The 57,671-nt window shown below is 53.4% G+C and carries 52 protein-coding genes, 1 tRNA gene, 1 pseudogene and 1 other annotated feature (2 of these 55 only partly in view); of the genes and pseudogenes, 26 read left to right on the forward strand and 28 right to left on the reverse strand.

The genetic code is table 11. The features are described 5' to 3' along the window. Positions 1-522: pseudogene (locus tag N6G83_RS35190) on the reverse strand (LysR family transcriptional regulator); it reaches 409 nt to the left of the window's first position. 153 nt (positions 523-675) lie between these two features. Here N6G83_RS35190 and N6G83_RS35195 point away from each other — a divergent pair. Beyond that, positions 676-963 (forward strand): Arc family DNA-binding protein, encoded by a 288-nt coding sequence (locus N6G83_RS35195; RefSeq protein ID WP_074029387.1) that lies wholly within the window; start codon positions 676-678, stop codon positions 961-963. Between the two features lie 91 nt (positions 964-1,054). Here the strand turns inward: N6G83_RS35195 and lapB are convergent, their stop codons facing one another. The 3 genes from lapB to pgpB all read right to left on the reverse strand — a co-directional run bounded on the left by lapB (position 1,055) and on the right by pgpB (position 3,673). Then, a complete protein-coding gene (gene lapB, locus N6G83_RS35200; protein ID WP_211136048.1) occupies positions 1,055-2,227 on the reverse strand; it encodes a lipopolysaccharide assembly protein LapB in 1,173 nt (390 codons plus the stop codon). Positions 2,228-2,233: 6 nt separating this feature from the next. Beyond that, positions 2,234-2,536 carry a LapA family protein gene (locus N6G83_RS35205; protein ID WP_024486501.1) on the reverse strand — a complete coding sequence of 101 codons (303 nt, stop codon included), beginning with the start codon at positions 2,534-2,536 and terminating at the stop codon, positions 2,234-2,236. A gap of 372 nt (positions 2,537-2,908) precedes the next feature. After that, a complete protein-coding gene (gene pgpB, locus N6G83_RS35210) occupies positions 2,909-3,673 on the reverse strand; it encodes a phosphatidylglycerophosphatase B (protein WP_199061755.1) in 765 nt (254 codons plus the stop codon). Positions 3,674-3,950: 277 nt separating this feature from the next. Here pgpB and ribA point away from each other — a divergent pair, with 277 nt between their 5' ends. Continuing rightward, complete coding sequence (gene ribA, locus N6G83_RS35215) at positions 3,951-4,544, forward strand: GTP cyclohydrolase II (RefSeq protein ID WP_065685705.1); 594 nt, start codon at positions 3,951-3,953, stop codon at positions 4,542-4,544. Between the two features lie 33 nt (positions 4,545-4,577). On the opposite strand, the gene acnA is transcribed toward ribA, so the two are convergent. From acnA to topA, 3 genes are all read right to left on the reverse strand, one after another. Next, positions 4,578-7,250 (reverse strand): aconitate hydratase AcnA, encoded by a 2,673-nt coding sequence (gene acnA / locus N6G83_RS35220; RefSeq protein WP_211136047.1) that lies wholly within the window; start codon positions 7,248-7,250, stop codon positions 4,578-4,580. A gap of 228 nt (positions 7,251-7,478) precedes the next feature. After that, positions 7,479-8,453: an HTH-type transcriptional regulator CysB gene (gene cysB, locus N6G83_RS35225; protein ID WP_021181263.1), complete on the reverse strand. Its 975-nt coding sequence runs from the start codon at positions 8,451-8,453 to the stop codon at positions 7,479-7,481. 362 nt (positions 8,454-8,815) lie between these two features. Further along, the gene (gene topA / locus N6G83_RS35230) at positions 8,816-11,425 is read right to left on the reverse strand and encodes a type I DNA topoisomerase (protein ID WP_211136046.1); all 2,610 of its coding nucleotides are present in this window, start codon (positions 11,423-11,425) and stop codon (positions 8,816-8,818) included. 426 nt (positions 11,426-11,851) lie between these two features. Here topA and N6G83_RS35235 point away from each other — a divergent pair, with 426 nt between their 5' ends. Continuing rightward, positions 11,852-12,103 (forward strand): YciN family protein, encoded by a 252-nt coding sequence (locus N6G83_RS35235; RefSeq protein ID WP_021181261.1) that lies wholly within the window; start codon positions 11,852-11,854, stop codon positions 12,101-12,103. Positions 12,104-12,152: 49 nt separating this feature from the next. Here the strand turns inward: N6G83_RS35235 and sohB are convergent, their stop codons facing one another. Further along, entirely contained in the window at positions 12,153-13,199 is a 1,047-nt protein-coding gene (gene sohB, locus N6G83_RS35240; RefSeq protein ID WP_024529261.1) for a protease SohB, read from the reverse strand. A gap of 394 nt (positions 13,200-13,593) precedes the next feature. On the opposite strand from sohB, the gene N6G83_RS35245 reads away from it, so the two are divergent. Both N6G83_RS35245 and cobO read left to right on the forward strand, forming a co-directional pair. After that, a complete protein-coding gene (locus tag N6G83_RS35245) occupies positions 13,594-14,355 on the forward strand; it encodes a YciK family oxidoreductase (protein WP_059200952.1) in 762 nt (253 codons plus the stop codon). A gap of 13 nt (positions 14,356-14,368) precedes the next feature. After that, positions 14,369-14,959 (forward strand): cob(I)yrinic acid a,c-diamide adenosyltransferase, encoded by a 591-nt coding sequence (cobO, locus tag N6G83_RS35250; RefSeq protein ID WP_024486387.1) that lies wholly within the window; start codon positions 14,369-14,371, stop codon positions 14,957-14,959. A 47-nt stretch (positions 14,960-15,006) separates the two neighbouring features. Here the strand turns inward: cobO and rluB are convergent, their stop codons facing one another. From rluB to rnm, 3 genes are all read right to left on the reverse strand, one after another. Then, complete coding sequence (gene rluB, locus N6G83_RS35255) at positions 15,007-15,915, reverse strand: 23S rRNA pseudouridine(2605) synthase RluB (RefSeq protein ID WP_024486388.1); 909 nt, start codon at positions 15,913-15,915, stop codon at positions 15,007-15,009. 153 nt (positions 15,916-16,068) lie between these two features. Next, positions 16,069-16,689, reverse strand: coding sequence for an L-threonylcarbamoyladenylate synthase (locus tag N6G83_RS35260; protein WP_024529259.1), 621 nt, complete (start codon positions 16,687-16,689; stop codon positions 16,069-16,071). A 48-nt stretch (positions 16,690-16,737) separates the two neighbouring features. Next, on the reverse strand, positions 16,738-17,625 hold the full coding sequence (gene rnm, locus N6G83_RS35265; protein WP_024529258.1) for an RNase RNM: 888 nt from the start codon (positions 17,623-17,625) through the stop codon (positions 16,738-16,740). A 240-nt stretch (positions 17,626-17,865) separates the two neighbouring features. Then, positions 17,866-17,970 (forward strand) — a sequence feature (Trp leader region). A 28-nt stretch (positions 17,971-17,998) separates the two neighbouring features. Between rnm and N6G83_RS35270 the strand changes: the two genes are divergently transcribed. From N6G83_RS35270 to N6G83_RS35300, 7 genes are all read left to right on the forward strand, one after another. Beyond that, the gene (locus N6G83_RS35270) at positions 17,999-19,558 is read left to right on the forward strand and encodes an anthranilate synthase component 1 (protein WP_211136045.1); all 1,560 of its coding nucleotides are present in this window, start codon (positions 17,999-18,001) and stop codon (positions 19,556-19,558) included. Further along, complete coding sequence (locus N6G83_RS35275; protein ID WP_024529256.1) at positions 19,558-20,139, forward strand: glutamine amidotransferase-related protein; 582 nt, start codon at positions 19,558-19,560, stop codon at positions 20,137-20,139. Before N6G83_RS35270 ends, N6G83_RS35275 begins: the two co-directional genes overlap by 1 nt. Before the next feature lie 16 nt (positions 20,140-20,155). Beyond that, entirely contained in the window at positions 20,156-21,154 is a 999-nt protein-coding gene (gene trpD, locus N6G83_RS35280; RefSeq protein ID WP_065685698.1) for an anthranilate phosphoribosyltransferase, read from the forward strand. 3 nt (positions 21,155-21,157) lie between these two features. Continuing rightward, a complete protein-coding gene (trpCF, locus tag N6G83_RS35285; protein WP_193569054.1) occupies positions 21,158-22,519 on the forward strand; it encodes a bifunctional indole-3-glycerol-phosphate synthase TrpC/phosphoribosylanthranilate isomerase TrpF in 1,362 nt (453 codons plus the stop codon). Between the two features lie 38 nt (positions 22,520-22,557). Beyond that, on the forward strand, positions 22,558-23,748 hold the full coding sequence (gene trpB, locus N6G83_RS35290; protein ID WP_024529253.1) for a tryptophan synthase subunit beta: 1,191 nt from the start codon (positions 22,558-22,560) through the stop codon (positions 23,746-23,748). Beyond that, positions 23,748-24,554, forward strand: a complete 807-nt coding sequence (gene trpA, locus N6G83_RS35295) for a tryptophan synthase subunit alpha (protein WP_211136044.1) — start codon at positions 23,748-23,750, stop codon at positions 24,552-24,554. The genes trpB and trpA overlap by 1 nt, the downstream gene beginning before the upstream one ends. Before the next feature lie 225 nt (positions 24,555-24,779). Continuing rightward, the gene (locus tag N6G83_RS35300; RefSeq protein WP_024529251.1) at positions 24,780-25,094 is read left to right on the forward strand and encodes a BON domain-containing protein; all 315 of its coding nucleotides are present in this window, start codon (positions 24,780-24,782) and stop codon (positions 25,092-25,094) included. Between the two features lie 42 nt (positions 25,095-25,136). Here the strand turns inward: N6G83_RS35300 and ompW are convergent, their stop codons facing one another. Further along, positions 25,137-25,778, reverse strand: a complete 642-nt coding sequence (gene ompW / locus N6G83_RS35305) for an outer membrane protein OmpW (RefSeq protein WP_024529250.1) — start codon at positions 25,776-25,778, stop codon at positions 25,137-25,139. 295 nt (positions 25,779-26,073) lie between these two features. On the opposite strand from ompW, the gene N6G83_RS35310 reads away from it, so the two are divergent. After that, positions 26,074-26,514, forward strand: coding sequence for a YkgJ family cysteine cluster protein (locus N6G83_RS35310; RefSeq protein ID WP_024529249.1), 441 nt, complete (start codon positions 26,074-26,076; stop codon positions 26,512-26,514). A 41-nt stretch (positions 26,515-26,555) separates the two neighbouring features. Next, positions 26,556-27,350, forward strand: a complete 795-nt coding sequence (locus tag N6G83_RS35315; RefSeq protein WP_024529248.1) for a YciC family protein — start codon at positions 26,556-26,558, stop codon at positions 27,348-27,350. A 49-nt stretch (positions 27,351-27,399) separates the two neighbouring features. On the opposite strand, the gene N6G83_RS35320 is transcribed toward N6G83_RS35315, so the two are convergent. Then, positions 27,400-29,103 carry a SulP family inorganic anion transporter gene (locus N6G83_RS35320; RefSeq protein WP_024529247.1) on the reverse strand — a complete coding sequence of 568 codons (1,704 nt, stop codon included), beginning with the start codon at positions 29,101-29,103 and terminating at the stop codon, positions 27,400-27,402. Positions 29,104-29,325: 222 nt separating this feature from the next. On the opposite strand from N6G83_RS35320, the gene N6G83_RS35325 reads away from it, so the two are divergent. Next, positions 29,326-29,865, forward strand: a complete 540-nt coding sequence (locus tag N6G83_RS35325) for a septation protein A (protein WP_021181242.1) — start codon at positions 29,326-29,328, stop codon at positions 29,863-29,865. Next, a complete protein-coding gene (gene yciA, locus N6G83_RS35330; RefSeq protein WP_024529246.1) occupies positions 29,865-30,287 on the forward strand; it encodes an acyl-CoA thioester hydrolase YciA in 423 nt (140 codons plus the stop codon). The genes N6G83_RS35325 and yciA overlap by 1 nt, the downstream gene beginning before the upstream one ends. 48 nt (positions 30,288-30,335) lie before the next feature. Here the strand turns inward: yciA and tonB are convergent, their stop codons facing one another. Next, the gene (gene tonB, locus N6G83_RS35335) at positions 30,336-31,082 is read right to left on the reverse strand and encodes a TonB system transport protein TonB (RefSeq protein ID WP_211136043.1); all 747 of its coding nucleotides are present in this window, start codon (positions 31,080-31,082) and stop codon (positions 30,336-30,338) included. A 319-nt stretch (positions 31,083-31,401) separates the two neighbouring features. On the opposite strand from tonB, the gene N6G83_RS35340 reads away from it, so the two are divergent. Then, on the forward strand, positions 31,402-31,698 hold the full coding sequence (locus N6G83_RS35340) for a YciI family protein (RefSeq protein WP_074029221.1): 297 nt from the start codon (positions 31,402-31,404) through the stop codon (positions 31,696-31,698). Positions 31,699-31,813: 115 nt separating this feature from the next. Here the strand turns inward: N6G83_RS35340 and N6G83_RS35345 are convergent, their stop codons facing one another. Then, positions 31,814-32,371 (reverse strand): TetR/AcrR family transcriptional regulator, encoded by a 558-nt coding sequence (locus tag N6G83_RS35345; RefSeq protein ID WP_065685693.1) that lies wholly within the window; start codon positions 32,369-32,371, stop codon positions 31,814-31,816. A gap of 121 nt (positions 32,372-32,492) precedes the next feature. Between N6G83_RS35345 and N6G83_RS35350 the strand changes: the two genes are divergently transcribed. After that, on the forward strand, positions 32,493-33,989 hold the full coding sequence (locus N6G83_RS35350; protein WP_211136042.1) for an MFS transporter: 1,497 nt from the start codon (positions 32,493-32,495) through the stop codon (positions 33,987-33,989). Between the two features lie 240 nt (positions 33,990-34,229). After that, a complete protein-coding gene (locus tag N6G83_RS35355; RefSeq protein WP_021181236.1) occupies positions 34,230-34,721 on the forward strand; it encodes a Dps family protein in 492 nt (163 codons plus the stop codon). A 49-nt stretch (positions 34,722-34,770) separates the two neighbouring features. Here N6G83_RS35355 and N6G83_RS35360 read toward each other — a convergent pair whose 3' ends face one another. Further along, positions 34,771-34,947, reverse strand: coding sequence for a YciY family protein (locus N6G83_RS35360; protein ID WP_004945296.1), 177 nt, complete (start codon positions 34,945-34,947; stop codon positions 34,771-34,773). Positions 34,948-35,183: 236 nt separating this feature from the next. Here N6G83_RS35360 and cls point away from each other — a divergent pair, with 236 nt between their 5' ends. Together cls and N6G83_RS35370 are read left to right on the forward strand one after the other, a co-directional pair. After that, positions 35,184-36,644: a cardiolipin synthase gene (gene cls / locus N6G83_RS35365; protein WP_024529241.1), complete on the forward strand. Its 1,461-nt coding sequence runs from the start codon at positions 35,184-35,186 to the stop codon at positions 36,642-36,644. Positions 36,645-36,700: 56 nt separating this feature from the next. Beyond that, positions 36,701-37,024, forward strand: a complete 324-nt coding sequence (locus N6G83_RS35370) for an HI1450 family dsDNA-mimic protein (protein WP_021181235.1) — start codon at positions 36,701-36,703, stop codon at positions 37,022-37,024. Between the two features lie 60 nt (positions 37,025-37,084). Here N6G83_RS35370 and oppF read toward each other — a convergent pair whose 3' ends face one another. The 7 genes from oppF to N6G83_RS35405 form a co-directional block, all read right to left on the reverse strand. Further along, positions 37,085-38,083, reverse strand: a complete 999-nt coding sequence (gene oppF, locus N6G83_RS35375) for a murein tripeptide/oligopeptide ABC transporter ATP binding protein OppF (protein WP_021181234.1) — start codon at positions 38,081-38,083, stop codon at positions 37,085-37,087. After that, positions 38,080-39,072 (reverse strand): ABC transporter ATP-binding protein, encoded by a 993-nt coding sequence (locus N6G83_RS35380; RefSeq protein ID WP_065685690.1) that lies wholly within the window; start codon positions 39,070-39,072, stop codon positions 38,080-38,082. Before N6G83_RS35380 ends, oppF begins: the two co-directional genes overlap by 4 nt. Before the next feature lie 11 nt (positions 39,073-39,083). Next, the gene (gene oppC / locus N6G83_RS35385) at positions 39,084-39,989 is read right to left on the reverse strand and encodes an oligopeptide ABC transporter permease OppC (RefSeq protein WP_024528795.1); all 906 of its coding nucleotides are present in this window, start codon (positions 39,987-39,989) and stop codon (positions 39,084-39,086) included. A 15-nt stretch (positions 39,990-40,004) separates the two neighbouring features. Further along, positions 40,005-40,925, reverse strand: a complete 921-nt coding sequence (gene oppB, locus N6G83_RS35390) for an oligopeptide ABC transporter permease OppB (RefSeq protein ID WP_024528794.1) — start codon at positions 40,923-40,925, stop codon at positions 40,005-40,007. Between the two features lie 82 nt (positions 40,926-41,007). Then, positions 41,008-42,645 (reverse strand): oligopeptide ABC transporter substrate-binding protein OppA, encoded by a 1,638-nt coding sequence (gene oppA / locus N6G83_RS35395; RefSeq protein WP_074029223.1) that lies wholly within the window; start codon positions 42,643-42,645, stop codon positions 41,008-41,010. 152 nt (positions 42,646-42,797) lie between these two features. Continuing rightward, a complete protein-coding gene (locus N6G83_RS35400) occupies positions 42,798-44,435 on the reverse strand; it encodes an ABC transporter substrate-binding protein (RefSeq protein WP_211136041.1) in 1,638 nt (545 codons plus the stop codon). Between the two features lie 680 nt (positions 44,436-45,115). Next, entirely contained in the window at positions 45,116-45,760 is a 645-nt protein-coding gene (locus N6G83_RS35405; RefSeq protein WP_021181228.1) for a YchE family NAAT transporter, read from the reverse strand. Positions 45,761-46,280: 520 nt separating this feature from the next. Between N6G83_RS35405 and adhE the strand changes: the two genes are divergently transcribed. Beyond that, positions 46,281-48,956 (forward strand): bifunctional acetaldehyde-CoA/alcohol dehydrogenase, encoded by a 2,676-nt coding sequence (gene adhE, locus N6G83_RS35410; RefSeq protein WP_074029227.1) that lies wholly within the window; start codon positions 46,281-46,283, stop codon positions 48,954-48,956. A 163-nt stretch (positions 48,957-49,119) separates the two neighbouring features. Here adhE and N6G83_RS35415 read toward each other — a convergent pair whose 3' ends face one another. Then, positions 49,120-49,704 carry a thymidine kinase gene (locus tag N6G83_RS35415; protein WP_024528791.1) on the reverse strand — a complete coding sequence of 195 codons (585 nt, stop codon included), beginning with the start codon at positions 49,702-49,704 and terminating at the stop codon, positions 49,120-49,122. A gap of 878 nt (positions 49,705-50,582) precedes the next feature. Here N6G83_RS35415 and hns point away from each other — a divergent pair. Continuing rightward, complete coding sequence (hns, locus tag N6G83_RS35420) at positions 50,583-50,990, forward strand: histone-like nucleoid-structuring protein H-NS (protein ID WP_024486694.1); 408 nt, start codon at positions 50,583-50,585, stop codon at positions 50,988-50,990. Between the two features lie 159 nt (positions 50,991-51,149). On the opposite strand, the gene N6G83_RS35425 is transcribed toward hns, so the two are convergent. The 4 genes from N6G83_RS35425 to rssA form a co-directional block, all read right to left on the reverse strand. Beyond that, positions 51,150-52,160, reverse strand: a complete 1,011-nt coding sequence (locus tag N6G83_RS35425; RefSeq protein ID WP_024528790.1) for an NAD-dependent epimerase — start codon at positions 52,158-52,160, stop codon at positions 51,150-51,152. Positions 52,161-52,169: 9 nt separating this feature from the next. After that, positions 52,170-53,513, reverse strand: a complete 1,344-nt coding sequence (locus N6G83_RS35430) for a UDP-glucose dehydrogenase family protein (RefSeq protein ID WP_074029229.1) — start codon at positions 53,511-53,513, stop codon at positions 52,170-52,172. A 379-nt stretch (positions 53,514-53,892) separates the two neighbouring features. Further along, a complete protein-coding gene (rssB, locus tag N6G83_RS35435) occupies positions 53,893-54,906 on the reverse strand; it encodes a two-component system response regulator RssB (protein WP_211136742.1) in 1,014 nt (337 codons plus the stop codon). 105 nt (positions 54,907-55,011) lie between these two features. After that, the gene (gene rssA / locus N6G83_RS35440) at positions 55,012-55,923 is read right to left on the reverse strand and encodes a patatin-like phospholipase RssA (protein WP_024528787.1); all 912 of its coding nucleotides are present in this window, start codon (positions 55,921-55,923) and stop codon (positions 55,012-55,014) included. 146 nt (positions 55,924-56,069) lie between these two features. Here rssA and N6G83_RS35445 point away from each other — a divergent pair, with 146 nt between their 5' ends. The 3 genes from N6G83_RS35445 to N6G83_RS35455 all read left to right on the forward strand — a co-directional run. Beyond that, positions 56,070-56,528, forward strand: coding sequence for a YchJ family protein (locus N6G83_RS35445; RefSeq protein WP_074029231.1), 459 nt, complete (start codon positions 56,070-56,072; stop codon positions 56,526-56,528). A 37-nt stretch (positions 56,529-56,565) separates the two neighbouring features. After that, a complete protein-coding gene (gene purU, locus N6G83_RS35450; RefSeq protein ID WP_021181219.1) occupies positions 56,566-57,414 on the forward strand; it encodes a formyltetrahydrofolate deformylase in 849 nt (282 codons plus the stop codon). 212 nt (positions 57,415-57,626) lie between these two features. Next, a tRNA-Tyr gene (locus N6G83_RS35455) sits at positions 57,627-57,671 on the forward strand; it runs 40 nt beyond the window's last position.

A 57,671-nucleotide genomic window follows, 5' to 3' on the forward strand; every position in this document is an offset into this window, starting at 1 on the left:
CTTACCACGCCAACGAAGCGATCCCTGAACAGCGCCTGCAGGCGTATTTCCGGCCCCATGGTTCCCAAAACACCAATCTCAAGATCGACCAGACCTTCACGCAGATGCTTTGAGGTTTTCTCTGGCTTGGGCGAAAAACGCAGGCGCACTAAAGGCGCTGCCTTCGCCGCGGCCGCAATCAGTGAAGCTCCAAATGCCTCCACAAACCCCTCATTGGCACGAATAATAAAAAGTTCGCTCCAACGTGGCGAGGTTCAATTCTGTGGCTGAAGGACGCAGCACCGAACGCGCCGCAAATACGGCATTTTGCGTGCGTTCACGAAGCTCCTCGGCATATGGCGTCAACACCATGTGCCGCCCGGCGCGCACCAACAAGGGATCTTCGGTAACGGTGCGTAGCCGGGTGAGCGTGCGGCTCATGGCCGAAGCGCTTAAACCAAGACGACGCGCAGCACCAGCCACGCTGACTTCAGCAAGCAACGCATCAAGGGCGATGAGTAAATTGAGATCGGGTTCAGTCATGGCTCATAGTATCTCGACCAGAAAAATGAGGAAAGCGTGGCGCGTTTGTATAGCTCACTTATGTTACAAATTTATTAAATTTTTATTACACACTAGACAGATCTGCACGGCTGACTTAGCTTGATGGTAACCTCCCGCGTAAAAGGCAGCAAAATGAGCGAGATATCGACACTTACCATCAAGATCCCTCTGGCACTGAAAGAGCAAATCAAGGCGATTGCCTTGGAAAACCAGCTTTCATTGAGTGCGGAGGTTTGCCAACGGCTGGAACATAGCTTCGAAGTCCCGGCCAAAGCCAACAAGAAAGTGGCTCCGTTGCATCATGACGATATTGATAATCAAGGTACCGAAGAGGAAGTTGAACAACCTCTTAGCCAGAAAGAGCTGAAGAAGCTGCGCCAACTGCTGAAAGGCGGCGCGAAAGGCAGCAAGAAAAAATAAGGCTAAATGAATTTGTAGGCGATGAGCATTAACTCAGTGCTACCCCTCTCCCACAGGGAGAGGGAACCGACCGAGTTGGGATGAGGCGCAATTATTGCCCATCTAGCCCGCGTATAGGTTTAACCGAAGACCAGGCCCGGCACGAAGGGCAATGCCAGTAAAGTGAATGGGCGGTAAAGCCGCATTTGTGGCAGCGGTAGCGTGGTTTGGTGCGGATCTGCTCGCCCACCATATCCCGCAGCAACAGCAGGCTTTCTTTGGCGCGCCCGTCTTCTGCATCAGCCAGATGATAATCCATCAGGCGATAAAACACGCGCATGGTCGGATGGCGCTGCAACTGGCGATTGATATACACCTGCACCACATCGCTCCCTTCCTTCTGCTCGATCACTTCCGCCAGCATCAATTCCGCCGTGGCACCGGTATTCTCCGCCACACAACGTTTGAGGAAGTCTGCCCAGTCTTGCTCTTGTTGAGGCAAGTGCTGGTAGCATTCCTGCAGCATCGGCAACGCTTCACTGACCAACTCCTTGTCTTGATCCAATACGCGCGTCAGCGTTTCTATCGCCTTGGCATACTCCTCTTGCGCCATGAAGATACGCCCAACCATGATCGACACGCGAGCGCACTGTTTATCCGCCGAGGCCGCGCGCTTGAGCAGGCTCATCGCCTTATCCAGATCGTCGCTGCCCATCGCCTGCAGGGCCAGCTCACAATAAAAATGTGCGATCTCGACGCGCTGCTTTTCCTTACCCAGCTTGACCAGTTTTTCTGCAACTTCGATGGCTTTCTGCCAGTCGCTGGTGGCCTGGTGGATCACCAGTAATTGCTGCAGCGCGGAAACACGGAAGTCTTCTTCATTGATTAACTGGCTGAACATGTCTTCGGCGCGGTCATACAACCCGGCGGCCATATAGTCACGCCCCAGTTGCTGTATCGCCAGCAGACGCTGTTCGAAGGTTAGAGAAGCGCTTTCCATCAAGGCCTGATGGATGCGGATGGCGCGATCGACCTCACCACGAGAACGGAACAGATTGCCCAATGTCAGATGGGCTTCAACGGTATTGCTGTCCTCTTTCAACATGTCGAGAAACAGATCGACCGCTTTGTCCTGCTGGTTGGAAAGCAGGAAGTTAACCCCAGCCACGTATTCACGCGACAGGCGGTTGGCTTCCTGTTGTTTATCCTGCTGAGCACTTCTGCGCCCCATGTACCAACCGTACGCGGCAGCTACAGGCAGCAACAGAAACAGCAGCTCTAACATAACAGGTTATTCCTTGCTGACTGCGGGCAACGGTGCCGGCTCGACAGGTGCTTCGAGTTGCAGTTCCAGCCTTTTGATTTTCCGCTCTGCACGCCCAAGAGCGATACGTGTGCGCAGATAAAATAACCCACAAATAATCCAACCCAGCACAAAGCCAGCACCAAACAGGGTGGCCAACAGGGTTGATACCGGATATTCGCCCTGAGCAACCAAATAGTTAAACGTCACCACCTGGTCGTTATGCGCGCCCAGCGTGACTGAAGCCACGAATATCACCAGAACCAATAAAAAAATCAGTAAATATTTCACATTCTTTCCCGCAATGCCGAGTGAATCGGATGAACTCTACCCTCAAGGCCACAAACCGGAACCCAATACAGGGTTTGCAGCCCACGGGTAATTGCCGCTAAGTGGCGTCCCTATGACTTAAGTTAGCATTTCCCGTCGTAGCAGGGAAACCCTGGCAGACGATAAAACCGTAGATCTGCTGGGATATTCAGCAAGAAATGCAGCGCCTGAGCAAATTAATGAGAAAGCTTCTCAAAAACACGGGTTTGATAAGATATGGGGGCGAAAGAACAGATTGCAATGCAGGGTAAAAACCAGCGTTGACGCGGCCCCGAGTTGGAGCCGCGATTGGTGACAACGTCACGATAAATTTTCATCACCTTCCGTGCGAAATCACTTATCGCGTTCCCGCTCGCCGATTTCCTGCTGCTCCTGCGGGGGAATGGTGAGTGGCCCAAACCAACGCTGAGTCAGCCAACTTGCCAGGGTAACCAGCAGCCAGCTAATGACAATCGCCATCGCCAGATCCCGCGGCCAATGCATGCCGAGCATCAGGCGGCTTCCCATCACGCCAAATGCCCAAACCATCAGTACCGCTACGGTTTTAAAGTGCCTCCGTGGCCACAGTAACCCGACCCCCAGCAATGCCCACGTAGCGGCAAACATCGTGTGGCCTGAAGGGAACGAAAAGCCGGTCTCAAACTGCCAGTGTTTGCTCAGCCATTCAGGCACCAGCGCCTGGCCCTGCAACTGCTCTTTGACCAAGGCGCTACGCTGCTTTCTGTCCAACGAGTAGAAGTATTTTTCATCAATCTGATGGGTCGACTCCAGCCATATGACAAACGGCCGAGGTGCCTGCACCTGCTCTTTGATGGCGGATTTGACCGCCTGACCAATTCCGACTGCCGCAGACAGCAGGATGAACAACCCCACCGCCGCTTTCAGCCGAAAGCGTAAACACCACAGAAACCAGGCCGACAGCATCAGGCTGGTAAGGATCCCCCAGGGCGCAGTGACAGTTTCCGTCACCCAGAACAGCGCTTTTAACAGGCCGTCATTACCGCCGGGTTGCCAGTGCCAGCCAAAAAGCCAGACCGCGAGGGGCAACAACATCAGCACAATCGCTCCGCCCGCCGTGCGTTTTGCTATCTTTAACATCCCATTATCCTTCCGCTGTGGTTAACCCGCAGTGTAACAATCTTGCTAACCCAGCAAAACAAGAGAAATTAGGCAGATAACTCACCTATTGTAGCAATAGGGGCGGTAAAACGCCGGATGCTGCTTTGCTGAGCACCACTCGGCCAGAAGTTATGGCAAAATAGCCACTAATGTATGAAATAGCGATCGTCGCCGTCTGTTTTAATGCTGGTCAGTCCCCTGTTCCAGTCGTAGGATGCACGCAGCGATTTGACAGGTAGTGTTTTTGGAGAGTGACATGCAGCTTAAACGTGTGGCGGAAGCCAAACTGCCAACACCATGGGGTGATTTTCTGATGGTGGGGTTCGAAGAACTGGCCACCGGGCACGATCATCTGGCACTGGTTTTCGGCGATATTACCGGCGAAACACCGGTCCTCTCACGGGTTCATTCCGAATGTCTGACCGGTGATGCGCTGTTCAGCCTGCGCTGTGACTGCGGTTTTCAACTGGAAGCCGCGTTGGAACAGATCGCCGAGGAAGGCCGTGGCATTCTGCTGTACCACCGCCAGGAAGGCCGTAATATCGGTCTGTTGAACAAGATACGCGCCTATGCCTTGCAGGATAAAGGGGCGGACACGGTGGAAGCCAACCATCAGCTAGGCTTTGCCGCCGATGAGCGAGACTTCACACTGTGCTCCGATATGTTCAAACTGCTGGGGGTGGATGCGGTGCGCCTGCTGACCAATAATCCGAAGAAGGTCAAGATCCTGAGCGAAGCGGGCATTAATATCTCCGAGCGCGTGCCATTGATCGTTGGCCGTAACCCGAAGAACGAGCGTTATCTGGCCACCAAGGCCGCTAAAATGGGCCACTTGCTGGACAAAAAATAGCAACAAGGGCGCCTTTTGGCGCCCTTGTTCTCTCTACAGCATTTTACGGATAACGTAGTGCAGAATGCCGTCGTTCTGGTAATAAGTCAGCTCATTGCCGGTATCAATGCGGCAACGGGTATTCACCACCACCTTCCGGCCATCGGCATAGGTGATATTAACCGGAACCGTCTGGCCGGGTTGCAACGCCTGCAAACCACTCACGTCAATCAGTTCCTCCCCCGTCAAACCCAGCGTTTTGCGCGTTATTCCCTGCGGGAATTCCAGCGGCAAGATGCCCATACCGATCAGGTTGGAACGGTGGATACGCTCAAAGGATTCCGCGATCACCACTCGTACCCCCAATAAACGAGGGCCTTTGGCTGCCCAGTCGCGGCTGGAGCCGGAGCCATACTCTTTACCGGCGATCACCGCCAGTGGCACCTGCTCCTGCTGATACTGCATGGCGGCATCATAGATCGCCATCTGATTCTGCGAAGGCAGATGGCGGGTATACCCCCCCTCCACGCCCGGAACCATTTCGTTACGGATACGGATGTTGGCGAAGGTGCCCCGCATCATCACTTCGTGGTTACCGCGGCGCGAACCGTAAGAGTTGAACTCTTTCACCTCGACACCACGCTCGCTCAGATAACGCCCCGCCGGGCTGTCGCGCTTGATGTTACCCGCAGGCGAGATATGGTCAGTGGTCACCGAGTCTGCCAGGATTGCCAGAATACGTGCGCCGTGAATATCCTGCACCGGGTCCGGTTGCGCTTTCATGGTACTGAAGAATGGTGGATGGCGAATATAGGTAGAATCGGCTTGCCATTCGTAGGTCGCGGAACCGGTCACCTGGATCGCTTGCCAACTGGCATCGCCATCAAACACTGCACCATATTCCTTATGGAACATTTCGGTGCTGACTTCTGCTACGGCTTGGGCAATCTCCTGGCTGGTAGGCCAGATATCCTTCAGATAGACCGGTTTGCCGTCGTGGCCTTCGCCCAACGCATCTTTGGTCAGATCAACCTTCATGTTACCTGCCAGCGCATAGGCAACCACCAGTGGCGGCGAAGCAAGCCAGTTGGTTTTTACCAACGGATGGATGCGCCCTTCAAAGTTACGGTTACCGGACAGCACGGCCCCTACGGTGAGATCCCCTTCCTTGATCGCCTGCTCAATCGGTTCAGGCAACGGGCCAGAGTTACCAATACAGGTCGTACAACCGTAGCCAACCAGGTTAAAGCCCAATTGCTCCAGGTATGGCGTCAGTTTGGCGCGATCGAAGTATTCGGTCACCACTTTGGAACCCGGTGCCAGTGAGGTTTTTACCCAAGGTTTAGTCTTCAAGCCCTTTTCAACGGCCTTTTTGGCCAACAGGCCAGCGGCCATCATCACGCTCGGGTTGGAGGTATTGGTACAGGAGGTAATGGCTGCGATCACCACCGCGCCGGTATTTAGCTCCAGGTTTTTGCCACCCAGCGTGAAGCTTTTCACTTCCTGCTTATCTTTCTGACCGCCAATTTCCAACTCGGTCGCGGCGGTGAATGCTGTTGGCACCTGCGGCAGCGCGACGCGGTCCTGCGGGCGTTTCGGCCCTGCCAGGCTTGCCTCAACCGTTGACATATCCAGCGACAGCGTGCTGGTAAACACCGGTTCATCGCCTGGATTACGCCACATCCCCTGAGCCTTGGCATAGGCTTCCACCAATGCGATCTGCTCAGCGCTACGACCACTTAACTGCAGGTAGCCCAGCGTCACGTCATCCACCGGGAAGAAGCCACAGGTTGCCCCGAACTCTGGCGACATGTTGGCAATGGTTGCCCGGTCTGCCAACGGCAAATCAGCCAACCCATCACCATAAAATTCAACAAACTTACCGACGACGCCGTGCTTACGCAGCATTTGGGTAACGGTGAGCACCAAGTCGGTGGCTGTAATACCCTCGGATAACTTACCGCTGAGTTTAAAGCCCACCACATCCGGGATCAGCATGGAGACCGGCTGGCCCAACATGGCAGCTTCGGCCTCAATACCGCCAACGCCCCAGCCCAGAATACCAAGGCCGTTAATCATGGTGGTGTGGGAGTCGGTCCCCACCAGGGTATCGGGGTAAGCGATGCGTTGGCCGTTCTCTTCGGTATGCCAAACGGTTTGCCCCAGATACTCCAGGTTCACCTGATGGCAGATGCCGGTGCCGGGTGGCACCACGCGGAAGCGGTTGAAGGCCTTTTGCCCCCAGCGCAGGAAGGTGTAGCGCTCGTGGTTGCGCTCCATTTCGATGCGCACGTTTTCGCCAAAGGCGTCATCGTCACCAAACTCATCGACGGTAACCGAGTGGTCAATGACCAGATCGACCGGTGACAGCGGATTCACCTGATCGACTTTCCCGCCCAGGCGCAGAACGGCCTCTCGCATTGCCGCCAAATCCACCACGGCAGGCACGCCGGTGAAGTCCTGCATCAGCACCCGCGCCGGGCGATAAGCAATTTCACGATCGGCATGACCGGTTTGCAACCAGCCTACGATCGCCTTCAGATCGTCAACCTGTACCGTATCACCATCCACATGGCGCAACAGGTTTTCCAGTAACACTTTCATCGATTTCGGCAGCCGGTCAATATCCCCTAACTGTCTGGCCGCCAGTGGCAAACTGTAATAGTGATACTCACTACCCAGTGCTACCAGCTTATCCATACTCGTTTTGCGAAGATCGGACGACATAGCTCCTCCATTTTTTATTATGTCAAACCAGGGTGATTTCTGAGGTGTTATTTAAAGATAACACAAACGCCATGTAACGTTTTGATAACAACACGTATTAATCATAACGATAGGCAGGAGTAATCAAAGGCAGGAAGCTACTGGTAGGTCAATGAGTTAGCAGGTATCAGACAATAAAAAACCGCCCGTCGGCGGTTTAAATGGTGTAATGAGGTTCAAGTTAACGGCCTATTTGGTCGGCAGTTTGATGTCCTTGAACATCGCTTCAATCTCGTCATTGGTACGTAAAGCCACGGCGGTATCGACCACGTCGCGCGTCAGATGCGGTGCGAAACGCTGGATAAAGTCGTACATATAGCTGCGCAGGAAGGTGCTGCGGCGGAAACCGATTTTGGTGGTGCTATAGGTGAAGATATCGCGGGCATCCACCATCACCAAATCCGGATCCTGCACCGGATCGACCGCCATGCTGGCGATCACGCCAACACCCAGCCCCAGGCGTACATAAGTTTTGATGACGTCAGCATCGGTAGCGGTAAACACGATACGTGGCGTCAACCCCGCCCGGTTAAACGCGGTATCCAGCTCTGAGCGCCCGGTAAAGCCGAAGGTATAGGTGACGATAGGATACTCGGCCAGCTCTTCAATGGTGATATGGCTCTTGCCCGCCAAAGGATGATCGGGCTTCACTACTACCGCCCGGTTCCAGTGGTAGCACGGCAGCATGATTAAATCGTCATACAGGTGCAGCGCTTCGGTAGCGATGGCAAAGTCTGCCGAGCCTTTGGAAACCGCTTCGGCAATCTGCGTTGGCGAACCCTGGTGCATATGCAGCGACACACGCGGATAACGCTCGATAAAGCCTTTGATCACATTGGGCAAGGCATAGCGTGCCTGGGTATGGGTGGTTGCCACATACAGCGAACCTTTGTCCGGGTAAGTATGTTCCCCCGCAACGGCCTTAATGGCCTCCACTTTGGACAGCACTTCGCGAGCAATGCGGATAATTTCCTGGCCAGCAGGCGTCACCTGGGTAAGGTGCTTGCCGCTACGGGCGAAAATCTGGATACCTAGCTCATCCTCCAGCATCCTCACCTGCTTGCTGATACCCGGTTGCGAGGTATAGAGACCTTCAGCCGTGGAAGAGACGTTGAGGTTATGATTCACCACTTCTACGATGTAACGAAGCTGCTGCAATTTCATATTTGAATACCATCCTAGGTTAAAACACTGCGGCCTGCCGCAGCCAGGTATCTCGGTGTTGTCCCGGTATGCTTAATTCTCACAAGCCTTAAACACAGTGATTTCGCCCAGATGCTGATGAAAACGCCGTTGCTAATAAGCTTTAATCATAAAAAACGTTTTTATATAACCATTATATCATGTCGCGCCACCAAGTATAGAGCCGCTTCACAAGATGATAACGATCTTTTCGCATGATTATCAACGCCGAACCTTGCCGATAAAAATAAGAAAAAGCAGAGAAGAATAGATCCGCCAGCCGATTTTCGCCAATAAAAAACCAGCTCACTGAGCTGGTTTTTTGCTGTTGCCTTGCGCCTGGGTTACTTCTTGCCTTCAACCCATTTGCCATCAACGAAGAATGCGGACCAAGCGGTGGCCTTGCCGTCTTTCTCTGATGAGACATACTGCTGCTTGGTTTTACGGCTGAAGCGCACCATCGTCTTGTTGCCTTCCGGATCGGCCACCGGCGCATCGGCCAGATAGCGCAACTTCTCCGGCAAACGATCTTTGAAGCGCAGCAACTCTTCCACTAACGGCGCACGGGTTTCACGCGATTTAGGGAAGGTGTTGGCCGCAAGGAACACGCCTGCTGCCCCATCACGCAACACAAAGTAGGCGTCCGATTTCTCGCACGGCAACTCTGGCAGCGGGACCGGATCCTCTTTCGGTGGAGCAACTTCACCGCTGCGCAGGATCTTACGGGTGTTCTTGCAGTTTTCGTTGGTACAGCCCATGTACTTTCCAAAGCGCCCCATTTTCAGGTGCATTTCGGAACCACACTTCTCACACTCAACGATCGGGCCGTCGTAACCTTTCAGGCGGAATTCGCCCTGCTCGATTTCGTAGCCGTCACAGGCCGGGTTGTTACCGCACACGTGCAGCTTGCGCTGGTTGTCGATCAGGTAGCTGTCCATCGCGGTGCCGCACTTCTGGCAGCGCTTACGGGCACGCAGGGCGTTGGTTTCTGCATCATCCCCTTCGAGGATGTTCAGCACTTCCGCTTCCGGCACCAGGTTGATGGTGGTTTTACAGCGCTCTTTCGGCGTCAACGCATAACCGGAACAACCAAGGAACACGCCGGTACTGGCAGTGCGGATACCCATTTTGCGGCCACAGGTCGGGCAGTCAATGCTGGTCATCACCATCTGATTTGGGCGCATGCCGCCCTCTTCAGGATCCTTCTCGGCGGTTTCCAACTGCTCGCTGAATTCGGCAAAGAATTCGTCCAACACCGCTTTCCATTCCGCCTGGTTGTTGGCGACCTGGTCCAGGCCATTTTCCATGCGTGCAGTGAAGTCGTAATTCATCAGCTCACGGAAGTTTTCTTCCAGGCGATCGGTGACGATCTCACCCATTTTTTCTGCGTAGAACCGGCGACTCTCTACCCGCACATAACCACGATCCTGAATGGTCGAGATGATCGAGGCATAGGTAGATGGACGGCCGATTCCGCGTTTTTCCAACTCTTTAACCAGCGAAGCTTCACTGTAACGTGCCGGTGGCTTGGTAAAGTGCTGGCTCGGGATCAGCTTTTGCAGATCCAGCTCGCTGCCCACTTCGACAAACGGCAAGGTGCGATCTTCATCACCCTTACGCAGCGCAGGCATCACTTTAGTCCAGCCATCGAAACGCAGCGTACGGCCTTTGGCACGCAGCAGGAAATCGTCGGCTTTCACCGTCAGCGTGGTGGAGTCATATTGCGCCGGTGTCATCTGACAGGCGACGAACTGACGCCAGATCAGCTGATACAGTTTCTGCGCATCCGCTTCCATATCCTTCAGCTGTTCAGCCAATACGCTGACATCGGAAGGACGGATCGCTTCGTGCGCTTCCTGGGAGTTTTCTTTGCTGCTGTATTGGTTAGGCGCCTTCGGCAGGTACTTGTCACCGAAGTTGTCACCGATATAACCACGCACCATGTTGACCGCGTCCTGGCTCAGGTTGGTGGAGTCGGTACGCATGTAGGTGATATGACCGGCTTCATACAGACGCTGCGCCATCATCATGGTTTTCTTCACGCCGAAGCTCAGGCGGGTACTGGCAGCCTGTTGCAGCGTGGAGGTGATGAACGGTGCACCCGGTTTGCTGCTGGTTGGCTTGTCTTCGCGGTCCAGCACCGTATAACGGGCTTTTTCCAGCAGGTTAAGCGCGGCATGAGTCTGCTCACGGTTAACCGGTTTGAACGGCTTATCGTGGGCGTGGGTGACTTCCATCTGCAGCGCAATTTCGCCTTTCGCCAGCAGATCGGCATGCAGTTCCCAGTATTCTTCGGGTACGAATGCCTTGATGTCGCGCTCACGCTCCACCACCAGCCGTACCGCAACGGACTGCACCCGGCCAGCGGACAAGCCACGGGCAATTTTTTTCCACAGCAGTGGCGACACCATATAGCCCACCACGCGGTCCATAAAGCGACGCGCCTGCTGTGCATTGACACGATCGATATTCAGCTCGCCTGGCGCTTGGAACGCCTGCTGGATCGCGTTTTTGGTGATTTCGTTAAACACCACGCGGCTAAAGCGCTTGTCGTCTCCACCGATCACTTCCCGCAGGTGCCAGGCGATGGCTTCCCCTTCGCGGTCAAGGTCGGTTGCGAGGTAAATGTGGTCAGCATTTTCGGCTAACGACTTTAACTCGGCGACCACTTTTTCCTTACCGGGCAAAATCTCATATTGCGCTTCCCACCCGTGGTAAGGATCGACGCCCATGCGATTGACCAGCGCGGTCTTTTCATCTTTCTTGACTTTCTTTTTGGCTTTGTCTTTGGTTTTGTCTTCGGTTGACTCAGCGCTCTTTTTGCTAGCTGAGCCACTGGTCGGCAAATCACGGATATGACCGACGCTGGACTTCACCACGTAGTCATTACCTAAATATTTATTAATAGTTTTGGCTTTTGCCGGGGACTCAACTATTACGAGAGCTTTGCCCATAATTACCTTTACCTGAATTTAATACTTCTAAAAAGAAGCCATTTGTCTCGCCGTACCGCGGCAATTCGTATCTCTTATTTATATTGCGGTACTCTGGCAAGAGATCAACCTGTTTTTTTCTAATGGTTGCCTAACTGGTCAACCTGAACGCATTTAGCCAGCCTAACCTGTTCACGCCGAACCCCAGAGGCCAGGCCAGCTATGACCTGCGTTGAGCGTAAACAAATCCTTCCACCGGAAGCCGCAAAATCCCACACTCTACCTGATAACAAACGCGACGCAACTTAATTAGCGCGGAAAATCTCATTTCGCCATGGCGGGCCAAATCACTGGCCGTCCAGACGGCAATTAAACCTTAGCTGGTTTGCGGACAAACGCGAACCCGCGCTAGAATACGTTCAGAATTTTCGCTTGCAGGAGAAATAAATGCGTAACAATACTCAACCCATCGAACGAGCAGATCTGCTTACTGAAGCAAATAACATCATCCGCCAACACGAAGATTATATGCACGGCATGGTGGCCACCGACGTTGAGCAGAAAGGCAGCGTGTTGGTTTTCCGCGGCGAGTTTTTTTTAGATCCCGAGGGTCTGCCAACCGCAAAAACCACCGCCGTATTTAATATGTTTAAGCACCTGGCCCATGTGCTTTCCGAGAAATATCATCTGGTGGATTAACCATTAAAAACGGGGCCATCTGGCCCCGTGTAAACATAGCCTTGCTGGCTTACAACAGCGGTTTTTCGCCGCGTTGCCACCAGCGCAACAGCAGACGATCGGCGCTCTCTGCCGCACTGCTGGTAAAGCGATCGATGAAGCGTTTACGGCGAGCATAACGCACCCCCACCACCTCATGGTTTTCCATCTCGGCAATCAACAGATCGTCACTGGTGCCGACCGCGTCAACCAGCCCTTTATCTTTCGCCTGAGTGCCATACCAATGCTCACCGGTCGCGACCTCTTCGATAGCCAATGAAGGGCGTTGCTGATGAACAAACTGTTTGAACAACTCGTGAGTTTCGTTCAGATCTTCACGGAATTTTTCCCGCCCTTGTTCGGTATTCTCACCAAACAGGGTCAAGGTGCGTTTGAACTGGCCAGCGGTGTGCAATTCCACATCGATGTTGCTCTTTTGCAGCAGGCGATGGAAGTTGGGGATCTGCGCAACCACGCCGATCGACCCAATGATGGCAAACGGGGCTGCCACAATGCGGTCGGCCACGCAGGCCATCATGTAGCCGCCGCTAGCCGCGACCTTATCCACCGCCACCGTCAGGCGGATACCGCCCTTGCGCAGGCGCTCCAGCTGCGACGCTGCCAGGCCATAGCCGTGTACCACCCCACCAGGGCTCTCCAAACGTAGCAGCACTTCGTCCTTGGCCGTAGCTACCGCCAATACGGCAGAGATCTCTTCGCGCAGTGAGCTGACCTCATGGGCATCCATGCTTCCCTTGAAGTCCAGCACATACAGGCAAGGTTTGACTGCCTCTACCGCACCGGCCTTGGCACGCTGTTTTTTCAGCTTGTCGTCGGCCTTGTTCTGCTTTTTGAATTGCTTGCTCCAGGCCTTCTGCTCTGCCGCCCCCATGCGGGCAAGGCGCATTTCCCGTTGCATTTCACGATATTGCTCACCCAGGTCGGTAAGCTGTAGTTCCCCTTTCTGCTGGCTCTTGCGCTGCCCAAGGCTCACCGCCAGCAACGCCAGCGCGGCAATAGCAATCACCACCGTGGCAACTTTGGCCAGGAAAAGGCCATAAACAGATATAAACTCCACAGATACCGCCTTTATTTACAGTTTGTTAGTTGAGCGGGAGCAGCATGCAGCGCCCCTACCTACTTTTTAGCAAATGGCACCACGGCTGTCGCGCCTAAATGAAAATTCAGATTGGTGATCATGCGGTGCACCTCCGTGCTATGGAGTTACCCGCAGCGGTAACCAAGCCGCTATTGTACCGTTTTTGTTACAAAAGAATGCCGTTTCTGTAGGTTACTCATTGAAAATGCGATCCATTTCAGGCATATAACAGACATTATTCATCAAATTACTGACAAAAATTCGCAGCGGATCGCCATTGTGGTTGAGCAACTCTGCTCCTACCCGCGATCCGCAATCCACCCAAGCTCCCAGCCATAGCGCGGGAGCCGCCAACCAGGCGCGAGGAACTATTGTGCATTACCAACCTAAGCAGGATCTGCTCGAACAACGAATTATTCTGGTGACCGGGGCGGGCGACGGCATTGGCCGTGAAGCGGCGCTGACTTACGCTCGTTACGGCGCACAGTTGGTGCTGCTTGGCCGCACGGAAAGCAAATTGCAGGCCGTTCAGGCTGAAATTGCCGCCATCTCCAGCGCCCCGACGCATATCGTTACGCTGGATTTGTTACACACCACGCCAGAGCAGTGCCAAACCCTGGCGGAGGACTTGGCCACCAAGGTGCCACGCTTGGACGGCGTATTGCAAAACGCCGGTCTGTTGGGCGATATCGCCCCAATGGCCGAGCTTTCGATGACCATGTGGAACGAAGTGATGCAGGTCAACGTGAATGCCACCTTCATGCTTACCCAGGCGCTGCTGCCGTTGCTGCTAAAATCAAATGCGGGCTCGTTGGTATTCACCAGCTCCAGCGTTGGCCGCACCGGCCGTGCCGGCTGGGGGGCCTATGCCGTTTCCAAGTTTGCTACCGAGGGGATGATGCAGGTATTGGCCGATGAGTATAAAAACCGTAACTTGCGGGTAAATTGCATCAATCCTGGCGGAACTCGCACCAAAATGCGTGCATCTGCTTTCCCACAGGAAGATAAAAACAAGCTGAAAACACCGGCCGATATCATGCCACTCTATCTGTATCTGATGGGCGATGACAGCCGCCGTAAAACCGGCATGAGCTTCGATGCTCAGCCCAACCGTAAACCCGGCGCCGCCGAATAAGGAAGCTTTTAACATGGCTGAAGATCGTCACCAGCAACGCCAGCAACGGCTCAAAGAACAGGTGGATGCCCGCATTGCCGCCGCGCAGGAAACGCGTGGCCTATTGCTGGTCTTTACCGGCAATGGCAAAGGCAAGACCACCGCTGCATTTGGCACCGTCACCCGCGCCGTCGGTCACGGTATGAAAGCTGGAGTGATCCAGTTCATCAAAGGCCAGTGGCCCAACGGCGAGAAAAACCTGCTGCAACAGCACGGCGTGGAATTTCAGGTGATGGCAACCGGCTTTACCTGGGAAACTCAGGATCGGGAAAGCGATACCGCCGCCTGTCAGGCCGTCTGGCAACATGGTAAGCGGATGTTGGCCGACAGCAGCCTGGATATGGTGCTGATGGACGAGTTGACCTATATGGTGAGTTACGGCTATTTAGAGCTGGCTGAGCTGCTGGAGGCGCTTGAGCAGCGTCCTGCGCACCAGACGGTGATTATCACCGGTCGTGGCTGTCATCGCGATTTGCTGGAGCTGGCGGATACCGTGACGGAGATGCGGCCAGTGAAGCACGCGTTTGAAGCGGGGATCAAGGCTCAGCAGGGCATTGACTGGTAACTGAATAATCCGTGGCCAAGCCAGAAGGCAAGGCCACGGTGATAAATTTAGCTACGCTTGGAAGACTTGGCCGGTTTACCCGGTTTGCTGCTGCCTGGTGCGCCACGACGGCTACCGGGAGCAACCTGGCTGTGACGTTTTACCGCACGGCGGATCTGGTTAGCCTTCACACGGCGACGATCGCGTTCCACCGGCAGTTTGCTGACGGTTTCCGGTTGCAGCTCCACCAGCTCACGCAGATAGTTGATCGCCTTGAGATCCAGCTCGGTATAGCCGCCACGAGGCAGGCCTTTTGGCAAATCGATATCGCCGTAACGCACGCGGATCAAACGGCTTACCTGCACACCAACGGCTTCCCACAGGCGACGTACTTCACGGTTACGGCCTTCGGTCAGCGTGACGTTGTACCACTGGTTGATGCCTTCACCACCCTGGAAGGTGATGGTACGGAATGCCGCCGGGCCATCTTCCAGTTGGACACCTTTGCTCAGTTGTTTGAGCTTTTCGTCGTCGATCTGGCCGAACACGCGCACGGCGTATTCGCGTTCAACTTCGCGGCTTGGGTGCATCAGGCGGTTAGCCAGTTCACCGTCTGTGGTAAACAGCAGCAAGCCTGAGGTATTCACGTCCAAACGCCCTACCGCTACCCAGCGAGAGCCTCGCAGTTTTGGCAGGCGATCGAAGACCGTTGGGCGACCTTCCGGATCGCTACGGGTACAGAGTTCGCCTTCCGGCTTGTAATACGCCAGCACGCGGCAAACCGCTTCTTCGGATTCTTTGATCGAGACAACATGACCGTCCAGACGAATTTTCATCCCGGCGACCACTTCAACTCGGTCGCCCAGTTTGGCGATCTTGCCGTCGACGCTGATGCGACCCGCCTCAATCATGGTTTCTATTTCACGACGCGAGCCATGGCCAGCATTCGCTAATACTTTCTGTAACTTTTCGCTCATTGAGCAACCTCTAATGTCGCCTTCACAGGCGTCGGGGGGACTTTGCCGCCACTCTCAGCAAGGAGAGGCGGCCGCAAAGATTAGCACTTGGTCAAAACCAACCGCTTATTATACAGGCTTTATCCCTCCTTGGCACTGACTTCGTCCGGCTGTTTAGCGGAAAGGCGCTGGATCGCCAGCCCCTTCACGGATCACTTCCGGAGAGGATTCAGTCAGATCGATAACCGTGGTCGGCTGCTGGCCCAGGAAACCGCCGTGGATCACCAGATCCACCTGCTTGCCAAGGTGTTCGCTGATCTCTTCCGGATCGGATTCGGCAAAATCATTGCCCGGCAACATCAGCGTAGTCGACATCATTGGCTCATTGAGCACTTCCAGCAATGCCAGAGCGATCGGGTTAGATGGCACACGCAGGCCGATGGTTTTACGCTTGTCATTCATCAGGCGACGAGGCACTTCTTTGGTCGCTTTCAGGATGAAGGTGTAATTGCCCGGCGTATTGTTCTTGATCAGGCGAAACGACGAATTGTCCACATAGGCATAGGTCGACAGCTCGGACAGATCGCGGCACATCAGCGTAAAGTTGTGGTTGCCGTCCAACTGGCGAATACGGCAAATACGCTCCAAAGCCGCCTTCTCTTCAAGTTTGCAGCCCAGCGCGTAGCCAGAGTCTGTTGGATAGACGATCACACCGCCCTTGCGCAGCACCTCTACGGCCTGATTGATCAGGCGCGGCTGCGGGTTGTCCGGGTGAATATAAAATAGCTGGCTCATCTCTAACTCCTGAAAATGATGCACGCGCAAAACAACGCCCGCGTTAAATCAATCTACTAGGTTCTGTTGGGGCAGTGGCCAATCGCGCCACACCGGTTCAACACCGCCGGGTAACCACAGTTTGCGACCCAACTCAATCCACGAACAGGGCTGATGAAAATCCGAACCCTGAGACGCCAATAATTGATAGTCCTGCGCATATTTAGCCAACACCGTACGCTCATGGGGGGCTTGCTGACACTGCGCCACCTCCATCGCATCGCCGCCATGTTCGGCAAAATAGGCCAGCAGACGCTTCAGCCATTTGGCCGTCAGATCGTAACGGCCCGGATGCGCCATCACCGCTTGACCACCGGATTGATGAATGACATCAATGGCTTGTTCTATTGTACACCACTGTGGCGGAACATAGCCGATTTTCCCTTTGGCGAGATACTTCTTGAACACCTGCGCCATGTTGGCGGCCATGCCCTGCTGCACCAGAAAACGGGCAAAATGCCCTCTGGTGACCGCTCCGTCCCCTGCCAGTTGTTGTGCTCCGGCATAGGCATCGGGAATACGCGCTTTCGCTAACCGAACGCCGATTTCTTGCGCCCGCAGATTACGGCGCTCGGTCTGTTCGATCAGCAGCTGTAACAGTGCCGGATGGGCGATATCGAGCCCCAGCCCGACAATGTGGATCTCATGGTTTTCCCACAGGGTAGAAATCTCGACGCCGTTAACCAGCTGCAAGGGCAAGGCAAGATCGGCTATCGCGGCCGCAGCCTCTGCCAATCCGTTGGTGGTGTCGTGATCGGTAATAGCCAGCACGCCAACGCGCATCTCAACGGCTCGCTGCACCAGTTGAGTCGGCGTTAAGTAACCGTCCGAAGCGGTGGTGTGGCTGTGGAGATCGTACAGGGTAAAAGCGGAGGATTGTGGGCTGCTGTCTGTCAAAAGGGATATCCTGCGATGGCTTGGCTTTCTATCATAACCGTTATGGATGGCCGGACGGAAATCTATTCTGCCGATGGCGTTCCCGCCAGATTAACGATTTCACGCTAGCCGCTAACATATTGTGCAAAAAGAGAGTTGACATTGCCTCGTCGTTCCAGTTATCTAGTACACAAGTTCACGGCAATAACCGTGTTGGATGAAAATACAGAGAGCAACATGATGACTAAGCACACTTCTCTTCTTCGCTGGTGGCGTACTTCCCAATCAAGGGTCGAGTAATCACGCATACCTGTCATCTGACACTGCAGATTCCCTAGGCCCGCTCATTACAGCGGGCTTTTTTATGGACAAGATTTGACTGGAACTACCGAAGATGAACATCAAACCACAGCTCAAACTACTCACGGCACAGGCCGGTTACCGTAGCGACCCGACGGCGATTTTTCATCAGTTGTGCGGCGCCCGCCCTGCCACCCTGTTGCTGGACTCGGCGGAAATCAACAGCAAGCAAAACCTGAAAAGCCTGCTGATTGTCGACAGTGCCCTGCGCATTACCGCCTTGGGCCGTAAGGTCAGCCTTCAGGCGCTAACCGCTAACGGCGCAGCCCTGCTGCCACTGTTGGATGAGGCCTTGCCTGCCGACGTACAAATCCAGGTTCGCCTTAATGGCCGTGAGTTGACCTTCCCGGCAATTGATACGGTACAAGACGAAGATGCCCGCCTGCGTTCATTGTCGGTGTTTGATGCGTTGCGCACGATGCTGACTTTGGTCGATGCGCCAGCCGATGAGCGTGAAGCCATGCTGCTCGGCGGTCTGTTTGCCTATGATCTGGTTGCTGGCTTTGAAGACCTACCAGAGCTACGCCAAGACCAACGTTGCCCGGACTTCTGTTTTTATCTGGCGGAAACGCTGCTGGTGCTGGATCACCAACGCGGCGTAGCTCGTTTACAAGCCAGCGCATTCACCGGTGACAACGCTGAAACACTGCGTTTGCAGCAGCGTCTCGAACAGCTTCAGGTGCAATTGCAACAGACTCCGATCGCCATTCCTCATCAGAAACTGGAAGACATGCAGTTAAGCTGCAATCAGAGCGATGAAGAGTACGGCGCAGTAGTCAGCCAGTTGCAGCAGGCCATCCGCCACGGTGAGATTTTCCAGGTGGTGCCTTCTCGTCGCTTCTCTCTGCCTTGTCCTAACCCGCTGGCGGCTTACCAAACGCTGAAGGAAAACAATCCAAGCCCTTACATGTTCTTTATGCAGGACAACGAGTTCACGCTGTTCGGTGCCTCGCCAGAAAGCGCGCTGAAATATGAAGCCACCAGCCGCCAGATTGAGATTTACCCAATTGCCGGTACTCGTCCACGCGGACGCCGCGCTGATGGTTCACTGGATCTGGATCTCGACAGCCGCATCGAACTGGAAATGCGTACCGACCATAAAGAGCTGGCGGAACACCTGATGCTGGTCGACCTGGCCCGCAACGATCTGGCCCGCATCTGTGAAGCGGGTAGCCGCTACGTGGCCGACCTGACCAAGGTAGACCGTTACTCATTCGTGATGCACCTGGTTTCCCGCGTGGTCGGCAAGCTGCGTAGCGATCTCGACGTGCTGCATGCCTATCAGGCCTGTATGAATATGGGCACGCTGAGCGGTGCACCGAAAGTGCGCGCCATGCAACTGATTGCCGCCTCTGAAGGCACCCGTCGTGGCAGCTACGGCGGCGCGGTGGGCTACTTTACCGCTCATGGCGATCTCGATACCTGTATTGTCATTCGTTCCGCGTATGTTGAGGACGGCGTTGCCACCGTGCAGGCCGGTGCCGGTGTGGTGCTGGACTCCGTTCCGCAGGCGGAAGCCGATGAAACCCGTAACAAGGCACGTGCCGTGCTGCGTGCCATCGCCAGCGCGCACCAGGCCAAGGAGATTTTCTAATGGCCGATATCTTACTGCTCGATAACGTCGACTCCTTTACCTACAACCTGGTCGATCAGCTGCGTGCCAGCGGCCATCAGGTCGTGATTTACCGTAACCAGATTGCTGCCGAGGTCATCATCGCGCGCCTGCAACAGATGAAGCAGCCTATTTTGATGCTGTCCCCTGGCCCAGGTACTCCAGCCGACGCTGGCTGTATGCCCGAACTGTTGCAACGCCTGCGCGGCCAGATGCCAATCATCGGTATCTGTCTCGGCCATCAGGCGATTGTGGAAGCTTATGGCGGCCACGTTGGCCAGGCCGGTGAGATCTTGCACGGCAAGGCTTCTTCCATTACTCACGATAACCAGGGGATGTTTGCCGGTATGGCTAACCCGCTGCCGGTCGCCCGCTATCATTCGCTGGTCGGCAGCAATATCCCTGAAGGACTGACCGTCAATGCTCGCTTCGGCGACATGGTGATGGCAGTGCGTCACGATGAACACCGCGTATGTGGTTTCCAATTCCATCCAGAATCCATTCTGACCACCCAGGGCGCGCGTTTGCTTGAGCAGACGTTGGCCTGGGCGCTGGCGAAATAATCAAGGGGAACCGACTATGCAACCTATTCTTGAAAAACTGTATCGCTCGGAGTCGATGAGCCAGGAAGAAAGCCAGCAGTTATTCAGCGCTATCGTGCGCGGTGAGCTGGAACCTAGCCAACTGGCGGCAGCATTGATCAGCATGAAGATCCGCGGTGAGCACCCGGAAGAAATCGCCGGAGCAGCCAAGGCGCTCTTGGCTGATGCTTTACCGTTCCCACGCCCGGACTATGCCTTCGCGGATATCGTCGGCACCGGCGGTGACGGTACCAACAGCATCAATATCTCCACGGCCAGCGCCTTTGTCGCCGCAGCCTGTGGGGTCAAGGTGGCCAAGCACGGCAACCGCAGTGTCTCCAGCCGTTCCGGTTCATCCGATCTGTTGGCCGCCTTCGGGATCCGCCTGGATCTGCCTGCGGAAGAATCCCGCAAAGCATTGGACGAACTGGGCGTGTGTTTCCTGTTTGCGCCGCAGTATCACACCGGTTTTCGCCATGCGATGCCGGTACGCCAACAGCTGAAGACCCGCACGGTGTTCAACGTCCTCGGGCCGTTGATTAACCCGGCTCGCCCACCATTGGCGCTGATTGGGGTCTACAGCCCGGAGCTGGTGCTGCCAATCGCCCAAACCCTGCGCGTATTGGGTTATCAGCGCGCTGCAGTCGTACACGGTGGCGGTATGGATGAAGTGGCGATCCACACCACCACTCACGTAGCCGAACTGAATGACGGCGAAATTGAAAGCTATCAGCTGACACCTAAATCCTTTGGGTTGGAAAGCCACCCGCTGGGCTCCCTGCTAGGCGGGTCGCCGGAAGAAAATCGTGACATTCTGGCAAGGTTGTTACAAGGTAAAGGCGAGCCAGCGCACGCCGCGGCGGTCGCCGCCAACGTCGCACTGTTGCTGAAACTATTCGGACAGGAAGACCTGCGCCAGAACGCGCAGCAGGCATTGGAAATGATCCACAGTGGGCAGGCTTACCAGCGTGTCACTGCTTTGGCAGCAAGAGGATAAATGATGCAGGAAACCGTGCTCAACAAGATTGTTCGTGACAAGGCGCAGTGGGTCGCGGCACGTAAGCAACAACAGCCATTAGCCAGCTTTCAAAACGAAATCGTGCCAAGCGAGCGTAGCTTTTATCATGCGCTACAAGGCGCCAGAACGGCATTTATTCTCGAATGCAAGAAAGCCTCTCCTTCCAAGGGGCTGATCCGCGAGAATTTTGACCCGGTAGAAATCGCCTCGGTGTATAAGGACTTCGCCTCAGCGATCTCGGTATTGACCGATGAGCAATACTTCCAGGGCAGCTTCGATTTTCTGCCTCTGGTGAGTAAAACCGTGTCCCAGCCGGTGCTGTGTAAGGACTTTATGATCGACCCTTACCAGATCTATCTGGCACGTCACTACCAGGCCGACGCCATTCTGTTGATGCTGTCGGTGCTCGATGACGAACAGTACCGCCAACTTGCCGCGGTGGCACACAGCCTGAATATGGGCGTGCTGACCGAGGTGATTAGCGAAGAGGAATTACAGCGCGCGGTACAGCTCGAAGCCAAAGTGATCGGCATTAACAACCGCGATCTGCGCGATCTGTCTATCGATCTGGATCGCACCCGCACTCTGGCTCCTAAAGTGCCACATGGCGTGACGGTGATCAGCGAGTCCGGCATCAACAACTATCGCCAGATCCGCGAACTCAGCCGCTATGCCAACGGTTTTCTGATCGGCAGCGCGTTGATGTCGGAAACCAACCTGCGCAGCGCGGTACGCCGCGTGATCCTGGGCGACAACAAAGTCTGCGGCCTGACCCGGCCGCAAGATGCCGCAGCCGCTTATCAGGCAGGTGCCAACTACGGCGGTCTGATCTTCGTTGGCCGTTCCCCGCGTAACGTGGACATTGCCCGCGCCAGGGAAGTGATCGCCGGAGCACCGTTGAAATACGTGGGCGTTTTCTGTGATGCGCCGACCGCTACGGTCGCGCAAACTGCCGAGCGCCTTGGTCTGCATGCGGTGCAACTGCACGGCGCGGAAGACCAGGCTTATATCAACGCTCTGCGTGCCGAGCTGCCAGCCACCTGTCAGATCTGGAAAGCCTTGAGCGTGAAGGACAGCCTGCCCGCTCGCGATCTGCAACAGGTCGATCGTTACCTGCTGGATAATGGTGCTGGCGGTACCGGAGTTCGCTTTGACTGGTCGGTGTTGCAGGGGCAAACGCTGGACAACGTGATGCTGGCAGGAGGCCTGAGTGCGGACAACTGCGTAGATGCGGCCCAACTGGGCTGTGCGGGCCTCGATTTCAACTCTGGCGTAGAGAGCCAACCCGGCATCAAAGATGCCGAGCGTCTGGCGGCGGTGTTCCAAACCCTGCGCGCCTACTGATTGCGAACCTCATTTAACGGATAATAACGGGAAAAATAATGACGCTGCTTAACCCTTACTTCGGCGAATTTGGCGGTCAGTACGTGCCGCAAATTTTGATGCCAGCCCTGAAACAACTGGAAGAGGCCTTCGTCAGCGCCCAGCGTGACCCAGAGTTCCAGGCAGAGTTTATCGATCTGCTGAAAAACTACGCGGGCCGCCCAACGGCACTGACGCTGTGCAAAAACCTGACTGCCGGTAGTAAAACCAAACTCTACCTGAAACGTGAAGATCTGCTGCACGGCGGTGCCCATAAGACCAACCAGGTATTGGGCCAGGCACTGCTTGCCAAACGCATGGGCAAGACCGAGATCATCGCGGAAACCGGCGCTGGCCAACACGGTGTGGCCTCTGCGCTTGCCTGCGCCCTGCTCGGTCTGAAGTGCCGTATCTACATGGGCGCCAAGGACATCGAACGCCAGTCACCGAACGTATTCCGTATGCGTCTGATGGGCGCAGAAGTGATCCCGGTGCATAGCGGCTCTTCCACGCTGAAAGATGCCTGTAACGAAGCGCTGCGCGACTGGTCTGGCTCTTACGAGAAGGCCCACTACATGCTCGGCACTGCCGCAGGCCCGCACCCGTTCCCGACCATCGTGCGTGAGTTCCAACGCATGATCGGCGAAGAAACCAAAGCTCAGGTGCTGGAGCGTGAAGGCCGTCTACCGGATGCCGTATTGGCCTGCGTTGGCGGTGGTTCCAACGCCATCGGCATGTTTGCCGACTTTATCGATGAGGTCAGCGTTGGCCTGATCGGCGTTGAACCTGCCGGCCTGGGGATCGAAACCGGCCAGCATGGTGCGCCGCTGAAACACGGCAAAGTGGGGATCTACTTCGGTATGAAATCACCGATGATGCAAACCTCTGAAGGCCAGATCGAGGAGTCTTACTCGATTTCCGCCGGTTTGGACTTCCCCTCCGTTGGCCCGCAGCACGCCTATCTCAACAGCATCGGCCGCGCAGAATACGTGTCGATCACCGATGATGAAGCACTGGAGGCTTTCAAGGAGCTTTCCCGCCACGAAGGGATTATCCCGGCGTTAGAGTCTTCCCATGCCCTCGCACACGCGCTGAAAATGATCCGTGAAGAGCCGCAGAAAGAACAGATCCTGGTGGTTAACCTGTCCGGCCGCGGCGACAAAGACATATTTACCGTTCACGACATTCTGAAAGCACGGGGAGAAATCTGATGGAACGTTATCAGCAACTGTTCAAGCGGTTGGAAAATAATAAAGAAGGCGCTTTCGTGCCGTTTGTCACCCTCGGCGACCCAAACCCGACGCTATCGTTACAGATTATCGATACGCTGGTGGAGAACGGTGCAGATGCCTTGGAGTTGGGGATCCCCTTCTCGGATCCGTTGGCCGATGGCCCAACCATTCAAAGTGCAGCGCTGCGTGCTTTCGCTTCCGGCGTTACGCCAACGCACTGTTTTGAAATGCTGGCGGCGATCCGTCAGAAACACCCTGATATTCCGATTGGCCTGCTGATGTACGCCAACCTGGTGTTCCACGGCGGCATTGACGCATTTTATCAGCGCTGCGCGCAAGCCGGTGTAGATTCAGTGTTGATCGCGGACGTACCTTTCGAAGAGTCCGCGCCTTTCCGCGCGGCGGCAGCTCGCCACGGTATTGCGCCAATCTATATTTGCCCGCCAAATGCGGATGAAGATTTACTGCGTGAAATCTCGTCCCACGGCAGGGGTTACACTTACCTGCTGTCACGCGCCGGAGTAACCGGAACGGAAAGCCGGGCGCAGTTACCGCTGCACCATCTGGTCAATAAGCTGCGCGAATATCATGCGGCACCGCCGCTGCAAGGCTTTGGTATCTCTGAACCTTCACAGGTCAAGGATGCGTTGCAAGCCGGAGCAGCCGGGGCAATCTCTGGCTCGGCAATTGTTAAAATCATCGAACAGAATCAGGCACAACCGGCAGAAATGCTGGCCAAACTTGGCAAGTTTGTACGTGAAATGAAAGCCGCTACCCGCGTTTAATCTCCCCGCCCTCAACCACCGGATACTACGAAAGTATCCGGTGATAACACTTTGTTTACCCTCAATCTTGCCAAAGATATTTTCGCAAACAATTTGAACAAACCAGCAACCTGCCCCACAATCATATTTGCCGCTAAATATTCAGTGGTTCAGTGCATACGATTTCGTTAGCTGATTGAAATCAGCCTTTAATTTCAACAATAACATATGCAAGGAGAGTCATTTATGAAGCTATTTAAAACCCTTTCGGCGCTGTGCATGGCGGCTATTTTGGCTATGGCAGTTTCTGCCTGTGCTCCAACGGCAAAATCAGAAGGGACTGGCGGCTATATTGACGATACGGTCGTCACTACCAAAGTGAAGTCAGCACTGCTGGCGGATAAAACCATCAAATCCACCGAGATTAGCGTTGAAACCTTTAAGGGCCGGGTACAGTTGAGCGGTTTTGTCAGCTCCAGTGCCGATGCTAACCGTGCCATTCAGGTGACACGCGGCGTGGCAGGAGTTAAATCCGTCGAAAACGATATGCGCATTAAATAACTGAAGAGGGAGGCGCCGAACAGCGCCTCCTTTATTGCTGGCTTAGAAGCGGTAACCCGCACCAAACATAAACACCCACGGATCCAGACGCGTATCAATGCTCTGATGTTGATCACCCGCATCAAAGCGCACCTTGGTCTCGATATTCATCCACCAGACCGACATATTCAGCATCCAGTGCTCATCCAGGTTGTAATCCAGACCTGCCTGCCCGGCAACACCCCAGGAATTTTTCAGATCCAGATTGCTTAAACCCGCATCCTTGCCGTTGTCGTTGAATTTCTCGTCGAAGAACATGGTGTAGTTCACACCAATACCCAGGTATGGACGCAGCTTGTCCTGCTTTTCGCCAAAGTAGTACTGCGCCATCAGCGTTGGTGGCAGTTGACGAACGGTTGCAATATCCCCGTTGACCGCTGGGCCACCCAGAGAAACTTTATGGCGGAACGGCGTTGCAGCCAGTAATTCGACGCCGATATTGTCCGTCACCATATAGCCAAAAGTCAGACCCAACTGGGTGTTGTTATTGGCGTTGAAAGATCCTTGGCCTAAAACGTTGTCCGAACCTGCATTGGGACGAACAGTTGCAGTCCCTGCACGGAACAGGAAATCACCCGCTTGATGCGCGCTTGCTACCATAGGAGCCATCAGAGCCCCTAACACCACCAGAGTTGTCTTTTTCATTATCCATTCCATTTGTGTGGTTTACAGTCCCGATGAATATACCTATTAACAGGTATTTATGATCCCATCGAGATCACATCTTAAGTGTAAAAATTTAAATTCCCACCAAAAACAAAGCCACCTAAGGTGTTAATAAATCGATAATTGATCTGAATCAATAAACGCCTTTTGTTGCAAATTTTATGCATGTTTACATTTCTGTTACCAAAAAAAGTTGCTAAAAAAAATGCCTCTGCGTAATTTCATCATTCCTGTTGGTTTTGGTTGGGCCGGTAAGGAGTCGGTGGCAATCAAGATGAGCGAAATTCAAAATCCCTGCACCAGCTGCGGCGCCTGCTGCGGTTATTTCCGAGTATCATTTTATTGGGCCGAAGCGGAAGATGGCGGCGGCGTGGTACCTATATCCTTAACTGAACCCTTGAGCCCCTTTCTGCGCTGCATGCAGGGGACCAACAGCAAGTCCCCGCGCTGCACCTCGCTGGTGGGTGAGATTGGTCAGGCGGTGTCCTGTTCGATCTACCCCAATCGCCCTAGCCCCTGCCGCGAATTCGATCAATCCGGGGAAAACGGCCTGCGCAATGAGGCCTGCGATCGGGCCCGTGAGCGCTACGGCCTGCCGCCCTTGCCGGTTCCCCTGCCATTATCATTGTCAGAGACCATAATCGCCCAAGAAATCAGCACAGTGCCATTCGCGGGGTGCCACAGCGGCGCGGAACAGGGTACAATCGCCCACTGATTTAACTACGTTCCCGACGCCAAGGAGTCTGCATGCCAAGCATGCCAATTACGGCCAACACGTTGTACCGTGACAGTTTTAACTTTTTCCGTAATCAGGTTGCCAGCATTGTGCTGTTGGCACTGCTGACCGCATTCATTTCTGTGCTGCTTAATCAGGCGTTTAGCCCCGATATCGAGCAGTTGAAGATCCTGACCGCGACGGAAAGTGATTTGGCCTCCAACGCCGGTGCCGGCATGGGGATCCAGGAAATTATTCAGCAAATGACGCCTGAACAGCAGATGGTGCTGTTGAAAGTGTCCGCCGCCGCCACGATTTCCGCTTTAGTGGGTAACGTGCTACTGGTGGGGGGCATGTTGACGCTGATCCGCCTGGTTTCCGAAGGCCAGCGTACCAGTGCGCTGCGGGCTATCGGGATATCTGCCCCGCTATTGCCGCGTTTACTGTTGCTGTTGTTTGTCTGCACCTTGCTGACTCAGCTTGGCCTGACGCTGTTCGTCGTGCCCGGGGTAATCATGGCGATCTCGTTCTCGTTGGCCCCGGTGATTTCTGTGGCCGATGGGAAAGGCATGTTTGCCTCACTGAAGCTGAGCTGCAAGCTGGCCTTTGCCAACGCGCGGGTGATCGTACCGGCGATGATGCTGTGGTTGGCGGCCAAGCTGCTGGTGCTGTTTATGGTCAGTCATTTGTCTGTGTTGACGCCACACGTTGCCAGCATAGTGCTGACGGCTTTAAGCAATCTGGTTTCTGCCCTACTGCTGATTTATCTGTTCCGGCTGTATATGCTACTGCGGGACACTGCGCCCGCTTCTGGCGTGTCCTTGGATAAAAGATAAACCGGGTCAGTTGACGTTTAATGGCACGCTTTTAGCGTGCCCTTTTTATTTACTGTGCCGTACCCGGTTCGGCCTGTTCCTTACTTTGTATCAGCTTGAGTGCCAGATAAAGGTCGGGCACCAGGATCAGATCCTTATCACGCCCCACCTGATTGATACGGAACCAGCGTGTTAACTCAGTGCGCCGTCCGGCCAGCACCAGCTTTACGTTACGCTGTAACAAATCACGTTTTAGCTCATCAATGGCCGCCAGTACGCTGATATCCGCATGGGTAAAGCTGGCCACCGCATCAACCACCACCCATCGCGGCTGGAACGGCGTACTGTCGACCAGATTGAGGATGCGCCGTTTGAAGTAGGCCACGTTAAAATAGGTCAGCGGGGAGTTAAAGCGGTACATCATCACGCCCTGCACCGCCTTCACCCCGTTGTTGTTGCCCATTGAGTGGATCATGCCTTCCTCATTGACTCCCAGCAATTGCTCCGTAGGGCGGAACACGGTGCGGAGAAACTGCATCAGGCCAAGCAATACCGCCAAGCCAATGCCGCTGATCACCCCCACCAGCAGCACGCTGACGAAGGTGAAAGCCGCCAACCTGAACGCCTGGGCGTTACGCTTGCGCAGGATCCAGATGCCGCGAATGTCGATCAACGACCAGGCGGCGTACATCAGCACCACACCTAATCCGGCCACCGGAATAAATTGCAGCGGCGAAGTCAGGAACAGCAGCACAATGCCAATGACAATGGCAGCAATAATTGATACCAGCTGGCTCTTGCCGCCATTGGCATCGTTTACCGCCGTACGCGAATCGGCCCCGCTGATGGCAAACCCTTGCGACAGCGCGGAAACAATGTTTACCAGCCCCAGCGCACGGAACTCCGCATCAGCATTAACCTCGTAGCCATTTTTCGCCGCAAAGCTGCGCGCCGTGAGCATCATGCTGACAAAGCTGACCACCGCCAGGTTGAGCGCCGGTATCACCATGTCACGCAGTAAGCCCGGCTGAAAATCCGGCCACTGGACGATAGGCAGCATGCCGCTGAAGCCCCCTACGGTAATAATACCGTGCTGCTGCAAATTACCCGCCCAGGTGATAAAGGCGACCAACACGATGGCAAACAACGGCGCAGGCCAGTTAGGCCGCAACTTTTTAACCCCCACCAGCATCGTCAGCGTAAGCAATGAAATGCCCATCGTCGGCCAATCGCTGTGCAGAATGTTGCCGGGCAAGGCATAAATACGCTCAATCAGCTGCGCCGGTGGCGTACCGAACCCCAGCACTTTACCGATCTGATCGACGATGATGGTGACCGCCACGCCGTTCAGCAATCCGCTGAGGATCGGGCGCGAAAGCAGGTCTGCCAAGGCCCCGAGCCGGAAGCGGCTGGCCAGCAAACACCACCCCCCCGTCATGGCGGTCATCATGATGGTGAGCTGCCAGTGCAGCTCCATACTTCCTGCGGCAAGCGGAGTCACCACGGCAGCAATCACCGCACAGGTTGCCGCATCCGGCCCGACAATCAACTGCCGCGACGAGCCAAAAATGGCATAGGCGATCATCGGTAAAATACAGGAGTAAAGCCCGACCACCGGGCTGACACCGGCCAATTCGGCATAGGCAATCGCTACCGGTAAAGCTACCGCGGCGACCGATAACCCCGCACGAATATCCGGTTTCAACCAACTGCGTTCATATCCTAACAAATGCGTCAAACCGGGCGTCCACGCCCGCAGAGACTTCCACTGCATAGCTATTTTCCATGGTAAATTATGCGGCTATTATTATGCTTAATATGCGTCGTACACCCTGCGCTTGCAAATAACCGACGGTAACAATCGTAAGTTTATGCAAATTCTGGTGTTTACAGCAGCAATCTAGCGGACGAACACCGATAATCTGCCCTTTAGTGCGATACACAGAACGGGCCAAATCCGGTATAGTCGCCCGATGAACCTTTGATGGATTGATTTATGAAGCAGTTTCTTGATTTTCTACCCCTGATTGTCTTTTTTGCCTTTTATAAGCTTTACGATATCTACGTCGCCTCGGGTGCCTTGATCGTCGCCACCGCCCTGGCACTGGTCTTTACCTGGCTGAAATATCGCAAGGTAGAGAAGATGACGCTGATCACCTTTGCCATGGTCGCCGTATTCGGCACCTTGACCCTGGTGTTTCACAACGACCTGTTTATCAAATGGAAGGTCACGGTCATCTACACCCTGTTTGCCCTGGCGCTGCTGATCAGCCAGCTGATACTGAAAAAGCCGCTGATCCAACGCATGCTCGGTAAAGAGCTGACCCTGCCGGACAGCGTCTGGAACCACCTTAACATTGCCTGGGCCCTGTTCTTCCTGGCCTGCGGCTTGGCCAATATCTATGTGGCATTCTGGATGCCGCAGGACGTTTGGGTTAACTTCAAGGTATTTGGCCTGACCGTGCTGACGCTGGTCTTCACCCTGTTGAGCGGGATCTATATTTACCGTCATATGCCTGAAGAGCAGAAGAAATAATGGCCGAACAACGACCTTTGCCTAGCGGTGAGCTGGTGCTGCGTACGCTGGCCATGCCGGCAGATACCAATGCCAACGGCGATATCTTTGGCGGCTGGCTGATGTCGCAAATGGACATCGGCGGCGCGATCCTGGCCAAAGAGATAGCCGAAGGGCGCGTGGTAACCGTGCGGGTAGACGGCATGACCTTTCTCAAACCGGTCGCTGTAGGTGACGTGGTGTGCTGCTATGCCAACTGTATCCGCAGTGGCCGCAGCTCGATTACCATCAATGTGGAAGTTTGGGTCAAGAAAGTGTCTTCTGCCCCAATCGGCCAACGCTACCGTGCCACGGAAGCGGTCTTTACCTATGTAGCGGTAGATGACGGCGGTAGCCCTCGTGCCCTGCCAGACGGCAAGATGAACTTCCGCGTTGGCGAGTAAGCCTACGCCAGATAGCAAAAAGGTCGCAAACGCGACCTTTTTTATTGCTTACTCGACCGTTGAACCTTCCATTTTGAAGACGATGGTCTTCGTCAGGTTCTGCGCGGTTTTGGCTTCATAGCGCCATTTACGCATTGCCTGCTTCACCTCACGCTCGAACATATTACGTGGTTCCGCAGACAGAATACGCACGTTAGTCACACGCCCGTCACTATCGACATCGAACTGAACCTTGACCTTGCCTTCAATCTGCAACGCCTGGGCGCGAGGTGGATACATCGGTTTGCCGATGCTCAGAGCTTTCGGCCCCAACTCACGGGAAGTCCCCGGCGCGGGTGCTGATGGTGCCTGTTTAACCGGTGCCTTATCGATCGGCTTGGCTTCGGATTGATTGTCGAACGGCGAAGGTTCACGCGGTTCGGTCTTTTTCACTTCACGCTTGACCGGCTTCTCTACCTTCGGCTTCGGTTTTGACTTCGGCTTGGGTTTCTCCGGCTCCGGTTTAGGAATGGCTACCGGTACTGGCGGTGGCGGCTCGGGCTCCGGGATCGGTTCTGGTTCTGGCTCAGGTTCTACCTGCGGCTCCGGTTCCGCCGCAGCCGGCGGTGGCGGTTCTGCCAACGCGGTCATATTCACCATCATGACGCTGATAGGGGCATCTTCCTGCTTAGGCAGCTCCAACACTTCGTTGACGGAAGCGTAGAGCAAGGCGGCCACCAGGGCACTGTGCAAACCAACGGAGAGGACAATTGGCACGGAAATTCGGCGAATAAGGAACATTTTGTTTAGCGGCATAATGATTCTGTTTCCTCTGGTGCGCCAAGTTTAAATGCAAATAGCAATCATATTCAATAACGAAAGACAAACTATCGCTTTAATCGGCATCATTAGGCGCTAAAACCAGCAAACTCATAGGGATATTAACGTTTAATTAGCCTTTTATTGAGCTTTTCATACGGATTGTTAACCACTATGTCCCCTCACTCGTCATTCCCAGCACACGCCGTTATCCTCAGCACGGTAATGAATTTTTATCTGGATTGGCATTCCCTTGTCACAGGTTTTGCGCTACTTTGTGATTACCGTTGTATGGCAATGATTTTAAAGGTGAAATATGCTTTATCTGATCTACGCACAAGACGTACCTGGCACGCTGGAACAGCGCATGGCCGTTCGCCCCACCCATCTGGCTCGCCTGCAAGCGCTGCGTGATGAAGGCCGGTTGGTGGTCGCTGGCCCTAACCCGGCTATCGATAGCAACGATCCAGGCCAGGCTGGATTTACCGGTTCTACCGTGATCGCCGAGTTCCCTTCGCTGGAGGCGGCAAAATCCTGGGCATCACAAGACCCGTACGTAGACGCTGGCGTATACGGCGAAGTCACGGTGAAACCGTTCAAGCAGGTATTTTAAGCAAAAAAAAGCCAGCACGGAGGTGGCTGGCTAAAAGTGGGTTCTTCGAGGGAATATCTTTATTCGCTAAACATACTCGCCAAGCGGAGCGATCGCCATCTATCAGTGTGATAGGTCAACCATTGCGAGCCGTATCGGTAAGAACCCACTTTTGTAGATCGGCAAACATCGCCTCCCATTCCTGCTGAGTAATATCCATGAAGCCGAAGAAGCGCAGCATGAAGGCTCCCTCGGTAGCCAAGAAGGCCAGGCGCGCCTTTCTCCCCGCTTCGGTGGTCAGATCCAAACCTGCTATGCGGCTGCGATACCATTCTCGCGTACTGTCCAGATGTTCTGGCGTCTGAATTAACGTCGCCATCAACCCGGCCGCCTTGGCGCTGGAAGCCTGATCCGAACTACGGGTAGCCTGCATATGCGCCTGGACGATGGTTAACGGGTCCGGATCGCTGCCCGCGATATCGTCAAAAACCTGCTCATAAACCTTGCCCCAACGGTCAAACATCGCATCGATAAGCGCATCTTTGCTACCAAAGCAATATTGCACTCCCCCCTTGGAGATCCCCATGGCTTTAGCCACCGAATCGATGGTTAACCCTGCTGCACCTTGGGTCGCCACAATCTCTTCTGCGGTATCCAGCACCTTGTCACGATCGATACTCCGTTGACGCCCCATTGAGAAAGCCCCTTTTCAATACGTACGTATGGATTTATATTATAGCAGTATACCACCGGTGCTACCGGGTGGTTACCGTAAGGTGACGCAGCCGCGTCATCGGTTTACTAGGATACTCTTTATGCACGCCCAAAACCGCTGGCTGATCCTGGCAATGATCTCCAGTGCGCTATTTTTAATCATTACTGATATGACGGTGCTTTACACCGCGTTGCCGCGCCTGACCCAGGCATTGGATGCCACAGCTTCGCAAAAACTGTGGATCGTTAACGCCTACCCGTTGGTGGTTGCTGGCCTGCTGCCCGGAGCTGGCATGTTAAGCGACCGTCTTGGCCACAAGAAAATGTTTATCGCCGGTTTGCCGGTCTTTGCCTTGGCCTCACTGTGCGCCGCGTTCTCCCCCAGTGCCGAGCTGCTGATTGCGTCACGGGCTTTCCTGGCCATCGGGGCCGCGATGATGATGCCTGCCACGCTATCCATCGTGCGCCACGTCTTTACCGATGAGCGTGAGCGTGCGCTGGCAATTGGCATCTGGGCCGCAGTGGCCTCCGGTGCCGCCGCGCTTGGCCCGGTGGTAGGCGGCGTTCTGCTGTCCTATTTCTGGTGGGGCTCGGTATTTCTGATCAACGTGCCGGTGGTGATGCTGGTCCTGCCGCTGGCGGTCTATCTGATCCCTCGTTGCGGTGGAGACAGCCAACGCCCCTGCGACTTTATTAGCTCGCTACAGATCATGTTCGGCCTGGTGGCGTCGATCTATGCGCTGAAAGAGCTGAGCAAACCCGCGTTCTCCCTGAGTGACTTCGCCATTGCGGCGGCGCTCGGTACGCTGTTCCTGACCCTGTTTGTCCGCCGTCAGCAACGGGCGCAATACCCCATGATCGATTTCTCACTGTTCCGTAATCGCCTGTTTGCCAGCGGTGTCGGTGTAGCGATCGTTTCAATGATCGCGCTGATCGGGGTCGAACTGGTGTTAAGCCAACGGTTACAGTTGGTGCTAGGCATGACGCCGCTGCTGGCCGCGTTGTTTATTTTACCCATTCCGGTAGCCTCTGCTCTGGCTGGCCCGTTGGCCGGGGCCTTGCTACCGCGTTACGGCGAACGCTCCATGTTGGTAGGCGGCTTTATTCTCACCGCCTTAGGTATTGCGGGTGTCGCCCTGTGGTATCAAGGCAACGTCATTATGCAGTTGGTCTGCCTGTTTGTGGTGGGCTTTGGCCTCGGCGGTGCCATCACCGCTGCCTCAACGGCCATTATGCTCAATGCCCCCGAAGACAAGGCGGGCATGGTCGCCGCCATTGAAGATGTCTCGTGGGAGTTGGGTGGCGTGTTAGGCGTCACGCTACTGGGCGGGTTGATGACGGCGGTCTATAGCCACAGCCTGGTATTGCCTGCCAATCTTCCAGCAGGCGATCTCGCTTATGACAGCATTGATGAGGCGTTACGGTTAGCCGGAAACATGGGGGCGGATAGCGCAGAAAGGCTGACCCAGCTGGCTAGAGGTGCCTTTGATCAGGCCTTTATTGCCGTACTGATCGCGGCAGCGCTGCTGACTACCCTGAGTGCCGGGGTATTAAAGTTTGCTTTGCGCAAAAAGTCACCACATTATTTTAATCGCTAACGTTAAGTGGGCGCTGTATGCAGCGCCCACTCAAGCCGGTTGAGGAATATCGGTTGTCTTCTTATACTTTTGTGGCTTGCTCAAGTAACAACGCTGCGGCTTGAAAGACGACGGGTAAATTGGTTTGAGCGATTGAATTGATGCTTAGTAGCAACTTTAACCTTATGATAGATCCGGTTAACCTGTTTTGTATGGATATCAATCTAGATAATCGAAACAAAAAATCAGGAGAAGATTATTATGGCAACGGCAAAGAAAGCGACCAAGACTCATATCGGCCTGGACACCAAACAATCAGCAAAACTCTCTGAAGCACTGAACGCCCTACTGGCTAACTACCAGGTGCTGTACATGAACGTGCGCGGTTACCATTGGAATATTTCCGGCCCGCACTTCTTTGAACTGCACGTCAAGTTTGAAGAAACCTACAATGACCTGCTGACCAAGGTGGATGAGCTGGCAGAGCGTATTCTGACTCTGGGTTCACAGCCTCGCCACGCCTTCAGTGACTATCTGAAAACGGCGGATATCAAGGAAGACACCAATGTGACCGACGATAAAGGCACCCTGCGCGGCTTGCTGGAAGGTTACGCCATTTTGTTGCAACAACAGCGCGAACTACTGACGCTGGCCGCAGAGGCCGGTGACGAAGGTACCTCTTCACTGATGAGCGATTACATCAAAGAGCAGGAAAAACAGGTGTGGATGTTGAACGCCTATCTGGGTAAATAATCCAGGTCCAGCAAATAGCAGAACAGCCCGTTACGGGCTGTTCTTTTTTTTACCACTCATAAGCCACAACGAACAATAATGCTCTGCGATGTTGATCGTCTAAACGACGGCGAACACGAATGATATGCCGATTGCTGCACGACTGGCGCTCCAGCCAACGGTGCCTGCGCCGCTGGCTCTGCCGTAACATCCTCCAGCGGCCCACTTCATTTCTACTGCGTCTCATTTTACGTTACCCATCAATGCCAACCGCCGGCATTATAGCCCTTTCAACGCGCGATCCAAGTCGAGCGTTGACCACCGTCACCCTCCCACAGACGACAAAAAGTATGGTTTTTATTTTCAGCAAGTCCCTTTAGTCAATCATTTTTATGTAACTTAACTACCGAGAAAAGGTTTCACCTTTGTTGTTCTGTGCGTACACTCATTATTGGTGGCTTACGAACGGAAATTTTTGCCTTTATGACAACCTTTTATACCGTAATTAGTTGGCTCTTGGTGTTTGGCTACTGGCTGCTTATCGCCGGGGTCACATTGCGTATTCTGATGAAACGACGCACCGTGCCTTCGGCCATGGCCTGGCTGCTGGTGATCTATATTCTGCCATTGGTCGGTATCGTTGCTTATTTATCCTTTGGCGAACTGCACCTTGGCAAGCGCCGCGCAGAGAGAGCCAAGGCCATGTGGCCCTCAACCGCTCGCTGGTTGAATGAGCTTAAAGGAAGCAGCCGGATTTTTGCTACCGAATATAGTGAAGTGGCCCGCCCGCTGTTCCAGCTTTGCCACCACCGCCAGGGTATTGATGGCGTCAAAGGCAATCAGCTACAGCTGCTGACGACCACCGATTCAACGATGAATGCCCTGGTGCGGGATATCGAGCTGGCACGTCATAATATCGAGATGGTGTTTTACATCTGGCAGCCCGGTGGGCTGGTCGATCAGGTTGCCGAATCATTGATGGCCGCCGCACGCCGTGGCGTACATTGCCGTTTGATGCTGGACTCGGCTGGCAGCGTACAGTTCTTCCGCAGCCCTTATCCCAGCATGATGCGTAACGCCGGTATCGAAGTGGTTGAGTCACTCAAGGTTAACCTGTTCCGCGTATTCCTGCGGCGTATGGACCTGAGACAACATCGCAAAGTGGTGCTGATCGACAATTACATCGCCTACACCGGCAGTATGAATATGGTCGATCCACGCTTCTTCAAGCAGGATGCCGGGGTTGGTCAATGGATCGACCTGATGGCACGTATGGAAGGCCCGGTGGCAACCACGATGGGTATCGTTTACGCCTGTGACTGGGAGATCGAAACCGGCAAGCGCATTCTACCACCGCCGCCAGACGTGAATATCATGCCGTTTGAACAGGAAAGCGGCCACACCATCCAGGTTATTGCCTCCGGCCCGGGCTTCCCGGAAGAGATGATCCATCAGGCGCTGTTGACGGCGGTCTATTCTGCGCGTGAACAGTTGATCATGACCACTCCCTACCTGGTGCCAAGCGACGATCTGCTGCACGCCATCTGCACGGCAGCGCTGCGTGGCGTTGACGTCAGCATTATCGTCCCACGCAACAACGACTCAATGATGGTGCGCTGGGCCAGCCGAGCCTTCTTCTCAGAACTGCTGGAAGCGGGCGTGAAGATTTATCAGTTTGAAGGCGGGTTGTTGCACACCAAGAGCGTGTTGGTCGATGGCCAGCTCAGCCTGGTCGGCACGGTCAATCTGGATATGCGCAGCCTGTGGCTGAACTTTGAGATCACCCTGGTGATTGACGACAGCGGTTTTGGTGCCGATCTGGCCTGCGTGCAAGATGATTACATCGCCCGCTCGCAGCTGTTGGACGCCAAGCAATGGTTGAAGCGCCCTTACTGGCACCGCCTGGTCGAACGCCTGTTTTACTTTTTCAGCCCGTTGCTGTAAAAGCGGCAACGAGCATGGTTTAATAACCTCAAATCATTTGTTATCAGGATTTTTATATGGACTTGAATAATCGCCTTACCGAAGATGAAACGCTGGAACAAGCCTACGACATCTTCCTGGAGTTGGCCGGCGACAATCTGGATCCCGCGGATATTCTGCTGTTCAATTTACAGTTTGAAGAGCGCGGCGGTGCCGAGCTGTACGATCCGGCAGAGGACTGGCAGGAGCACGTGGATTACGATCTGAATCCGGACTTTTTTGCCGAGGTCGTTATCGGCCTGGCGGACAGCGATGGCGAGCCTATCAACGATGTCTTTGCCCGCGTGCTGATCTGCCGCGAGAAAGATAACAAGCTGTGCCACATTTTGTGGAAAGAATAAGCCGGTTAACGGTATAAAAAAACCTGCCAAATGGCAGGTTTTTTATTATTAATCAACCCATTACAACGGATCAACTTTCAGGCACGATACCGCATGACGGAAGCTGCCTTCCAGCAATGGACGCGTTTTAGCGCATTCCGGTCCGGCAATCGGGCAACGGGTGCGGAATACACAGCCCGAAGGTGGATTGATTGGCGATGGCAGTTCCCCTTCCAGCAGTTGGATCTGCTTTTCCTTCTCCTTGTCAGGATCCGGCACCGGAACCGCCGACATCAGCGCCTTGGTATAGGGGTGCTGCGGGTTATGATAGACTTCATCATAGGTGCCCAGCTCCACCGCATGGCCTAAATACATCACCAGCACCCGATCGGAAATGTGTTTAACCACCGCCAGATCGTGAGCGATAAAGATTAGCGATAACCCCATCTCGCGCTGCAATTGCTGCAACAGATTCACCACCTGCGCCTGAATAGACACGTCCAAGGCGGAGACCGGCTCATCACAAATCACCAGTTTCGGTTCCAGGATCAAGGCGCGGGCGATGCCAATACGCTGGCACTGCCCGCCGGAGAATTCATGCGGATAACGGTTGATCAGGTTCGGCAACAGGCCCACCTTCAACATCATCGCTTTAACTTTATCCTTCACTTCCTGACGCGGCATTTTCGGATTATAGGTACGCAGCGGTTCGGCAATGATCTCACCGATGGTCATACGCGGGTTCAGCGAGGCCAGCGGATCCTGGAAAATCATCTGAATATCGCTGCGCGTCTTGCGCCAGTCGGCATCGCTCATGCCCAGCAGATCTTTGCCCAACCAGGCAACGCGGCCACTGGTCGCCTTCACCAGGCCGATAATTGCCCGTGCGAAGGTGGATTTACCGCAGCCTGACTCCCCTACCACCCCTAGCGTTTCGCCTTCGAACAGACGCACGGTGACACCGTCCACCGCCTTCAGCGTTTTAGGTGCCTGCCAGAACCACTGCTTGTCATCATGAATATCAAAGTGAACTTTCAGGTCTGCGACTTCCAGCAGCACTCTTTTATCGGTTGCGGTCATACCAACGCCTCCACTGGCTTGAAACAGGCGCGCAGGCGCCCCTCACCAAACTGCTCCAATGGCGGAGCACTCGCGCACTGCTCCATCGCATACGGACAACGCGGTTGGAACGGACAGCCTTTTGGCAAACGCAGCAGGTTCGGCGGATTACCAGGGATGGTCATCAACGCTTCACCTTCGGCATCCAGACGTGGCACCGCATTGAGCAGGCCGATGGAATACGGGTGGCTCGGATGATAAAACACATCGCGAGCGCTACCGTATTCCATGGTGCGGCCAGCGTACATCACCAAGACCTTGTTGCAGATCCCGGCAACAACGCCCAAATCATGGGTGATCATGATGATCGCCGTATTGAATTCACGCTTCAGTTCGTTTAGCAGCGTCATGATCTGTGCCTGCACGGTAACGTCTAGCGCCGTGGTTGGCTCATCGGCAATCAGCAGTTTTGGCCGACATAGCAACGCCATGGCGATCATCACGCGCTGGCGCATCCCGCCGGAAAACTCATGCGGATACATACGCATACGCTTACGGGCTTCCGGCATTTTGACCGCATCCAGCATGCGGACCGACTCTTCAAACGCCTCGCTTTTGCTCATTTTCTTATGCAGCATCAGCACTTCCATCAACTGCTCGCCAACCCGCATATAAGGGTTCAATGAGGTCATCGGGTCTTGGAAGATCATCGAGATCTCTTCGGCCCGCAGCTTGTTGAGCTGGCTTTCTGGCAGGTTGAGAATTTCACGTCCGTTGAATTTTGCCGAGCCACCGATGCGGCCATTGCTGGCCAGCAGGCCCATCAACGCAAATGCCGTCTGTGACTTGCCGGAACCCGACTCCCCAACGATACCCAAGGTTTCACCCGCGCGTAGATCGAAGTTGAGATCGTTCACCGCGGTGACATCGCCGTCTGGCGTACCGAACGTCACACGCAGATCTTTGACGTCCAGCAGCAGTCCGTTTTGTGGTTGAGAATTAATGCTCATGGTTGCACTCCTTAACGATCTTTCGGGTCGAGGGCATCACGCAGGCCATCGCCGATAAAGTTGAAACAAAACAGAGTGATAACCAGGAAACAGGCTGGGAACAGCAGCAACCACGGCGAGACTTCCATCGAGTTGGCGCCATCGCTCAACAATGCGCCCCAACTGCTCAACGGCTCCTGAGTGCCTAGCCCCAGGAAGCTGAGGAAGGACTCAAACAGGATCATGCTCGGCACCAGCAGCGAGGCGTATACCACCACCACGCCCAGTACGTTCGGCACGATATGCCGCAGGACGATATTGCGAGTCGATACGCCGCACACCAGCGCCGCTTCGATAAACTCTTTACGTTTAAGGCTGAGCGTCTGCCCGCGCACGATACGTGCCATATCCAGCCACGACACCATGCCGATCGCCACAAAGATCAGCAGGATATTTTGCCCAAAGAAGGTCACCAGCAGGATCACAAAGAACATAAACGGGAAGGAGTTCAGGATCTCCAGCAAACGCATCATCACCGAGTCGATCTTGCCGCCCAGATAGCCAGACAGAGAACCGTACAAGGTGCCTAGTACCACAGCCACCAGCGCCGCAGCCACGCCCACCATCAGCGAGATGCGTCCACCAATGGCCACGCGCACCAGCAGGTCACGCCCTGAGGAGTCAGTACCGAAATAGTGCCCCGACTCCAGGTTAGGCGCGGCGGACATCATTGCCCAATCGGTGTCATCATAAGCAAACTGCGACAGCCAGGGGGCACAGATCACAAACAGGGTGATCAGCGCTAACACAAACAGGCTGGTCACCGCCGCACGGTTGTGCATAAAGCGGCGACGAGCATCCTGCCACAGACTGCGCCCTTCAACTTCCAGCTGTTCGCTGAAGTTTTCCAGAGCTTCGCTGTTCTTTTTCGTCAACATCTTGCGTGCTCCAGCTTAGTAACGGATTTTCGGATCGATCACGGCATACAGCACGTCAACGATCGCGTTAAACAGGATGGTCAAGCCGCCGACCAGAATGGTCAGGCTCAACACCAGCGAATAGTCACGGTTCAGTGCACCGTTAACGAACAACTGACCAATTCCTGGCAGGCCGTAGATGGTTTCAATTACCATCGAACCGGTGATAATCCCGACAAACGCGGGCCCCATATACGACAGCACCGGCAGCAGCGCAGGTTTTAATGCGTGGCGCAGAATGATACGGCGCATCGGCAAACCTTTGGCACGGGCGGTACGGATAAAGTTGGAGTGCAACACTTCAATCATCGAGCCACGGGTGATACGGGCGATGCTGGCGATATAAGCCAAAGACAGTGCCACCATAGGCAGGATCATGAACTTCAACGCCCCACCATTCCAGCCCCCACCGGGCAACCACTTCAAGGTGATGGCGAATATCAACACCAGTAAGGGGGCGACAACAAAGCTGGGGATCACCACACCGGTCATGGCGAACCCCATCACCGTATAGTCCCACTTGGTATTCTGCTTCAACGCAGCAATGACGCCAGCGCTCACTCCCAGCACCACCGCCAGTACAAATGCGGCGAAGCCCAGTTTGGCAGAGACCGGGAAAGATGCCTTGACCAGGTCATTGACCGAATAATCTTTGTATTTGAACGAAGGGCCGAAATCGCCTTTCGACAGTTGCACCAAATAATGCCCGTACTGTTTCCAGATCGGATCGTTAAGGTGATATTTGGCTTCAATGTTAGCCAATACTTCAGGTGGCAGCGCGCGCTCACCGGTAAATGGGCTACCGGGTGCAAGACGCATCATAAAGAACGAGATGGTGATGAGGATAAATAGTGTCGGGATCGCCTCTAACAAGCGACGAAAGATAAATTTAAGCATTGCCCTAACCCTGTGCTTGAGCCTGATAACGGCTTATAGTCTTAAAATAGGCTGGCGACCCGTGTCGCCAGCCCTGGCCGCATCAATGCTTGATGATGTACAGGTTTTTATCGTAAACGTTATCAAGTGGGTCTTTGCCGGAGTAACCCCCCACGTAAGGTTTCACCAGGCGAGCATTCACATAGTAATAAAGCGGAACGATAGCAGAGTCTTTATCCAGCTGAACTTCGGCTTTCTGATACAGGCCGGCACGCTCTTCTTTGGTTTTCGCCGTCAACACGTTAGCCATCAACTTGTCGAATTCTGCACTCTTATAGTGCGGAGTGTTACTGCTACTGTCCGACAACATCATGTTCAAGAAGGAGCTTGGTTCGTTGTAGTCGGCACACCAGCCAGCACGTGATACGTCATAGGTGCCCTGATGGCGTGTATCCAGGAAGGTTTTCCACTCCTGGTTCACCAGCTTCACGTCCACACCCAGGTTTTTCTTCCAGATAGACGCGGCAGCAATGGCCAGTTTCTTATGCAGATCGGAAGTGTTGTACAGCAATGAGAAGGTCAGCGGTTTGCCTGGGCCATAACCGGCTTCGGCCAGCAGTTTTTTGGCTTCTTCATTACGCTTTTCCTGCGTCCAGCCAAACCACTCTGGCGGGGTCAACTTGGCACCGTCGGTGTAAGGAGGAGTAAAGCTGTAAGCTGGCAGGTCACCCTGGTTCTTCACCTTGTTGACGATAATGTCGCGATCCATCCCCAGCTTCAGCGCTTCACGAACGCGAGCATCGGTGAACGGTGCTTTTTGGTTGTTGATTTCGTAGTAATAAGTACACAGGTAAGGATCAACGTGCACTTCGTTCGGGATCTCTTTTTTCAGCTTCTGGAACAGTTCGATCGGCATGTTGTTATAGGTCATGTCGATTTCGCCGGTACGGTAGCGGTTGACGTCAGTGACTTCTGAAGCGATCGGCAGGAAGGTGACTTTATTAATGATAGTTTTGGCGTTATCCCAGTATTGCGGGTTACGTTCCAGCACGATACGTTCGTTAACCACCCAGTCTTTCAGCTTGTATGCGCCGTTGCTGACGTAGTTCTGTGGCAAGGTCCACTTTTCACCAAACTTCTCTACCGCTTCTTTATTCACCGGCTTCATGGCGTAGTGCGGGGTCATTTCTACCAGATACGGAACCGGCTCGGTCAGCGTCACCTGGAAGGTATGATCGTCGATGGCTTTCACGCCCAGCGTCGATTTGTCTTTTTTACCCGCGATGATGTCATCCACGTTTTCTACGTGGGCATATTGCAGATAGCTGGCATAAGGAGAGGCGGTTTTTGGATCAACCAAACGCTGCCAGCTATACACGAAATCTTGTGCCGTTACCGGCTCACCGTTCGACCATTTGGCGTCTTTACGCAGGTGGAAGGTCCACACTTTAAAATCTTTGTTGTCCCAGCTTTCTGCAGCCCCCGGCACCACTGAGCCATCCAGGCTGTTATTTGCCAACCCTTCCATCAGATCGCGCGTCACGTTGTTTTCAGGCACGCCTTCGATCTTGTGCGGGTCTAGGGATTGTACTTCGGAACCGTTGTTCTTAACGATTTCCTGCTTGTCTGCCAGCTGTACGCCTGCTGGCACATCAGCCGCAAAAGCAGTTCCTGCCGCCGTAAAGCCTAGCGCCGCAATAATGCCTGCTGCCAGCAGGGACTTCTTAGTGATGTTGGTCATGTGTATAAACTCCAGTTTTTATTATCACAACTCCGTCGTGGGAGCTGCGTTGCCCGTTAACCGGGGGTTGCTATGGCTGGACGCCGTGGAACGAAACGGCGCTGCCTTTCCTGTGTATTACCGGCCACTATCACCGCTGGTAACACCCTTCATTACTGCTTGATGATGTAAAAGTTTTTCAGATCGATATAGTCTTGCGGATCTTTGCCGGTGAAACCACCAACCGTAGGTTTGACCAAGCGCGCACTGACCCGATAATAAACCGGGACCAGTGCAGAATCTTTGTCCAGCAAGGTCTCGGCTTGTTGATAAATGGCACTGCGTGCAGCTGCGTCCGGCGCTTGCAGGGTGCTGGCCATCAGCGCATCGAACGCCGGGCTTTTATAGAAGAAGGTGTTATTGCTGCTGTTGGAAAGCAGCATATTCAGAAACGCGCTCGGTTCATTGTAATCCCCACACCAGGTGGCACGGGCCACATCAAACTGCCCTTCATGACGGCTCTGTAGCGAGGTTTTCCACTCCTGATTTTGCAGTGTGACCTGTGCGCCGAGGTTCTTCTTCCACATTGAGGCAGCAGCAATGGCCTGCTGCTTATTTTGATCGGAGGTGTTGTACAACAGGGTAAATTTGAGCGGCTTCTCAGCGGTGAATCCCGCCTGAGAAAGCAGTTTCTTCGCTTCTTCGTTGCGTTTTTCCTGCGTCCACCCAGCCCACTCCGGCTGGCTGAAGTTGCCCCCCTCGGTAAAGGTTGGCGTAAAGCTGTAGGCGGGGATTTGGCCCTGGCCCATGATCTTGTTGGCAATAATGTCGCGATCCAGCGTCAATTTGACAGCCGCACGTACGCGCTCGTCGGTAAACGGCGCACGCTGATTGTTGATCTCATAATAGAAGGTGCACAGGTAAGGGTTAACGTGCAGCTGTTCTGGGATCTCGCGTTTCATTTTGGCATACAGATTCGGCGGGATGGCGCTATTGGTAATATCGATTTCACCGCTGCGGTAGCGGTTAATGTCGCTGACCTCGGAGGTCAACGGCAGGAACGTGGCCTGCTCGATCACCGTCTTGCTGTTATTCCAGTAGCTCGAACTGCGTACGAGCACGATACGTTCGTTGACGACCCACTCGGATAAGCGATATGCCCCGTTGCCCACGTAGTTCTGTGGCAGTGTCCACTTGTCGCCAAATTTCTCGACTACCGACTGTTTGACCGGCTTCATTGAGGTATGGGAAAGCATACTGACAAAATAGGGCACCGGCTCGCTGAGCGTCACCTTCAACGTTTTCTCATCAATGGCGCTGACACCAAGCGATTCAGGCGGTTTCTTACCGGCAAGAATAGCGTCAATATTTTCAATTCGTGCGTATTGCAGGTAGCTGGCATAAGGAGAGCCCGTTTTGGGATCCGCCAAGCGCTGCCAGCTGTAAACGAAATCCTGCGCAGTCACTGGGGAACCATCGCTCCATACCGCCCCTGGACGCAAGTGGAAGGTCCACGTCTGGTAATCGGTATTTTCCCAGTTTTCCGCCACCGCAGGGGCCAGATGGCCATTGGCATCGGTGCTGACCAACCCTTCCAGCAGGTTGAGGATAATATTGCTTTCAGGCGTTCCTTCGACCTTATGCGGATCCAACGAAGCGACTTCTGAACCGTTGTTGATCACCATGCGCTGCAGTGGTGCCAATTGCACACCGGCCGGAACCTCAACGGCCTGCAGGTTTTGGCTGGCGATCATCCCCAACACGGCGGCGATGATAACGGCCAACGGTTGATGCTTCGTGGTTTGCGGCATAGTACAGGCTCCTTTTCACTGCTAAGCAATAATGGTGAAATAGTTATCAAGCAGGCTAAATAAACAGATACCAGCAAAAATCATTCCTATCTGGCACGCCAAAGATAAGATTTTTCCGTCTGACAAGTTGCTCGGAAATTAGCAGAAGCAAAAATTCATAGCCAATAATTTTTACAGAAATGTTAAGCATTTCTCTTTTATTATCCCATAGCCCTACAGACACCTAGCCTTCCCGCTTGCCCAGAGAGAGATTAATGCCATGATTTTATTAGATAAATAACAGCTTCACTTTTAACCTTTTCTTCTCAGATGAAAAAAACCACTCAAAAGAAACATTCAGTTAACAAAATCGCCGTTCAGAGAATAAACACCTGCCTATGCGTGGTTAATCACTAATAACACCTGTGTGAAACGGAGACAAGCCCTACAGAATGATGTGATTAAATTAACAACAGTTTTACCCATAGGGAGACAAAAACCCCCGCCACGGGGATTATAAAAGTGGAGAAAATAACATCTTGGTGCTTTATCAACCGATAAAGTGAGATTTGTGCCACAGGATTGGGCAATAGAATGAAAAGTAGGCAGGTTGTGCACTTTAATAATGCATTGGCTGAGATAATTTGAAAAATTAAAAATAACTTAAGCCGCAAACAAGATTATCCGCGGCTTTATTAAGGTTATAACAGCCCTGGGAAAATGGCTTTAATCCCGGTGACAATAAATTCGATCCCCAGCGCCATCAACAACAGCCCCATGATACGGGTAATGACGTTGATGCCGGTTTGCCCCAGTAGACGCACCAGCAGCGGAGCTGCCCGGAACAATAGCCAACAACAGAAAGCGAACAAGGCGATCGCCACGGTAAAACCTAACAGGTTCTGCCAACTGTGGTAACGAGAGCTCCAGACGATGGTGGAACTGATGGCACCCGGCCCGGCCATCAGCGGCAGCGCCAAGGGAACGACCCCGATGCTTTCACGGATCGCGCTCTCTGATTTTTCCTGCTTGTTCTGTTTGTCTTCACCTAGCTTGCCGCTGATCATCGACATGGCGATGGTCACCACCAGAATGCCGCCTGCAATACGGAAAGAATCGATAGAGATACCAAACATACGCAATATGCCCTCGCCCAGGAACAGCGAGGTCCACAAAATAATCGCCACCGACAGGTTAGCCGTCAGGTTGGTTTTGTTACGCCCGACCTCGGCCTGATAGCTGGTCATGCTGATAAATACCGGCAGAATACCTACCGGGTTGACCAACGCAAACAGGCCGACAAAGAACTTGATGTAGCCGGAAAAATCCAACAGAGATTGGCCCACGAAAAACTCCGCATAAATAGCTGTAAAAAGAGACACTGCCGATGCGCGCTAATGTAATGGAATTACGTCAGCTAATCCATCCACCCAGACAGCATTTTTCCCTACCCCAACAGAATGTTACAAAACAATTCGCTATTGTTAATGCCTTGTATGTTGTTTGCTGACATCAGGTATCATCTCATCCACCATCAAACACATTGTTGATAATCGCTCTCAACAAACGCCAGCTGAAAGGTGTCAGCATGCGATTTTTATGACGTAAATCACAAAATATCTACTCAGGAATAGTTAAGCTCTTAGTCGTAGTCAAAAGGGAGTACGAGGTAGGGATACCGATTTCTCTCTCGCTTGCCTACTACCAACTTGCACTTGGTAAAGCTCTTTAAGTAAATCAGCAGTATGGGTCGCTAACTGCGGGAAAAGTCTCATTATTTAACAGACGCCTTCCTGACAGATGTCTATACTAGTTCCTCGAACGGCTTATTTACTGAAAGAGTTTAACATTTATCAGGAGAGCATCATGGCTGTAACGAATGTCGCTGAATTGAACGAGCTAGTTGCACGTGTCAAAAAAGCCCAGCGCGAGTATGCCAACTTCTCACAAGAGCAAGTTGATAAGATCTTCCGCGCCGCTGCCCTCGCCGCCGCAGATGCCCGTATTCCTCTGGCTAAACTGGCCGTTGAAGAATCAGGCATGGGTATCGTTGAAGACAAAGTCATCAAAAACCACTTCGCTTCCGAATACATCTATAACGCCTATAAAGACGAAAAGACCTGCGGGATCCTCTCCGAAGATGAAACTTTCGGTACCATCACCATTGCAGAGCCAATTGGCCTGATTTGCGGTATCGTGCCAACCACCAACCCAACTTCTACCGCAATCTTCAAAGCGCTGATCAGCCTGAAGACCCGTAACGGCATCATTTTCTCCCCGCACCCACGTGCCAAGAACGCCACCAACAAAGCCGCAGATATCGTACTGCAGGCTGCCATTGCTGCTGGCGCACCGAAAGACATCATCGGCTGGATCGACCAGCCAACGGTTGACCTGTCCAACCAGCTGATGCATCACCCAGACATCAACCTGATCCTGGCAACCGGTGGCCCAGGCATGGTTAAAGCCGCTTACAGTTCTGGTAAACCGGCTATCGGCGTTGGTGCCGGTAACACTCCAGTTGTAGTCGATGAAACTGCCGACATCAAACGCGTTGTTGCTTCCATCCTGATGTCAAAAACCTTCGACAGCGGTGTGATCTGTGCGTCTGAACAGTCCGTGATCGTGGTGGACTCCGTGTACGATGCAGTGCGCGCGCGCTTCGCTTCCCACGGCGGCTACATGCTGCAGGGCAAAGAGCTGAAAGCCGTTCAGGACATCATCCTGAAAAACGGTGGCCTGAACGCCGCTATCGTTGGCCAGTCTGCACCAAAAATCGCTGAAATGGCCGGTATCAAAGTGCCTGCCAACACCAAAATCCTGATCGGTGAAGTGAAACTGGTTGACGAATCTGAGCCATTTGCTCACGAAAAACTGTCACCTACCCTGGCGATGTACCGTGCCAAAGATTTTGAAGACGCCGTCAGCAAAGCAGAGAAATTGGTCGCCATGGGCGGTATCGGTCACACCTCTTGCCTGTACACCGATCAAGATAACCAGACTGCACGTGTAGAGTATTTTGGCGACAAAATGAAAACCGCACGTATTCTGATCAACACCCCGGCTTCTCAGGGGGGTATCGGTGACCTGTACAACTTTAAACTCGCTCCGTCACTGACGTTGGGCTGCGGTTCCTGGGGTGGTAACTCCATCTCTGAAAACGTCGGTCCAAAACATTTGATCAACAAGAAAACTGTAGCGAAGCGAGCAGAAAACATGTTGTGGCACAAACTTCCTAAATCAATCTACTTCCGCCGTGGCTCACTGCCAATCGCGCTGGAAGAAGTGGCTACCGACGGGGCAAAACGCGCCTTTATCGTTACCGACCGCTACCTGTTCAATAACGGCTATGCGGATCAGATCACCAAAGTTCTGAAATCACACGGTATTGAAACTGAAGTATTCTTTGAGGTTGAGGCTGACCCAACGCTGAGCATCGTACGTAAAGGTGCCGAGCAGATGAACTCCTTCAAACCAGACGTGATCATTGCGCTGGGTGGTGGTTCACCAATGGACGCAGCAAAAATCATGTGGGTGCTGTATGAACATCCTGAAACCCACTTCGAAGATCTGGCACTGCGCTTTATGGACATCCGTAAGCGTATCTACAAGTTCCCGAAAATGGGCGTGAAAGCGAAAATGATCGCCGTCACCACCACTTCAGGTACCGGTTCAGAAGTGACACCGTTTGCGGTTGTGACCGATGACGCGACCGGCCAGAAATACCCACTGGCTGACTATGCTCTGACCCCGGACATGGCGATTGTCGATGCCAACCTGGTGATGAACATGCCTAAATCCCTGTGCGCCTTCGGCGGCCTGGATGCGGTCACCCACGCCCTGGAAGCCTACGTTTCCGTACTGGCCAACGAATATTCAGACGGCCAGGCGCTGCAAGCGTTGAAACTGCTGAAAGAATATCTGCCAGCCAGCTATCACGAAGGGGCGAAAAACCCGGTTGCTCGTGAGCGTGTACACAACGCTGCTACCATCGCCGGTATCGCGTTTGCCAACGCCTTCCTGGGTGTTTGCCACTCAATGGCCCACAAACTGGGTTCTGAGTTCCATATCCCGCACGGTCTGGCTAACGCCATGTTGATCTCTAACGTTATCCGTTATAACGCCAACGACAACCCGACCAAGCAGACCGCCTTCAGCCAGTATGACCGCCCTCAGGCACGTCGTCGCTACGCGGAAATCGCAGACCACCTCGGTCTGAGCGCTGCCGGTGACCGTACCGCACAGAAGATCGAGAAACTGCTGAAATGGTTGGATGAAATCAAGGCAGAACTGGGTATTCCAACCTCGATCCGCGAAGCTGGCGTACAGGAAGCCGACTTCCTGGCCAAGGTCGACAAACTGTCTGAAGATGCGTTTGATGACCAATGTACCGGTGCTAACCCACGTTATCCGCTGATTGCCGAACTCAAGCAAATCTTGATGGATACCTTCTACGGTCGCGAATTCAGCGAAGCGACTGAAGAAGAGGCGGTAGTTGCAGCACCGGTTGCAGCTAAAGCGGAAAAAAAGTCCAAGAAATAACCGTTCTCTGAATGGTCAAAACCCGCCGAAAGGCGGGTTTTTTTATGCATGAGATAAATTGCACCCAATGAGCACCACGCTATTTGGACAGCAATCCCAGCTAACCTACAGGGTGGCATCAAAAAACGCCGCATAGGCCTTCTGCGGCGCTTATGGCGCAATATCACTCTGGAGCTTTGATCGCTTCCTTATAGTGCTTGCGGCATACCGAAACATAGCTTTCGTTACCCCCGATCACCACCTGCTCCCCCATATGCATCGCCTTGCCATCATCCCCCAGGCGCAGCACCATATTGGCTTTACGCCCGCAATGACAAATGGTCTTCAATTCGACCAGTTTATCGGCCCAAGCCAGCAGATGATGGCTGCCAACAAACAGTTCCCCAAGAAAATCAGTGCGCAAGCCATAACACAGCACCGGAATATCCAGCTGGTCGACCACCTCGCAAAGTTCTTCAACCTGCTCCTTGGTCAGAAACTGGCTCTCATCCACCAGCACGCAATGCACGGGCTGCTGCTGGTGCTCCTGATTAATCATGGCGTACAGTTGAGTGGCGTTATTGTAAAGCTGTGCTTGCGACGACAACCCAATCCGCGAACTCACTTTGCCCACGCCAAAGCGGTGGTCGATCTCCGCGGTAAACACCAACGTACGCATACCACGTTCTTGATAATTATATGAAGATTGTAACAGCGCCGTCGATTTCCCCGCATTCATAGCGGAATAATAAAAATAAAGCTGAGCCATGTGGCCGCGACTCCAATGGTTTAAAATATATACCCAAAGACTTTCCGGTTGTAGCGTAGCCCCCGTTGACTCATCCTCTGGTCTTGCTGGCGCGCTACACTGCGCCCTTGCCAATCAGGGCGAATATATTCAGCCCCGGTTAATGAGTCTGTTGCGGTTAACAACGCTGCGGCCTGAGAGACGGAGGGTATATACTGTCGGAAGGTGCAGGTTGACAGTGTAGCATAGACCGTAGCCAGACTCAGCAAGCGGGCTGACATTATCTTGGCCTAAGAAAATAGCCATCAACCAAGTTTCATGTGAAACATTTTACACGCGCAACGGACACTTTTACATCTATTTACAGATTACTGAGGTTTATCAAGCACAATTAATTATTGTTAATGATTAACTAAATTCATTAATGCTCAAGCGGATATGTACTGTCAGCAAGCAAACAGCCTGCCTTGCCCCTCCCGCCAGCAATGCAATTAAATGTGTTTTGAGCGATGACTGCCCGGTTAATTGGAACGCTTAACAACTTACTCACTCCTGACAGGCTGTTTACCGTTATACCCCCATTCTTTACAGTACTAGTCCTTTTGGGGAAGTGATTATGGACACAAATCCTTCCCGATACTGTTATAGAGCATAATTATGCCACGTGGGCCAAAATGACTTTAAGCTCGGCGATTATGCCTTGCGGTTGGACAATTTGGCTTAAAACCCAGGGGGGGGATTAAAGCCTGTTTCCCCTATGTTATTAGTCGGACAGTTCTCAATATCGGTTTTTTAAAGATAAATTTAGTCACTCTTTCAATTTGGCTATTGCAGAAAAGAAAGGAGCACTCTATTATTATCGTCACGCCCCCCCACCAATATAATTTGAGACTAGAACAATGAGCGAAGCATTGAAGATTTTGAACAACATCCGTACTCTACGTGCACAGGCAAGAGAATGCAGCCTGGAAACACTGGAAGAGATGCTGGAGAAGCTGGAAGTTGTTGTTAACGAACGCCGCGAAGAAGACAGCCAGGCTCAAGCAGAAATTGAAGAGCGCACTCGTAAACTGCAACAATACCGCGAAATGCTGATTGCAGACGGTATTGATCCAAACGAGCTGCTGCAAACTATGGCTGCTACCAAAGCCGCTGGTAAAGCAAAGCGTGCTGCACGCCCAGCTAAATACCACTACAAAGACGAAAACGGCGAAATGAAAACCTGGACTGGCCAGGGCCGTACTCCAGCCGTGATTAAAAAAGCTATCGAAGAGCAAGGCAAGTCCCTGGACGATTTCCTGCTGTAATAGCATTTTAGTTACCTTAAAAAGGCTCCCTATGGGAGCCTTTTTGCTTTGCAGCCACGGCAATCACCTTGACCTTCACGCGGGTGACTAGCAAAATTCTGATTTACAGGAAAAGAAAAAGGGGCCGAAGCCCCTTTATTTTACCCGTCTATCGTTCGGTTACTGAACGTTATAAAACGCCCGATACCAATCAACGAACCGTTTAACCCCTTCATCAACGCTGGTCTCCGGTTTAAACGCGATAGTCTGGTAAAGCTCATCGGTATCCGCACTAGTATCCAAAACGTCACCAGGCTGCATCGGCAGCATATTTTTGTGCGCCGTGATACCTAGCGCTGCCTCCAGAGCATGAATATATTCCATTAACTTAATAGGGCTACTATTGCCGATATTATAGACATGGTAAGGCGCAGAACTGCTGGCTGGAGACCCTTGCTCCACCGTCCAATTGGCATTGGGCTGAGGAACGATGGCCTGCAAGCGCACTACCGCCTCGGTAATATCATCAATGTAAGTAAAGTCACGATGCATCTCACCGTGGTTATATACATCAATACTCTCACCGGCCAATATCGCCTTGGTGAATTTAAACAGCGCCATGTCAGGACGCCCCCAAGGGCCATATACGGTGAAAAAGCGCAGGCCGGTGGTTGGCAGACCATATAAATGCGAATAGCTGTGCGACATAAGCTCATTGGCTTTTTTCGTCGCCGCATACAGGGATATTGGGTGATCGACCGAGTCATCCGTCGAAAACGGCAGCTTGCGATTCAGGCCATAAACCGAGCTGGAAGACGCGTACAACAGATGCCCAACCTTATTATGCCGACACCCTTCAAGAATGTTCAAATGGCCAATCAGGTTGGAATCAGCATAAGCCAAGGGGTGATCCAGCGAATAACGCACCCCGGCCTGGGCGCCGAGGTGAATGACCCGCTCAAACTGATGTTCAGCGAACAGCTCGGCAATTCCATTGCGATCGGCCAAATCCAGTTTGATAAACTGAAATGCTGGCTGATTAGCCAGCATGTCGAGTCGTGCCTGTTTCAAGCTGACAGCGTAATAATCATTCAGGTTGTCGATACCGACAACCTGATGCCCCATGGCTAGCAGACGCTCCGTTACGTGATAACCAATAAACCCTGCAGCGCCTGTAACCAGGAATTTCATGCTCACCTCTTAGATGACCGGCTTAATCGATGCGCCACGACCAATACCATAATACGTAAAGCCACGAGCTTGCAGACGTTCTGGATCATACAGGTTACGGCCATCAAAAATGACGGGCTGCTTCAAGGCTGCCTTAATCGCATCAAAATCCGGAGCACGGAAATTCTGCCATTCGGTACAGATCACCAACGCATCGGCTCCCTGTAACGCCGCTTCTTTGGTCCCCATCAGTTTCAGATCGGCACGTTGCCCATAGATACGCTGCGCTTCGGCCATGGCTTCCGGATCATAGGCCTGCACGCTGGCACCTAGCTCCCACAGCGTCTCCATCAGTACACGACTGGACGCTTCACGCATATCGTCGGTATTAGGTTTAAACGCCAAGCCCCACAGCGCGAAGGTTTTGCCTTTTACATCATTAGCAAAATGATGCTTGATGAACTGGGCCAGCTTATGTTTCTGCTGGTTGTTCACCTGCTCTACCGCCTGCAACAGCTTAGGCTGATAACCGATATGCTCTGCGGTACGGATCAGCGCCTGAACGTCTTTCGGGAAACAAGAGCCGCCGTAGCCGCAGCCTGGATAAATGAAGTGATAGCCAATACGCGAATCCGAACCGATCCCCTGACGCACTTTTTCAATGTCCGCACCCAGCATCTCTGCCAAATTGGAGATTTCGTTCATAAAGCTGATTTTGGTCGCCAGCATGCAGTTGGCAGCATATTTGGTCAGCTCTGCGCTGCGGATATCCATCAGGATCATGCGGTCGTGATTGCGGTTGAACGGCTCATACAACTCACGCAGCGGCTCGATGACGTCTTTGTTGTCGGTACCCAGCACGATGCGCTCAGGGCGCATACAATCGGCAACAGCGGCACCTTCCTTGAGGAACTCCGGGTTGGAGACGACATCAAACGCCAAGTCGCTGCCACGCTTGCGCAACGTTTCGGTCATCACTTCACGAACTTTATCAGCGGTACCTACCGGTACGGTTGACTTATCGATCACCACTTTACGGTCTGTCATATGTTCGGCGATGGTGCGTGCCACGGCGGTGACATATTTAAGATCGGCAGAACCATCTTCGTCCGGTGGCGTTCCCACAGCGATAAACTGGATCGTGCCATGATCAACACCAGCTTTCGCATCGGTAGTGAAATGTAGGCGACCAGCTTCATAGTTTTGCTGTACCAACGAAGTCAAGCCCGGTTCAAAGATCGGAATATTGCCTTTTTTGAGGTTTTCGACCTTCTGTTCATCGATGTCGATACACATGACATCATGACCCACGTCAGCCAACACGGCTGCCTGCACCAGGCCAACATAGCCAATACCGAAAACGGTTACTTTCATCGGGAAGTCCTAATTTTCAAATTTAACAAAAAGTTATCAAGCTACTCCTGTTTGTCTGCCACCCTAGGCAGCAGCCAAACCAACAATTCTTTACCCATATTGGGTGGTCTTTTCGTCTCGACACGCGATGCGTCAAAGAGCTCACAAACGGGCTTATCAACCGCAAATGGCTACAAAGGTCCTGACGATCTATCCAAGCAGCTCTATTTTCGCTCTCAAATTGCGTACTTACTCCGCCATACGAAAAACCTGCAAAGTATACCAGCTTAAATCCGCTGAGTATTACCCCAAGTTCAAATAGCAATAAATTAAGACAACTTCCTATGGAAACGACGGTGATGGAATAGTCAGAGACAATTGCGGAAGTTCTATTGATGATTTATTCAGCACTTAGCATCAGACGTAACCGGCCGCCGCTGCCCCACACCTGGCACTGCCAGGCATCACAACGTTGGCTAATTTGATTCATGTAAGTGGTGCCAAGCGTTCCCAAGGGTACGCCATTACTTAATTGAATCAGGTTATCCCCTGTATTTACATTGGCATGCAAACCGGCAGAGGCCAGCACCAGATTCTTATATTCGGCATGATAGTAGCCCACCAACAGCGGAAATTGGCCTTCCAACTTGCCTTGGCGCAATAATTGGTTAACTTGTTTTAACAATGCAGACATTTGCGGCAGGCGATGCTGTTGATTGGCTAAATGATCTTGTAATAAACCGTTGAATAACGCACGCAATAACAAGGCAGCCATCACGCCATTATCTCCTGCACGGGTGACATCCAGGCAATAAAACGCCAGATCTTTATCCGACAATGCAGCGATATCCAGCACCAAACCCGGATTATCGCTGGTGGTTAATTGCCGATAATTAATACGGCAACCGGCAATAGACTGCTGCACGGGGGGTTGTAACTGCTTGAGTAATCTCACGGCCTCGGAGGGATTTTGACTTAATGCCTGCCAATCCTGGAACAGGTCGGCCTCTTCGATTGCCTGCGAAGTGAACATGTTAGGGTAGAGGCAAGCCAGCACCGCTTCGCGCAGCCGATTGAGGTCACTCAACGGCTTCAGCAACACATCCTGTACGCCGAGCCGCAACACCTTGGCGATATCCGCCATCTTATCGGTCGCCGAGATCACCAATACCGGGATCTTTATCCCTTGCAAACGCAGATGCTCAACAAACTCGATGCCGTCCATTTCCGGCATGGCGAGATCGCACAGGATCAGATCGGGAGAAAACTCCTCAACCGCACTCAACGCCACAAGGCCATTGACCGCCTCGCTGGTTTGCGCTCCCAAGGAAGCAAGATAACCTACAAGCACAGAACGGAAAACCTGCTCGTCCTCAACGATTAAGATGCGCTTGTTTATCAGTGGTAATGCCATCGACCCAGCCTCTTCCCTTTTGATGTTGTAATAGTGGCTCATAATGAGCACTTGTGCTTGTCGAAAACACGCCCGATAGCATCATTCCACCCTAACAGATGGTAATCATTTATTTTTTATCAATGGTGCCAAAACATCTATCTGTTTTTCTACCGCCAAGCGGCCTGCCTCTATTGCCTCGCTGGCGCGATGGAAATCCAGGGTGGATATTTGTGGGCAATACGGCTGGATCAACACGTCTGGCGGGTCACTGGCCATACGGCTTCGCTTCACCCGATTCTCCAGCATCTGAATCGAGGCGCTCATGATTTCCATCGCCGTGGGGGTGAAGGTGGTTTTCTTCAGCATCATTTTGTTCATGCGTTCCCGCAGGCGGTCGCGCCAGTTATTGGCATCGACAATGCTTGTTTCACCCTGATCGCCAGCGTCATTACGTATCGAAAACAGATCCTGCTGCATCAGGTGCGCATCATGCTGCAAATCCACGGCAATCACTATGTCTGCCCCCATCGCCCTGGCCAATGAGATAGGAACCGGGTTGACCAAGGCACCATCCACCAACCAATACCCGTCAAACCAGACCGGTGCCAACAAGCCCGGCATGCTGCAGGAAGCACGAACAGCCTGGTGGATATCCCCTTTGGTCATCCACAGCTCACGGCCGGTACTGAGGTTGGTGGTCACCGCCCCGAATTTCAGTGAGCAGTCGGTAAAGTCGTTAATTTTCAGTATTTGGCCAACGACGTTAAATACGCGTTCGCCGCGTAATAATCCACCGCGCTGCCAGGAGAGATCCATCAGCCTGATCACGTCCCAGTAACTGAATGATCGTACCCATTTCTCCATCGCTGGCAACCGATGGCTGGCAAACGCAGCCCCAACCAGTGCTCCCACGGAACATCCTGCAACAATATCGGCTTCGATACCCAGCTTACGCAATGCGTTAATCACGCCGATATGCGCCCATCCCTTGGCGGCACCGGCCCCTAATGCCAACCCGATTTTAACTTTCCGCATGCTTCGCCTATCCTTTGCACAGTGAATTCACTCAGCCCAATCGCAGGGTACATTGTCATCAACGAATAATGTTAGGTAACATATGCTTTAAATTCATTTTAGCTGCGGCTTTACATCACGCTAGCTAACCACTGAGAGGCGTTATTTTGACTGAGCTATGCCCCTGCGGCAGCGGGCAGGACTACAGCGCTTGCTGTGCGCCCTATATAACAGGTACTCAATACGCTATGTCGCCGGGCATATTAATGCGTTCGAGATATTCCGCCTATGTAAAACGGGATGTGGATTATCTTATTGCGACCTGGCACCCAGACTGCAATCCCGAAGAGTGGCGCAGCGCCATCAGCAGCAGCTTTGGCAATACCGAATGGCTTGGGCTGACGGTGGTAGCGGAAACCGCCGGCAATAGCGTCGATGAGGGGTTCGTGGAATTCATCGCCCGATCGCGCGATGGAGACAGCGAGAGTGCCATGCACGAGCGTTCCCGCTTCCTTCGCCTTGAACAACGCTGGTACTATATCGACGGAACCAAACCTCAACCGGGCAGAAATGCCGTTTGCCCCTGCGGTTCAGGCAAAAAATATAAAAAGTGCTGCGGGCAATAAGCCTGCGGGTTCAGAATCAGACGGAATCGACACACTCATGCCACAGCAAAACGTACAAAGAAAAATTTTACGCACCATCTGCCCCGATGCCAAAGGGCTGATCGCCAAGATCACCAACATTTGTTACAAGCACGAATTGAACATTGTGCAGAACAATGAGTTTGTCGATCACCTCACCGGTCGTTTCTTTATGCGTACCGAGCTGGAAGGGATCTTCAATGATACGACGCTGTTGGCCGATCTGGACGGCGCGTTACCAGAAGGTTCAGAGCGTGAACTGCACAGTGCAGGCCGCCGCCGTATCGTGGTGCTGGTCACCAAAGAAGCCCACTGCCTGGGCGATCTGCTGATGAAAAGCGCCTATGGCGGCCTGGACGTTGAGATTGCCGCCGTGATTGGCAACCACACCACGTTGCAGACGCTGGTGGAACGCTTTGACATTCCGTTCCATTTGGTCAGCCACGAAGGACTGACGCGTGAACAGCATGATCAACAGATGATCGCACAGATCGACCAATACCAACCGGATTACGTGGTATTGGCCAAATATATGCGCGTGCTCACCCCGGCTTTCGTTCAGCATTACCCGAACCAGGTGATCAATATTCACCATTCGTTCCTGCCAGCCTTTATCGGTGCGCGCCCTTATCATCAGGCTTATGAGCGTGGCGTGAAGATCATCGGGGCAACGGCGCACTACGTGAACGACAGCCTGGATGAAGGCCCAATCATTATGCAGGACGTTATTCATGTCGATCACACCTATTCGGCTGAAGATATGATGCGTGCCGGGCGTGACGTGGAGAAAAACGTACTTAGCCGCGCACTGTATCGCGTGCTGGCGCAACGCGTGTTCGTCTACGGTAACCGCACGGTGATCCTGTAATTGGTTAACAAAGCGGTGTCTTTCGTTCACGGAAGCACCGCTGAGAATAAAAAAGCGACAAACAATTCATTTTCTGCATTTCAATGCTTTACACAAGCGTTTCATTTGATATGATGCGCCCCGCTTACCGAGACAGACGTTTCGCAAGCAATTATGTCGTACCGAGGGATCTAGCCGATTCCCAGTAACAAGTAGTGAACCATGAGCATCATGGTGGGGTTCCCGAGCGGCCAAAGGGAGCAGACTGTAAATCTGCC

Source organism: Serratia sp. PL7, assembly GCF_945957435.1.

Coding starts and splice junctions, on each gene's coding strand:
- N6G83_RS35235 (WP_021181261.1), top strand. CDS start 11,852: ATGCGTAACAATACTCAACCCATCGAACGAGCAGATCTGCTTACTGAA.
- trpCF (WP_193569054.1), top strand. CDS start 21,158: ATGCAGGAAACCGTGCTCAACAAGATTGTTCGTGACAAGGCGCAGTGG.
- rssA (WP_024528787.1), bottom strand. CDS start 55,923: ATGCGGAAAGTTAAAATCGGGTTGGCATTAGGGGCCGGTGCCGCCAAG.
- N6G83_RS35300 (WP_024529251.1), top strand. CDS start 24,780: ATGAAGCTATTTAAAACCCTTTCGGCGCTGTGCATGGCGGCTATTTTG.
- N6G83_RS35425 (WP_024528790.1), bottom strand. CDS start 52,160: ATGAAATTCCTGGTTACAGGCGCTGCAGGGTTTATTGGTTATCACGTA.
- N6G83_RS35325 (WP_021181242.1), top strand. CDS start 29,326: ATGAAGCAGTTTCTTGATTTTCTACCCCTGATTGTCTTTTTTGCCTTT.
- N6G83_RS35360 (WP_004945296.1), bottom strand. CDS start 34,947: ATGAGACGCAGTAGAAATGAAGTGGGCCGCTGGAGGATGTTACGGCAG.
- N6G83_RS35380 (WP_065685690.1), bottom strand. CDS start 39,072: ATGAGCATTAATTCTCAACCACAAAACGGACTGCTGCTGGACGTCAAA.
- trpB (WP_024529253.1), top strand. CDS start 22,558: ATGACGCTGCTTAACCCTTACTTCGGCGAATTTGGCGGTCAGTACGTG.
- adhE (WP_074029227.1), top strand. CDS start 46,281: ATGGCTGTAACGAATGTCGCTGAATTGAACGAGCTAGTTGCACGTGTC.
- N6G83_RS35355 (WP_021181236.1), top strand. CDS start 34,230: ATGGCAACGGCAAAGAAAGCGACCAAGACTCATATCGGCCTGGACACC.
- acnA (WP_211136047.1), bottom strand. CDS start 7,250: ATGTCGTCCGATCTTCGCAAAACGAGTATGGATAAGCTGGTAGCACTG.
- lapB (WP_211136048.1), bottom strand. CDS start 2,227: ATGTTAGAGCTGCTGTTTCTGTTGCTGCCTGTAGCTGCCGCGTACGGT.
- oppA (WP_074029223.1), bottom strand. CDS start 42,645: ATGACCAACATCACTAAGAAGTCCCTGCTGGCAGCAGGCATTATTGCG.
- topA (WP_211136046.1), bottom strand. CDS start 11,425: ATGGGCAAAGCTCTCGTAATAGTTGAGTCCCCGGCAAAAGCCAAAACT.
- N6G83_RS35310 (WP_024529249.1), top strand. CDS start 26,074: ATGAGCGAAATTCAAAATCCCTGCACCAGCTGCGGCGCCTGCTGCGGT.
- N6G83_RS35260 (WP_024529259.1), bottom strand. CDS start 16,689: ATGAGCCAGCTATTTTATATTCACCCGGACAACCCGCAGCCGCGCCTG.
- pgpB (WP_199061755.1), bottom strand. CDS start 3,673: ATGTTAAAGATAGCAAAACGCACGGCGGGCGGAGCGATTGTGCTGATG.
- N6G83_RS35195 (WP_074029387.1), top strand. CDS start 676: ATGAGCGAGATATCGACACTTACCATCAAGATCCCTCTGGCACTGAAA.
- N6G83_RS35345 (WP_065685693.1), bottom strand. CDS start 32,371: ATGGGGCGTCAACGGAGTATCGATCGTGACAAGGTGCTGGATACCGCA.
- tonB (WP_211136043.1), bottom strand. CDS start 31,082: ATGCCGCTAAACAAAATGTTCCTTATTCGCCGAATTTCCGTGCCAATT.
- N6G83_RS35270 (WP_211136045.1), top strand. CDS start 17,999: ATGAACATCAAACCACAGCTCAAACTACTCACGGCACAGGCCGGTTAC.
- N6G83_RS35370 (WP_021181235.1), top strand. CDS start 36,701: ATGGACTTGAATAATCGCCTTACCGAAGATGAAACGCTGGAACAAGCC.
- oppC (WP_024528795.1), bottom strand. CDS start 39,989: ATGTTGACGAAAAAGAACAGCGAAGCTCTGGAAAACTTCAGCGAACAG.
- cobO (WP_024486387.1), top strand. CDS start 14,369: ATGGCTGAAGATCGTCACCAGCAACGCCAGCAACGGCTCAAAGAACAG.
- rluB (WP_024486388.1), bottom strand. CDS start 15,915: ATGAGCGAAAAGTTACAGAAAGTATTAGCGAATGCTGGCCATGGCTCG.
- purU (WP_021181219.1), top strand. CDS start 56,566: ATGCCACAGCAAAACGTACAAAGAAAAATTTTACGCACCATCTGCCCC.
- N6G83_RS35320 (WP_024529247.1), bottom strand. CDS start 29,103: ATGCAGTGGAAGTCTCTGCGGGCGTGGACGCCCGGTTTGACGCATTTG.
- N6G83_RS35415 (WP_024528791.1), bottom strand. CDS start 49,704: ATGGCTCAGCTTTATTTTTATTATTCCGCTATGAATGCGGGGAAATCG.
- N6G83_RS35315 (WP_024529248.1), top strand. CDS start 26,556: ATGCCAATTACGGCCAACACGTTGTACCGTGACAGTTTTAACTTTTTC.
- N6G83_RS35340 (WP_074029221.1), top strand. CDS start 31,402: ATGCTTTATCTGATCTACGCACAAGACGTACCTGGCACGCTGGAACAG.
- cysB (WP_021181263.1), bottom strand. CDS start 8,453: ATGAAATTGCAGCAGCTTCGTTACATCGTAGAAGTGGTGAATCATAAC.
- cls (WP_024529241.1), top strand. CDS start 35,184: ATGACAACCTTTTATACCGTAATTAGTTGGCTCTTGGTGTTTGGCTAC.
- trpA (WP_211136044.1), top strand. CDS start 23,748: ATGGAACGTTATCAGCAACTGTTCAAGCGGTTGGAAAATAATAAAGAA.
- hns (WP_024486694.1), top strand. CDS start 50,583: ATGAGCGAAGCATTGAAGATTTTGAACAACATCCGTACTCTACGTGCA.
- N6G83_RS35275 (WP_024529256.1), top strand. CDS start 19,558: ATGGCCGATATCTTACTGCTCGATAACGTCGACTCCTTTACCTACAAC.
- ompW (WP_024529250.1), bottom strand. CDS start 25,778: ATGAAAAAGACAACTCTGGTGGTGTTAGGGGCTCTGATGGCTCCTATG.
- oppB (WP_024528794.1), bottom strand. CDS start 40,925: ATGCTTAAATTTATCTTTCGTCGCTTGTTAGAGGCGATCCCGACACTA.
- N6G83_RS35350 (WP_211136042.1), top strand. CDS start 32,493: ATGCACGCCCAAAACCGCTGGCTGATCCTGGCAATGATCTCCAGTGCG.
- yciA (WP_024529246.1), top strand. CDS start 29,865: ATGGCCGAACAACGACCTTTGCCTAGCGGTGAGCTGGTGCTGCGTACG.
- N6G83_RS35430 (WP_074029229.1), bottom strand. CDS start 53,513: ATGAAAGTAACCGTTTTCGGTATTGGCTATGTTGGCCTGGTGCAGGCA.
- N6G83_RS35400 (WP_211136041.1), bottom strand. CDS start 44,435: ATGCCGCAAACCACGAAGCATCAACCGTTGGCCGTTATCATCGCCGCC.
- oppF (WP_021181234.1), bottom strand. CDS start 38,083: ATGACCGCAACCGATAAAAGAGTGCTGCTGGAAGTCGCAGACCTGAAA.
- ribA (WP_065685705.1), top strand. CDS start 3,951: ATGCAGCTTAAACGTGTGGCGGAAGCCAAACTGCCAACACCATGGGGT.
- rssB (WP_211136742.1), bottom strand. CDS start 54,906: ATGGCATTACCACTGATAAACAAGCGCATCTTAATCGTTGAGGACGAG.
- trpD (WP_065685698.1), top strand. CDS start 20,156: ATGCAACCTATTCTTGAAAAACTGTATCGCTCGGAGTCGATGAGCCAG.